This is a genomic window from Mycobacterium sp. SMC-17 (assembly GCF_045310915.1).
In the GTDB taxonomy this organism is placed as follows: Bacteria; Actinomycetota; Actinomycetes; order Mycobacteriales; family Mycobacteriaceae; genus Mycobacterium.
In genome coordinates this window covers 1-49,562 of record NZ_JBJIAK010000046.1, presented here as the reverse complement: position 1 = coordinate 49,562, position 49,562 = coordinate 1, and the positions used below count along the sequence as shown (strand labels likewise).

Sequence of the window (49,562 nt, the reverse complement as noted above, 5' to 3'; positions counted from 1 at the left end):
CACCCGACCCACCCGGGTCGCAGTTCAACGTAACCGTCACAACATCACGAAATAACTGCAACTACGAACTTAAGGAAAACCCATGACCACCCTCACCACCCCCACCCGCGTCCGGTCCGACCGCCTGCTGCGGCTGGCCCTGCGTGCCGATGCCCTCATCAGCGGCACCGGTGGCGTCATCCTGGCGGCCGCGGCCGGCGCCATCGCATCGGAGTCCGGCATTCCGCAGCCGGCCGTCTATGTCCTCGCCACGGTGCTCGTCGTCTACGGCGTCGGCGTCTACGGGTTCTCGACCATGGCAGCGGTGCGTCGTCCCGGTATCGCGGTGGCGATCGCCAATGTGGTCTTCACCATCGCCGCGGTGCTGGCCGTGGTCGACGACGTCTGGCCGCTGACGACGACGGGCGTGGCCATGATGATCGTCAGCGCCGTCTACACCCTGGCGATGGCGGAACTGCAGTACCAGGGCGTCCGCCGCGCCTGATCACCCGGGGATTTGTGCACGATTTTCCGCGCCCACCGCGGAAAATCGTGCACAAATCCCTGTCTAGAGATGTCTAGAGCTTGCGAAGGCGCAGCCGGTTGATCGAGTGGTCGGCGTCTTTGCGCAGCACCAGCGTGGCGCGGGGCCGGGTCGGCAGGATGTTGTGGATCAGGTTGGGCAGGTTGATCGACTGCCAGATGTCGCGGGCGGCGAAGATGGCCTGCTCGTCGGTCAACGTCGAGTAGTGGTGGAAGTGCGATTGCGGGTTGGCGAAGGCGCCCGCCCGCATCGCGAGGAACCGCGACACGTACCACTGCTCGATGTCCTCGATGCGGGCGTCGACGTATACCGAGAAGTCGAACAGGTCCGAGATCATCAGGGCCGGCCCGGTCTGCAGGACGTTGAGGCCCTCGATGATCAGGATGTCGGGGTGCCGAACGACGACCTTCTCGCCGGGCACGATGTCGTAGATCAGGTGCGAGTACACCGGGGCCGACGCCTGGTCGGCGCCCGACTTGACCGCGGTGACGAATCGCATCAGCGCGCGGCGGTCGTAGCTTTCGGGAAAGCCCTTGCGGTGCATGATCTTTCGCCGCATGAGCTCGGCATTCGGGTATAGGAAACCGTCGGTCGTGACGAGGTCGACGCGCGGGTGGTGGCCGAACCGGGCCAGCAGTGCCTGCAGCACACGCGCGGTGGTCGACTTGCCGACGGCGACGCTGCCGGCCACGCCGATGATGAACGGCACCGGGCGGTCGGGATTCTGCTGTGGTTCGCCGAGGAACTCAGCCGTCGCGGCGAAGAGGCGCTGCCGGGCGGCGACCTGCAGGTGGATCAGACGGGCCAGTGGCAGGTAGACCTCTTCGACTTCCAGCAGGTCGAGCTGCTCGCCCATACCGCGCAGGCCCAGCAGCTCATGAGCTGTGAGTTTGAGGGGAGTCGCCATACGCAGCGCGCGCCATTGGCGCCTGTCGAACTCGACGTAGGGACTCGGCTCGCTCGGCCGCGGCATGTGCTCAGTCTTGCAGTCATTGCCGGGCGATGAACGCGGGGGTACCGGCTAACGTGGGCGGGTATGAGCACTGGGCATACCTCGATGCCGGTTCCCGACACCGCCGCCGATGCCTTGATCCGTGAATATCTGCTGCTCGGTCTGCGGTTCGACCGCATCGAGGAGGGCTACGTCGACTCGTTCACGGGCGACCCGGCGCTGCGCAAGCAGGTCGCCGACGAATCCGCGCCGGACCCCGCGACGCTGGCCCGGCAGGCCCGCCGGTTGCACGGCGAGGTCGACGGGTCCGGGCTGGACCCGCAGCGGGCGGATTACCTGAAGGCACATCTGCGGGCCCTGGACTGCGCGGGTCGCAAGTTCGCGGGGGAGGACGTCGGCTTCGTCGACGAGGTCCGTGACTACTTCGATGTCGACATCGCCAAGGGCGACGACGACAAGTACCGCGAGGCGCATCGCCTGCTCGACGAGGCGCTCGGTGGCAGCGGCCCGCTGGTCGAGCGCATGCAGGCGCACCGCTCCGGCGAGGAGATTCCGCCCGAGCGACTCGAGGAGTGCATCCACGCTTTCTCGTCCGCGCTGCGCGACCGGGTCCGCGCCGACTTCCCGCTGCCGGACAGCGAGACCATCAACTACGAGATCGTCACCGACAAGCCGTGGTCGGGCTTCAACTACTACGAGGGCAATTACCGGTCCACGGTCGCGGTCAACGCCGACCTCAAGCAGCAGATGTCGAACCTGCCGCGGCTCGTCGCGCACGAGTCGTACCCGGGTCACCACACCGAGCACTGCCGTAAAGAAGCCGGCCTCGTCGAGCTGGGCGGCCAGGCCGAGCAGACGATCTTCCTGGTCAACACACCGCAATGCCTGATGGCCGAGGGGCTCGCGGACCTGGCGCTGTACGCCGCCATCGGACCGGACTGGGGTGCGTGGGCGTCGGAGATCTACCAGGACCTCGGACTGCGCTTCGACGGCGAACGCGCCGAAGCGATCTCGACGGCGAGTGCCGCGCTGGCCGACGTCCGCCAGGACGCCGCGCTGATGCTGCACGACGAACACCGCGACACCGATGAGGTGGTCGTCTTCCTGCAGCGCTGGCTGCTGACCAGCCCGGAGCGGGCCCGGCAGTCCATGCGGTTCCTGTCGTCGCCGCTGTGGCGCGCGTACACGTCGACCTACGTCGAGGGGTACCGGTTGCTGCGGGGCTGGCTCGACGCGCGGCCCGCCGACGTCAGCCTCACCGCGCGGTTCGGCCGCCTGCTCGACGAGCCGCTGATCCCGTCGTCCCTGCGGAACTAGCCCGGTAGCCCTGGCGCGAGTGTGCGTGTCTGCAGACGACACACGGTGCGGCGTGTGCAGTTTGCGGACGGTCGCGGCCGACGGGCGTGCGCCGGTGGCCGGTTGGGGTCACAAACACCCGCCTATTAGGCTGAACGCATGACCGCAGACGCTTCCGTGTCCAAGTCCGGCCTGGGTGCCGGCTACGCCGCCACCGCCAGCGAGGCCTACCAGGCGGCGCTGCGGGTCATCGAGCAGGTCGAGCCGCGGGTTGCCGACGCGACCCGCAAAGAGCTTGAGGATCAACGTAGTTCGCTGAAGCTGATCGCCAGCGAGAACTACGCGTCGCCCGCCGTGCTGCTGACGATGGGCACCTGGTTCTCCGACAAGTACGCCGAGGGCACGGTCGGGCACCGGTTCTACGCGGCCTGCCAGAACGTCGACACCGTCGAGGCCCTGGCCGCCGAGCACGCCCGCGAGCTCTTCGGCGCGCCGTACGCCTACGCGCAGCCGCACTCGGGCATCGACGCCAACCTGGTCGCGTTCTGGGCCATCCTGGCCACCCGCATCGAGGCCCCCGGCCTGGCCGAGCTCGGCGCCAAGCACGTCAACGACCTGTCCGAAGCGGACTGGGAGAAGCTGCGCAACAAGCTGGGCAACCAGCGTCTGCTGGGCATGTCGCTGGACACCGGCGGCCACCTGACCCACGGCTTCCGGCCGAACATCTCCGGCAAGATGTTCCACCAGCGCAGCTACGGCACCGACCCGGCGACCGGTCTGATCGACTACGACGCCGTCGCCGCCGCGGCCCGCGAGTTCAAGCCGCTGGTGCTGGTCGCCGGCTACTCGGCCTACCCGCGCCGCGTGAACTTCGCCAAGATGCGCGAGATCGCCGACGAGGTCGGCGCCACCCTGATGGTCGACATGGCGCACTTCGCCGGCCTGGTCGCGGGCAAGGTGTTCACCGGCGACGAGAACCCCGTGCCGCACGCCCACGTCACCACCACGACGACGCACAAGTCGCTGCGCGGTCCGCGCGGTGGCCTGGTCCTGGCGACCGAGGAATACGCCCCGGCCGTCGACAAGGGCTGCCCGATGGTGCTCGGCGGCCCGCTGTCGCACGTCATGGCCGCCAAGGCCGTCGCGCTCGCCGAGGCCCGGCAGCCTGAGTTCCAGACCTATGCGCAGAACGTCGCCGACAACGCCAAGGCGCTGGCTGACGGCTTCCTCAAGCGCGGCGCGACGCTGGTCACCGGCGGCACCGACAACCACCTGGTGCTGCTCGACGTGCAGTCGTTCGGGCTGACGGGCCGGCAGGCCGAGTCGGCGCTGTTGGACGCCGGTGTGGTCACCAACCGCAACTCGATCCCGAACGACCCGAACGGCGCCTGGTACTCCAGCGGCATCCGCTTCGGCACCCCGGCGCTGACCACGCGTGGCTTCGGCGCCGACGAGTTCGACAAGGTCGCCGAGCTGGTGGTCGACGTGCTGTCGAACACCCAGCCGACCGCCGCGTCGACCGGCCCGTCCAAGGCCAAGTACACGCTGGCCGACGGCACCGCTGACCGCGTCCGCGCGGCGTCGGCCGAGATGCTCGACGCCAACCCGCTGTACCCGGGTCTGACGCTTTGACGTTCTGACATCGAAAGTGGGGCCTATGACCGCAAAGTCGCGAGATTTTTGGTCGTAGGCACCACGTTCGTGGGGTACTGGCTAACAATTGCGCTTGAGAACCCGCCCCCTGCAGCTCCGCATCGGCTAGCGTCCTCAGCGGGCACGCGCAATGCCGTGTCTCCTGCACTGAAGGGGGCTTGGCGTTGGCTTTCTTGTTTCCCGTCGTCATTCTGCTCGTGATGGTCGGGGTCGCCGTGATTGCTATGGCGCCCGGGCGGAAAGAGCTCCCGCCGACCGCGCAGGCAAAGCCGGTCGGTCCCTTCGTCGCCCTCGCATTGTTGTCGATTCCGGGCGCCGTCGCGGTCATCGCCGGCATCAACTCTGTAGCTAGTCAGGGCGGCTACGAGATGCGGACGAGAGGCAACGCGGTCGCCATCGTGATCGCGGCGGTCCTCGTAATCGGCTCGTTCGTCGCGCTGATCCGCCGCGCCGGCTACAACGGCGCGGTCCGGCGTGCGCAGGCACGCGTCGCCATCGCGGCCCCGCTCGGCTACACCCCTGAGGGCCAACCCATCTACCCGGTCGTCGGCTACACCCCGGACGGCAGCCCGGTCACCGCCGACAGGGCGCCGGGAGTTCGGGCTCCGGGTGCCGCCGGCACGAACGGCTTGGCCACGGCCGCGTTGATCTGCGCCTTTTTCGTGCCGGTGGTGGGCGCGATCCTCGGCTTCGTGGCGCGATCCCAGATCGCCCGGACCGGCCAGGACGGGAGTGGACTGGCCTTGGCGGCGATCATCATCGGTCTGGTTCTGACGATTGCCAACGTGGCGATCGTTCTTGTGATGTTCAAAGGGCTGCACGGCTGACGGCGTTCGCCGATTCGAGGGTGCTGGGTGCCGGAAACCAGGTGTGCGCGGTGCACACCTCGGTAGCCTGAGCTGCGGCCGAGGAGGTGGCAGATGGGCAGTCAGGCGCTGGCCGCGATCATCGAGTACTTCGCCCGGGACAAGGACGCTTTCGTCGCGGGTGTGATCGCCGAGATCCTGGCCGCGGTGCCCGAGCTCAGCGACCCGTCGTTCCACGAGATCGTCGCTGTCAACGCCACGGAGAGCCTCGATCTCTTCCTCGACGTTCTGGCGAACGGGATTGACCCGCAGAGCATCTCGCCGTCGAGCCTCGCCATCGCCAACGTCGAGCGGGCGGTGACCGACGGCGTCCCGCTGTCCGCGATCCTGAAGGCCTACCGGGTCGGGCATGGCCGGATGCTGAGCGCCTGTCTGGCGGAGATGCCGGCCACTGCACCCGGGGTGGCCGAGGCGATGATCGAGGTGGTGAATCTCAGCGGGTCCCATAACGGCCGGGTCACCGAGCAGATCACCGCGCTGTACGAGGACCGGCTGACGCAACGCGTCCGCACCGACGAAGCGATCCGGCGGCAGTGGATCACCCGACTCCTCAATGACGCCGAACCCGATGTGGCGCAAGCGGAATCGGCGCTCGGGTACCGGTTGTCGGGAAGTCACCTCGCAGTCGAGGCATGGGCTGACGACGCCGCTGCGGCCGACGCGCTGCCCAAAGTGGTGACGGTCCTGCGTCAGGTGCTGCCGGGCGTCGACGACGTCCTCGTCGCCGGCGGCGAATCGCAACAGCGCATCTGGTTACGGCTGCCGGTGACCGCCCGCACGGACCACGATGAACTCGCAAAACGGTTGTGCATCAACGGGTTACGCGTCACTGTCGGCCGGCGTGGGGATGGGCTCGACGGTTTCCGCTCGACAGCGCGCACGGCGGCGCGGGTCAAGGAGCTGGCCTTGTCGGCACCCCATGCGCCACAGGTCGTGCTCTTCGGCGACGTCGCGTCGGTCGCGTTGCTGGCGGACGAGCCGGCCGACCTCGCGGCGTTCGTCGCCGCCGTCCTCGGCTCGTTGGCGGACGACGACGCGCGGTGCGAGCAGCTACGCGAGACCCTCCGGGCCTTCCTGGCCGCCAACTGCAGCTACACCGAGACCGCGAAGCGCACGATGTTCCACCGCAACACCGTCTATCTCAGGGTTCAGCAGGCCGTCGACCAATACGGCCTGCGCCTCGACGCCGACACCCTGACCGTCGCGCTGGCCCTCGAGATTTGCCACTGGTACGGCGGGCGGGTGCTTGCGCCGGTTTCCTAAGCTCACGACGAGGTGATGTGCATTTTGCACATGCCGGCCCGAAAACCCTGGTCTGAGCACCCATTGGTTCAGCACAGCGATCGCTCATATCGTGACGTGGACGACAATTTCGTCGAGCTGTTCACCACATCACACCCCGGGCGTTCGCGCTGAGTCAGCCAACCCGGGCAGACCCATCACGAAGGGGCGAAGAATGTCTGAGTTGGGCCACTCCTGGCGGTCGCATAGGGCAGGGGACGATCAACCGGTAGCGGCCGGTAACCGTGCGGCGCGGCGCCGCTCCCGGGCCAAGCGGGGGATCGCCACGACCGCCGTCGCCGGCGCCATGGTCGCGACGCTCACCGCCCCGCAGGCGTTCGCCGCGGACAGCTACCAGGCCGTGACAGATCAGATCCTCGCCCAACAGCAGCAGATCATCGCCACCAACAGCAACTATCCGTTCATCAAACCGTCCGACGTGAGTTCGTTGCCGCAATACACCCAGGCCCTGGCGATGGGCGTGCTCTTCGGTGCGCTCAATGAACAGAACCGGATCAACGGCTACGACCGCAACGGTGAATTTCTCACCGCCCCCTGGAACGCGCCGTCTGCCGAGCCTCTGCCGTTCTCGAACGACCCGACGGCGGACAACAAGTACACGCTGCTGGCCGTGCGGGGCGAGTCGTACACGGTGACCATCACCCCTCGCCCTGGCACCAAGGTGGTGACCTTCGTTCCGATGTCGGGGAACATCATGGACGGGAAGTTCATCTCGACCGGTGTCAGCTATGACCTGACGCAATTCACACCGAATGCGGACGGCACGTACACCGTGGTGATCAGTCCGGACCAGCAACCGGGCAACTGGGTGAACAGCACCGGCGCCCAGACGATCCTCATGCGCGATACCACCACCGACTGGGGCATTCCGCACGACACGATCCTCATCAAGCAGCAGAGTTCATCGTCGCAGTTCAAGCTGCCGGTGCTGTCAGAAAGCCAGGTGGCGGCGGTGTTGGCCGGCGTCGCGGACAATGTCTCCGGGTTCAATTCCAGCGTCACGAATAAGGGAATTCAGGCGGTCTGGGCCGCAGTACCGGAAAACACCTTCACCGTGATCAAGCCGACGACTTCGGCGGTCGGCGGCCCGATTCTGCCGGGGCAATTGACCAGCATCGGACACTTCAACCTGCAGCCGGACCAGGCGCTCGTGGTCAAGGTGCCCACCGTTTCGGCCGGCTACGTGGCTGCCCAGCTGACCAATATCTGGCAGCTGGATCTGCCGTATGTGACCGCGCAGAGCAGCCTCAACGGCAGCAACATTTTTCAGGCAGACGACGGTTACACCTATTACGTCGTCAGCGCCACGAACCCCGGCGTCGCGAACTGGCTGGACAACGGAGGCGTCGTCAACGGCTCCGTCACGCTCCGGTTCCAGGACGTCAACGGCACGCTCGACAACAATGCGGTGACGGCCCAAGTAGTCCCGATCTCTGATGTCCGTCTGCACTTGCCGGCCGATACCCCGACCGTCACCCCGCAGCAGTACGCGGCCAGCCTCAAACGGCGGATGTTCGAGTTCAATTACGTGCACAACCAGAACAACGTGCCCACTGGCTGGGCGACGGCGAATTTGGAGCTCGATCAGATCAGGGCAGCGGTCGGCACCGACAAGTTCAACGAGATATTCGGTAGCCAGAGCAACGTCCCGTCCGTCCTGGACCGGATCACGCAATCTGCCCTCAACCCGGACTACGTCGACCTCGCCCGCGGCATCTTCGCCAACCCCGTCGGCAGCTTGTCCGCTCTCGTGCAGAACATTCCGTTGGCGGCCCAGGACATCGTGAATCCCATGGTCCTGTCCGCTCTGCGGTGCGACCTACTCATCAACCAGACCCTCACCCAAATCCGGGCCGGCCTCGCTTCCGGGAACATCACCGCCGTGGTCGCGGCGCTGGGCAGTGGCATCCAAGGTTTGGGCACAATCATCAACCAGACCTTGACCGACCCGAGCACCAGCGTCACTGCAGGCTTCCTGAACGCGCGTGACGACCTGTCGGTGGCGCTGAACCGCGCCGACAGCTACTCGCCGTTGACGATGGGCAACGTCAAGACGGTCGTCAAGGAGCTCGGAGACCTCGGCCGAACCACAGGGCACATGCTGGTCGGTGGGCTGCGCGGCGCGATCCCCGCGGCCAACCCCACGTCACAAACACCGACCGGGACGCCGGCGCCGACCGCAGCAACATTCGGCGCGGACGTGACTCCGACAGCGAAGACCACACATGAGGCGGACACAACACCGACGGCACAGCCCGCCAGCCCGGCAGCATCGACAGCTGCAGACCCGGCGGGCACTCCGGCGAGCAGCCCTGCGAAACCGTCTGACACCCCGGCGGCCGAGGGATCGGCCAAGCCGGCGGCCGCCAATGGTGAGAACCAGCAGACCGACGGCACGCCGCACGTCAAGCAGCCCAAGGACGGGAAGCGATCGAAACCTGCCAATGGAAAGCCGTCCAAGGTTGCCAAGGGTTCCAGCACTTCTGGCGCCACGCAGACGAGTGGCCCGGAGGACTCCAAACCCGCACAAAGCAAGCAGCACGCCGAAAGTAAGAATTCGGCTTCTGCTGGTGGCGGAGAAAAGACCGCAGGCGCAGGTTCGGGCACAACGAAGTAACCGTCTGCGGGCGAATGGGGGCCGGGTGACACCGGCCCCCATTTGTGCGGGGCAGATTTCAAAAACATGTGAACTCGGGTTACAGTTACTTTCATGGCTGAGAAACCGGTTGCCAACGCACTGACCCTCGAGCTCGAGCCCGTGGTGGACACCGAGCTGTCCCGGCACCTCGCGACTGAGGAAGCCTGGTACGCCCATGACTACGTCCCGTTCGAGCAGGGCGAGAACTTCGCCTTCCTCGGCGGCACCGACTGGGACGCCTCCAGCGTCACGCTGCCCAAGCCGGTCACCGATGCGCTGGAAATCCTGCTCATCACCAAGGACAACCTCGCCGGCTACCACCGTGAGCTGGTCGAACACTTCATCCTCGAAGACAAGTGGGGCCGCTGGCTGGGCCGCTGGACCGCCGAGGAGCACCTGCACGCCATCGCGCTGCGTAACTACCTGGTCGTCACCCGCCAGATCGACCCGACCGCCAACGAGGACGTGCGCGTCGAGCACGTCATGAAGGGCTACCGGGCCGACAAGTACAGCCAGATCGAGACGTTGGTCTTCATGGCGTTCTTCGAGCGCGCGCATGCCGTCTTCACCCGTAACCTGCAGGCTCAGATCGAGGAGCCGGTGCTGGCGGCCATGGCCGGCCGCATCGCCCGCGACGAAGAGCGGCACGAGGAGTTCTTCGCGAACCTGGTCTCGCACCTGCTGCAGACGCACCGCGACGAGACCATCGCCGCCATCGCGGCCCGGGCCGCGGGCATCGAGGTCATCGGTGCGGACATCGACGCGTACCAGGACAAGGTCCAGGTTGTTGCTGACGCCGGCATCTTCGACGGCGCGGCGCTGCGCACCGTCATCTCGGAGCGCATCAAGGCGTGGGGGCTGAGCGACGAACCGTCGCTCGCTCAGTTCATCTAGACGTCACAAAACAGTCACGGCGCGCCAGTGAGCGCGCGGCCGTCGCCGGGGGTAGCGTCGCCGGTGATGGCTAGCGAATTGCTCTGCTATCCGGGCGGTACCCGATTAGAGATTGGGACCGGCCCCGGTCCAGGTACCGCTGCGTCCACCGAAGTACTCGTGTGGGGCCGCACGGGCCGAGGAGCGCCACGTGTCTGATTCGCAGGTCCGTACCTACGTGCTCGATACCTCCGTGTTGCTGTCCGATCCCTGGGCATGCACGCGCTTCGCTGAGCACGAAGTGGTTGTCCCCCTGGTGGTCATCAGTGAGCTGGAGGGTAAACGCCACCACCACGAACTGGGCTGGTTCGCCCGGCAGGCCCTGCGCATGTTCGATGACTTGCGGTTGGAACACGGTCGACTGGATCAGCCGATTCCTGTTGGGACGCAAGGGGGAACGCTCCAGGTCGAGCTGAACCATGTCGACCAGTCGGTGCTGCCCTCGGGCTTCCGCACCGACACCAACGACCACCGTATCCTCGCCTGCGCCGCCAACCTCGCGGCCGAGGGCAAGCGAGTCACCTTGGTCAGCAAGGACATTCCGCTGCGCGTCAAGGCCGGCGCGGTGGGCCTGACTGCCGACGAGTATCACGCGCAGGATGTCGTGACGTCCGGCTGGACCGGCATGACCGAGATGGACGCCTCGCCGGAAGACATCGACACGCTGTTCGCCGACGGCGAGGTCGACCTGCTGGAAGCGCGGGATCTGCCGTGCCACACCGGAATCCGGCTGCTCGGCGGCACGTCGCACGCGCTCGGCCGGGTCAACGCCGAGAAGCGGGTGCAGCTGGTCCGCGGTGATCGCGAAGTGTTCGGCCTCCGGGGAAGGTCAGCCGAACAACGCGTCGCCCTCGATCTGCTGCTCGACGAATCCGTCGGCATCGTCTCCCTCGGCGGCAAGGCCGGTACCGGTAAGTCGGCGCTGGCGCTGTGCGCCGGCCTCGAGGCGGTGCTCGAGCGCCGCACCCAGCGCAAGGTCGTCGTGTTCCGGCCGCTGTATGCCGTTGGCGGACAAGACCTCGGCTACCTGCCGGGCAGCGAGAGCGAGAAGATGGGCCCGTGGGCGCAGGCCGTCTTCGACACCCTGGAAGGCCTGGCCAGCCCGGCCGTGCTGGAAGAGGTGCTGTCCCGCGGAATGCTGGAAGTGTTGCCGCTGACCCACATTCGCGGCCGCTCGCTGCACGACTCCTTCGTCATCGTCGACGAGGCCCAGTCACTGGAGCGCAACGTGCTCCTGACCGTGCTGTCCCGGCTGGGCTCGGGCTCTCGGGTGGTCCTCACGCACGACGTCGCCCAGCGCGACAACCTGCGCGTCGGCCGGCACGACGGTGTCGCCGCGGTGATCGAGAAGCTCAAGGGGCACCCCCTGTTCGCGCACATCACCCTGATGCGCAGCGAACGCTCGCCGATTGCCGCGCTCGTCACCGAGATGCTCGAGGAAATCAGCCCCGGCACCCTGCCGTGACGTGAACCGGGCCGCGATTTGTGCACGATTTTCCGCGCTGAACGCGGGTTTTCGTGCACAAATCGCGGCGTCGGTAAGGTGATTGGGTGCGACGCGAGAACAAGGCCTGGCCCTACTGGCGAACCGTCCTCGGCGTGTGTGCCGGTGTGACGATCGTCGTGGTCGGGTGCCAGACCGGAAATGTCGCCAAGGCCGACGAAGTCGACTGCAGCAAGTACAAGTGCGTCGCGCTCACGTTCGACGACGGTCCCAGCCCGTACACCGACCGGCTGCTGAAAATCCTGCAGGACAACGACGCCAAGGCGACGTTCTTCGAGATCGGCAACAAGGTCGCCGCCAACCCCGACGGCGCCAAGCGCGTCGTCGACGCCGGGATGGAGCTGGGCAGCCACACCTGGGAACACCCCAACATGACGACCATCCCGCCGGAGTTCATCGCGGGCCAGTTCAGCAAGGCCAGCGATGCCATCGAGAAAGCCACCGGCCAGCGGCCGAAACTCGTGCGCACCGCCGGCGGCCTGATCAACGACCAGGTGCTCGCCGAGGCCAAGAAGCAGGGCCTGGCCGACATCAACTGGGACGTCATCCCGTTCGACTGGGCCAACGACTCCAACACCGCCGCCACCCGCTACATGCTGATGACACAGATCAAGCCGAATTCGGTCGTGCTCTTCCACGACACCTATTCGTCGACGGTCGATCTGGTACAGCAGTTCATCCCGGTGCTCAAGGCCAACGGCTACCACATGGTGACCGTCAGCCACATGGTCGGCCACCGCGAACCGGGCACCAGCTACGGCAGCCGGGAGAACGGCCCGCCGGTCAACGATCTGACCGACATCCCGCCGGCCGAAATTCCGACGCTGCCCAACACCCCGTCGCCGCCGCCGATGCCGAACATCCCGATCACCGACATCCCGGGTGCCAATTCCGGCGGCTCGAACAACGGTCAGTAGTCACGCCGGGGCGGTTTCAGGTACGCGCTCGCATCGACAACCCGAAACGTTTTGAGTGGCCGCGACATATTCGTGGGTGCCTCGAGCATCAGATGTACGTGGCTTCAATCGTGGTGGGGCGTGGCTGCCCTGACTGAAGTCAGGTACCTTTTCCGGCCGCTGGACGTCCCTGGGTTCAATCACCACCGGTGGTTGGTCATCGCGATTGAACTCACGGACTTTTTCCGCCCGACTCGGGCGCCAACGCATCTGCTGAGCCACGATCTGACGAGCTGACTCGCGGCGGAGCTACGCAGTGGGGAAGCGGTCGACGATCGCGTCGACGCATCGCCAGGAGATCGGCGATGCGCCCCCGCAGTACGTCGAGATGCTTGTCGGCGCCCTGCTTGGCCGCCCGGCGCTCCGTCACCGCCAGTTGCAGGTGCAACTCGGCCAGTTCGTCCTCGAGCAGTTCGATGAACAGCCTGGCCTGCAGGACATCGGCGTTCCGTTGACCCGGTGCTGTCGTCACGAGTTTGAGGACCTCGGCCTGGGGTTTGGACAGCCGCTCGCCGGTGTGCGTGTGCGGCATGTGGAAGCGGCCGTGCGTCATGCACGGGACGGCATCCAGCCGGGCACCTCGGTGCGAATCGGTGAGCTCGGCCGTCATTGCAACACAATTGCAAACGCACGGGTCGAATCCCGTTTCCCGGCAGTATCTGTCCAGTAAGGAGCTGTTCACATTCGCTTCACCTGCGATGTGAGCTGGCGGCTGCCGAGCGGGCTGTTCTGTCCCATTGATCCTGCGCTCACGGTCATGTCCACTCGGGATTTTGCGCCGTAGCCGCGGAATCAATGTCGGCCTCGCGTTGATCGTGCGCTCAGGATCCGCGCTACTCGAACTTTGTCTGCATAACCGCAAAGTCAACGGGCACAGGGCATTTGCTTGTCGAGTGCCCAGCGGGCGGAGCCTCGCGACTGTGCCGCCAGCGCCTCCCGCCCGCGGATCTGACGATCTGTACGCACCCTGGACGTGAATTCCGGCGAAACACGAAGCCCCCAGAATCCAGGGATTCTGGGGGCTTCGCGGCTCAGCGCAGAAAACTACTCGCCGTCCTTGACCTTCGCCATGGCCAGCACGTCGAGACGCTTGTCCAGCTCGGCCAGGGAGAGGTTCTCGCCGATCAGGCCGCGGTCGATGACCGTCTGCCGGATGGTCTTCTTCTCCTTGAGGGCTTCCTTGGCGACCTTGGCGGCCTCTTCGTAGCCGATGGCCGAGTTCAGCGGCGTCACGATCGACGGCGACGACTCCGCCAGCGTGCGCAGGTGGTCCTCGTTGGCGACGAGGCCGTCGATGCACTTGGACGCGAACAGCCGCGACACGTTGGACAGCAGCGTGAAGGACTCCAGCACGTTGCGGGCCATCATCGGGATGTAGACGTTCAGCTCGAAGGCGCCCGACAGACCGCCGACGGTGACGGCCGCGTCGTTGCCGATGACCTGCGCGGCCACCTGGGTAACCGCTTCGGGCAGAACAGGATTCACCTTGCCCGGCATGATCGAGCTACCCGGCTGCAGGTCCGGCAGCTGGATTTCGCCGAGGCCGGTCAGCGGGCCCGAGCCCATCCAGCGCACGTCGTTGGCGATCTTGGTCAGCGACACCGCGATGGTCTTGAGCGCGCCGGACGCCTCGACGAGTCCGTCGCGGGCGGCCTGGGCTTCGAAAGAGTCTGCGGCGGTACGCAGTTCGGCGATGCCGGTCTGGTTCACCAGCACGTCGACGACCTTGGAGCCGAAGCCGTCAGGGGCGTTCAGGCCGGTGCCGACGGCGGTGCCGCCGATGGCCAGCTCACCCAGGCGGGGCAATGTCGCCTTGACGCGTTCGATGCCGGCCTCGATCTGGCGGGCGTAGCCGCCGAACTCCTGGCCCAGGGTGACGGGCACCGCGTCCATGAGGTGAGTACGGCCGGACTTGACGACGGTGCGCCACGCGCGGGCCTTGTTGGCCAGCGACTCGTGCAGCACCTCGAGGGCCGGAATCAGGTGGCGCACAGCGGCTTCCGTTGCCGCGATGTGTGTGGCGGTGGGGAAGGTGTCGTTGGAGCTCTGCGACATGTTGACGTGGTCGTTGGGGTGGACCTCGACGCCGTTGCGCGCCGCGATGGAGGCGATGACCTCGTTGGCGTTCATGTTCGAGCTGGTGCCCGAGCCGGTCTGGAACACGTCGATGGGGAACTGGTCATCGTGCAGACCGTCGGCGATCTCACCGGCGGCGGCGATGATGGCGTCGGCCTTGTCGGGGTCCAGCAGGCCCAGGTCCTTGTTGACCTGTGCGCAGGCGCCCTTCAGCAGACCCAGCGCGCGGATCTGGGTGCGCTCCAGGCCGCGGAACGAGATGGGGAAGTTCTCCACGGCGCGTTGTGTCTGCGCGCGCCACAGGGCGTTGACCGGAACCCGGACCTCGCCCATGGTGTCGTGCTCGATCCGGTACTCGACATCGTTGTCGGACATGTGCTCCCTTTGGTTGAGGTGAAACGAATTACGGCAGGGGGTGTGCGGCGGAAATATCCCCGGTGAAGTCCACCGCGGAGTATTCGTTGAGCTTGGACAGCCGGTGGTAGGCCTCGATCATCCGGACGGTGCCGGACTTCGAGCGCATCACGATCGACTGCGTGGTGCAACCGCCGGCGAAGTACCGCACACCGTTGAGCAGGTCACCATCGGTGACGCCCGTCGCGCAGAAGAAGACGTTGTCGCCGGCGACCAGGTCTTCGGTGGTCAGCACGCGCTCCAGGTCGTAGCCACGGTCCAGGGCCCGCTGGCGCTCGTCGTCGTCGGTCGGCGCGAGGACGGCCTGGATGGCGCCGCCCATGCAGCGGATGGCGGCCGCGGCGATGATGCCTTCGGGCGTGCCACCGATACCGGCCAGGATGTCGGTGCCGGACTCGGGGCGGCAGGCCGAGATGGCGCCGGCGACGTCGCCGTCGGAGATCAGGCGGATGCGGGCACCGGCCTCGCGGACCTCGCTGATCAGCTGGGCGTGCCGGGGGCGGTCCAGGATGCACACCGTGACATCGGCCACCGACTCGTTGAGGCGCTTGGCGACGCGGCGGATGTTCTCGCCGATGGGTGCGGTGATGTCGATGACGTCGGCGGCGTCCGGTCCGACGGCGATCTTGTTCATGTAGAACACGGCCGACGGGTCGAACATGGTGCCGCGCTCGGAGACTGCGAGCACCGAGATGGCATTGGGCATGCCCTTGCTCATCAGGGTGGTGCCGTCGACCGGGTCGACGGCGAAGTCGCAGTCCGGACCGTCGCCGTTGCCGACCTCTTCGCCGTTGTAGAGCATCGGGGCGTGGTCCTTCTCGCCCTCGCCGATGACCACGACGCCGCGCATCGAGACCGAATTGACCAGCTCACGCATGGCATCGACGGCTGCACCGTCGCCACCTTCCTTGTCGCCGCGGCCGACCCAGCGGCCGGCGGCCATGGCCCCGGCTTCGGTCACGCGGACCAGTTCGAGGGCGAGGTTGCGGTCTGGGGCTTCTCGGCGCGAAGGCGTCATGCGCCGATTGTCCCATTAGCCATTTGTTGGTGTGCGGTCGGGAGTTGGGATACTGAGCCCTGTGACGTCTCAATCGCCGGAACCCGACGACCAGTCTGTCGCCGCATCTGATGGGCGGCCCGCCGCCGTGCCCAACGCGGTCGCCGAGGGGCAGTCGGTGCCGGTGCCGCGCCCGGCGAAGGACCGGCTGCTGCAGGACGGCCGCGACATGTTCTGGTCCATCGCCCCGCTGGTGGTGGCCTGTGTTGCGCTGGCCGGGATGCTCGGCATGTGTTCGTTCGCGCCGCAGGGGCCGGGTAAGGGCCCGGCGCCGCAGTACGACGCCCCGGCCGCCCTCAAGGCCGACGCCGCCGCGTTGCACATCCCGATCCGGATCCCGGAGCTGCCGTCCGGCTGGCACGCCAATTCGGGGTCGCGCGGCGCCATCGAGGCGGGCCGCACCGATCCCGTCACCAAGCAACCCACGCGGGCGCTGATGTCGAGGGTCGGCTATCTGACCGCCTCCGGCATGTTCGTCGCGCTGACTCAGAGCAATGCCGACGAGGAGAAGCTGGTGTCCTCGATCCACAGCGGCATGTACCCGACCGGGGCGCAGGACCTGGGCGGGGTGCACTGGGTGGTGTACGAGGGGGCCGGCGAGGACCAGCAGGGCACAGAGCCGATCTGGACCGCCAAGCTCGACGGCCCGATGGGCCCGTCCCAGGTCGCGGTCAGTGGGTCGGCGAGTCCGGTCGACTATCGGACTCTGGCGGAGGCGACGCAGAAGGCGCAGCCACTGCCGTAGCGGGCTGCTTGTGGCGCATCGTGGAGATGAGCCGTGTGAGGCGCCCCGGTGGCCGGGGTTCATCGGGCTCGGGTTCGCTCAACGGAACGCCTTTGTACACAGCGAGGTACACGCTGATGGTGGTGACGACGACGATCATCAGCACCGGGCCGATCACCAGGCCCAGGAAACCGAACATCGCGATGCCGGAGAACACCGACAGCAGCATCAGCGCGGAGTCCAACCGCGCCGCCTTGGGGACCAGGATCGGCCGGAGCACGTTGTCGATGTTGGTGACCACCAGGATGTGGAACAGGATCACGAACAGGCCGCCGCCGATGTTGCCGAACAGTGCCATGCCGATGCCGAACGGGATGCTGACGATGCCTCCACCGAGCGGAATCACCGACAGGGCGCTCAGCAGGATCGCAAAGATGAAGAAGCCGTCGTGGAAGCCGGCGATGTAGATCGAGATCGCGCCGGACACACCCTGCGCCAGTGCGATGACGAACTGGCCGAGTACCGTGCCGCGCACCATGGCGCCCATCTTGGCCAGGTACAGGTCGGTGACGTCCTCGCCGAGTGGGTTGAGCCGCCGGATCAGTAGGACCACGTCATCGCCGTTGACCAGCAGCGAGATGAACACATAGATGAAGATGACGGCACCGGCGAGCGCGCCGAAAAGTCCGCCCGCGGCGGTCTGCAGCACGTTCAGGCCCCACTCGCCCGCGCGCTGCGCAAACGTGATGATCCACTTCTGGACCGACTCGGGCGTCAGGGTCACGTGGTGCAGGTAGGGGATTTGTGCCAGCAGGTCGTTGGCGGCTTGCAGCGCCCGGGTGCCCAGCGCGCCCATGTCGTTACGACTCACCCACTGCGACACGTTGCGGATCATGGCGGTGATCTGGACGACGCCGATGGCGACGGCCCCGCTGATCGGCACAACCACGACCAGCAGCGCGGCCAGCAGGGTCAGGGTGGCCGACAGGCCGGTGCTCAGCCGCTTCGACAGCCGACGGAACAACGGGGTGAAAAGGTAGGCCACCACCCCGGCAACGACGACCAGCATGAACTGCCCGCGCAGGAAGTACGCGCCGAATCCGACCGCCAGGACCGTCGCGACGGCGAGGGCCCGTTTCTGGGTGACCGTGAATTCGGTGTCCATGACGGTGATTCTGACGGATTTGCCGCCGGTTGCTACCCCGACGCGAGCTTGAGGAGGTGGCTCATGATGTCGGGGTAGCGCTTGAGATGCGCGCCGCCGTTGAGGTCGAGAACCTCGCCCGTCATCCAGGACGACTGCTCCGAGCACAGGAACAGCACGGCGTTGGCGATGTCCTCGGGGGTGCCGGCGCGGCCCAGCGCGGTGTTCTCGACGTACTCGTCGACGACGCCGGGGATCATCGCGGCGCCTTCGGTCAGGGGAGTGGTCACGAAACCGGGGGCGACGGCGTTGACGCGAATGCCCTTGGGGCCCAACTCCAATGCGGCCACCTCGGTCAGCATCGACAGGCCGGCCTTGGCGGCGCTGTAGGCGCTCATGCCGATGGCGGGCTGGCGGCCGTTGAGCGACGAGATGCACACCAGCGACCCACCCTCACGCAACTTCTGGCCGGCGTATTTGGTGACGATGAACGACCCCGTCAGGCAGCAGTCGACGACGGCGCGGAAGTCCTCGACCGGCATGTCGACGATGAGCCCGAAGGTCGAGAACCCGGCGCAGCTGACGACGGCGTCCAGCTCCCCGGTCTGCTCGAAGACGGCAGCGACGGACGCTTCGTCGGTGACCTCGACGGCGACGGCGGTGTGCGGTGCGCCGAGTTCGGCGGAGCGGGCCTCGGCGAGTTCGGCGTTCCGGTCGGCGATGGTGACGCGGTAGCCCTGCGCGGCCAGTCCTTGGGCGGTGGCCCAGCCGATACCGGATGCCCCACCGACGACGAGGGCGCTGCGCTGTGTGCTCACTGGTTTCTCCTGGCGTGATCGACGGTGGACCCGGCCCAGACGCCGCGGTGTGAACAGATTACATAATCTGTTCACATCTGTGACCGATGCGCGTACTCGCTTCGCGTTCCCGTCAGGAGCGTTCGTCGACGAACTCGACCAACTGAGTGAGGTCGACGCCGGTGGCTTCGGGGGTTGCCGACAGTCGTTCGGCCGGCGCGTCGCTGCGATTGACCCAAAAGGTGCGGTAGCCGAATGCTGCGGCGCCGGCCGCGTCCCAGCCGCCGTGCGCGCTGAATGCGATTTGTGTGCGCGGGATGCCGAATGCATCTTCGCCCAGCTGGTATGCGCGGGGGTCGGGTTTGAACGCTTTGACGCGGTCGGTGCTCAAGTGTGGGCGAAAGACATCGTCCAGCCCTGCGTTCGTGACCCAGGAGTCAAGCATCGTCACGGTGGCGTCGGATAGAAAAGCGAGGTGTAGCCCGCGGTCCTTGAACGTGCGGACCGCAGCCGGGGCATCTGGCCATGGTGTCAATCTGAGCCAAGCGCCCATCAATTGTTCGCGACCGGCGGGATTGAGCCGCAGTTTGCACTGCTGTACCGCGAATTCGAGCGCATCCTCGGTGACGGTCCAGAAGTCGGTGTACGTACCCGACAAGGTGCGCAACCAGGTGTATTCGAATTGCCGGACTCGCCATGCTTCGATCAATGTCGTTCCGGCGCCTGGAAATATGTCCTCGGCGGCATTGTCGATTGGCCTGCGATCAAACACGGTAAACGCGTCGAAGGCGACGGCCCGAATGGGGCCAGGTCGGCCCGGAGCGGCCGACGCTGACGGTGACCGGCCGGCGCTCAGGCCGGCCGCGGCCGTGAGGCCGATGAAGCCTCGGCGCGATAAATCTGCCTTCATATGCCGTCGGCGAGTGGTAGCCGAACCTCGAAGCGTGCGCCCGTTTCGAGGTTGTGAGCCGACAACGTGCCGCGGTGGGCCTGCACCAGACCCGCTGCGATGGCCAGTCCCAAACCGGACCCACTCGGCAGTGACGAATCGGCGCGCGGCACGCGGCCGTTGGACCCCCTATAGGCGACGTCGAACACCCTGGCCAGATCAGCCTCGTCGATACCCACTCCCGTGTCGTCGACGCGGGCCCAGGCGCCGTCGGCGTCGCGGCCCAGCGTCAGCTCGACGCGGCCCCCTTCCGGGGTATGGGCGATGGCGTTGGCCACCAGATTGGACAGCACCCGCACCAACGCCCGGTCACTGCCGATCACTCGGACGGGTTCGGCCGGCAGTTGAGCAGCCAGTTGCACCCCGGCTCGCTCCGCGGCGATCCGGTGGGTAGCCAAGACGTCGTCGACGACTTCATCGAGCGCGACGGTGTCGTGCGCCGGTTGGACCGCGCCGGCATTGATCTTCGACATCTCGAACAGGTCGTCGACCATCTCGGAAAGCCGAATCGATTCCTGCTCAATGTGTTTGGCGTGCGACCGCACCTCGGTACTGTCCACGAGGCCATCGGAGATCGCCTCGGACACCGCTCGGATACCGGCCAGTGGGGTACGCAGGTCGTGGCTGACGAACGCCACCAGGCGGCGCCGGGATTGTTCGGCGGCCCGCTCGGAAGCTCGGATTTCTTGCTCCCACACCGTTCTTCGCGCTTGGTAGCGGGCCAGCATCACCGCCGCGGGGATGGTCACCACCGCGACGATCACCAGCACCACCGCGATGTGCTCGAAGGTCTCGGTGATCATGAAGCCGCTGGCGCCGAGCACGCCGGTGAAGGTCGCGAGGGTTGGAATCAGAACCAGGGCAACCATGCTGACCGCCAGCGACCAGGAGCGAGCCAGGTGGATCAACACGCCGCCGGCTACCACGACGGGAACCGAACAGGCCAGTGCCCAACCGATGATCTCCCACAGGTCAGTTGCCGGCATGATCGTCGTCTCCCCACAGATAGCCGCGCCCCCATACCGTCTGAATCCGATGTGCCGCACCGAGTTTGGCGCGCAGCCGTTTGATGTGCACCGTCACCGTCGATTGGTCGCCAAAATCCCACTGCCACACCAGTTTCAGCAGCTGGTCGCGGGAGTACACAGTGCCGGGATGGGTGAGTAGGAACACCAACAAGTCGAATTCACGGTTGGTTAGACTCACTGCGACGCCGTCGATGCTCACCGAATGTGCGGAAGTCGACACCTGCAGCGCACCGTTCGTGATCTCCAAGGGCCCAGCCAGATCCCGAGCCGGCACCCGTCGTAGCACCGAACGCACCCGCAAGGCGAGCTCGCGGGGGCTGAATGGTTTGGTGAGGTAGTCATCAGCGCCGGCCTCCAAACCGGCGATCCGGTCGTCCTCCTCGCCGAGCGCGGTCAAGAGCATCACCGGCAGTCCGTAGCCGTCGCCGCGGCGCATGCTGCGGCACAATGTCAGCCCGTCGGGTCCGGGCATCATCACGTCGAGCACCGCCATGTCGACACGCTCCGTGTTCAACAGCGCCAGCGCCTCATTGCCGTCACGCGCGATCGAGACATTGTGCCCGTCTCGCTCCAGATACCGACGCACCACATCACGCACGACGGGGTCGTCATCTGCGATCAATACCCTCGTCACACTCGACAGCCTAGCCCGCCAGTAACTCTGGTCATGGCTTCTACCAGCACCTATGTCACAGTTTCGTCATCATTTGACCCTTGGCTGCGGCGCACGGCCCGCTTTACCGTCGGATGATGTCCAGCTCTGCGATCACGGTGATCCTGCCGTGTCTGAACGAGGCCGAGTCGCTGCCCGCGATTCTGGCCGTCCTCCCAAACGGATACCGGGCTCTGGTGGTCGACAACAACAGCACCGACGGGACGGCGACCGTGGCGCGGGCCCACGGCGCCGACGTGATCACCGAACTGGAGCCCGGATACGGTGCGGCGGTCCATGCCGGCGTGCTGGCAGCGCAGACGTCGACGGTTGCGGTGCTCGACGCCGACGGGTCGCTGGACCCGCGGGCGTTGCCGTATCTGGTTGCGATGCTCGACCGCGGTGCCGACCTGGTCATCGGGCGGCGCCGCGCGGTTCCCGGGCTACGTTGGCACTGGCATGCCCGCCTGGGCACCGCCGTGGTGTGTTGGCGATTGCGGACCCGATACAGGTTGCCGGTGCACGACATTGCGCCCATGCGGGTGGCCCGGCGCGAGGCGCTGCTGGGTCTCGGTATCGCGGATCGTCGATTCGGCTATCCGCTGGAACTGTTGGTGCGCGCGGGGCAGGCGGGCTGGCAGGTAGTTGAAACCGATGTCAGCTATGGCCCGCGCACCGGCGGCGAGTCGAAAGTGAGCGGTTCGTTGCGTGGCAGTTTTCTTGCCGCACTGGACTTCTGGCGGGTGATCTCATGACCGTTCCCGTGACTGTGCTGGTGGTGGCGAAGGCTCCGGTACCTGGTCTGGCCAAAACCCGGTTGGCCCACACATTGGGTGCGGAGGGAGCGGCGGATCTCGCCGCCGCCGCGCTGTTGGACACTCTGGACGCGGTGGCCGCGACGCCGACCGTCGCGCGCATGGTGGCGTTGACCGGCGATCTTGCGTCCGCGCGGGGGGCCGCCGCGATCCGGGAACGGCTGGCAGAATTCACCGTTGTTCCCCAGCGTGGCAATGATTTTGGTGAGCGCTTGGCCAATGCGCACCACGATGCGGCGTGCCTCGGATACCCGGTGCTGCAGATCGGCATGGACACCCCGCAGGTGACTGCCAAGTTGCTGACGGCGTGCGCACTTCGGTTGCTTCGCGCCGACTCGGTGCTGGGGCCGGCCAGCGATGGTGGTTGGTGGCTGCTCGGGCTGCACAACGGCGTCGGCGCCGACAGCCTGCGTACGGTTCCGATGTCGCAAGCCGATACCGGGGCCCGGACACAGCGCGCTTTGGCGCACGCCGGCCTGACCGTGGATTTGGTGACCGAACTGTCGGATGTCGACGTCATCGACGACATCGCCGTAGTGCGGGCGCGCTGTCCGCAGGGCAGTCGGTTCCGGAGCCTTACTGCGGCGATCGGGGTGTGACGTGTTCGGAAACCTGTATGAGCGCGCACTGGTCGGGGAGCGGTGCTGGGTCCGCCAGGACGACGGCAGTCGGCAACGTCTGCCCGTGCACAACTGGCTGGGCGGTCGCCGGGCGGATCGGAGGTTTGATCGGGCAGTTCTGGCATTGTGCGACGGGCCGACCATCGACCTCGGGTGCGGACCAGGTCGGCTGGTGGCCGATCTGATTCGGCGCGGCGTGCCGGCGCTCGGCGTCGACCAGTCCGCCACCGCCGTCGAACTTGCACGGCGCAGCGGCGCTCCGGCGTTGCGCCGCGATGTCTTCGACCCGCTCCCAGGCATGGGCCGCTGGCAGACAGTGCTGCTGGCGGACGGTAACGTCGGGCTGGGCGGTGACCCGACGCGCGTGCTTCGCCGGGCTGCCGATCTGCTTCGGCGCGGAGGCCTGTGTATCGCCGAATTCGACTCGGCCCCAAGCGGAGTGATAACTCGATGGGTGCGGCTGGAATCGGCGCGGACGGTTGGTCCGTGGTTTCGGTGGGCGACGGTCGGAGTCGACAGCGCGCCCAGGATCGCCGGCGACGCCGGCCTGAAGGTCGTCGATATGCACCCGGTCGGGGACCGGATGCTCGCGAGTCTGGCGTTGCGATGAGCGGCACGGAACTACGCAGCACCGCCGTCACCGCGCGGGTCGGCATGATGCTCGGCATCGCGGTCACGCTGTGTTTCGTCACCGGGTTGATCAGCCACTTCATCCAGCATCCGCAACCGTGGTTCTACTGGCCCGCGCATCCGGTCTGGCTGTACCGGCTGACGCAGGGCACGCACGTCGCCTCTGGTATCGCGGCGATTCCGCTGACCGTCGTCAAGCTGTGGTCGGTGTGGCCCAAGCTGTTCGAACGTCCCATCATTGGCGGCGTCGCCAAACAGCTCGAGCGCGCCTCCATCCTGGTCCTGGTGGGGGCGATGCTGTTCGAGCTCTCCACCGGTCTGCTGAACATCGCGCAGTGGTACGTCTTCAAGTTCTTTTTCACCACGTCGCATTACGCGGTGGCCTACCTCGCGGCGGGTGCGGTCCTGGTGCACATTGCGGTGAAGCTGCCGGTGATCCGGCGGGCTCTTGGCGAACCGCTCGGCGATGTCGCGACCGGCGGTGCGGTTGGGCCGACGCGGCGCAGCGTGTTGTTGGGTACCGGGGCGGCGGTCGCGGTCGCGACGGTGGCGACGGTCGGGCAGAGTGTCGGATGGCTACGTGGGGTGTCGTTGCTGTCGCCACGCTCCGGTAAAGGGCCGCAAGGTATTCCGGTGAATCGGACAGCGGTCGCGGCCGGCGTGCTGCAAGCTGCTGGGTCGCCGAATTATCGGCTCACCGTCGTCAACGGCGCCCGTAGTCGAGCGTTCTCGGTGGCTGAACTCAATGCCATGCCGCAGAGGACATTCCACCTGCCGATCGCCTGTGTCGAAGGCTGGAGTGCCGACGCCGAGTGGACCGGCGTGGTGCTCGCGGACCTGATCGCCATGGTGGGCGGGTCGCCGCAGGCCGACGTGCGGATGGATTCGCTGGAGCCGCCCGGCCCGTATTCGCGCACCGTGCTGCCCGCGCGTCATGCCCGGGATGGTCAGACGTTGGTCGCGCTCAAACTGAATGGGGAGACGCTGCATCCGGACCACGGATACCCATGTCGGCTCATCGCTCCGTCGAGACCTGGTGTGTTGCAGACCAAATGGCTGTCCCGGATCGAGGTGATGCAATGAGGGCCACTCGGGTGCTTCTGATGATCTCAGGGCTGGCGCTGGCCGGGTACGGCGTGACCCTGGTGTTCGAGAATCCGCCGGTGATCATGATGCGCATGGCGGTGTGGGCGTTGGTCGCGGTCGCCGTGCACGACGTGGTGTTCGCTCCGCTGTGCGTGGCGCTGGGCTTCGCGGCGCGCCGGATACTTCCGGTCAGGTGGCAGGCGCCGGTCGCGGTGGCCGCGTTGTGTTCAGCGGTGCTTGGCCTGCTTGCGATCCCGGTCTTCGACAAGCCAGGCATGCACCTGGACAACATGACTGTGCTGGATCGTGATTACCATGCCGGACTGTGGATTTCACTGGCCCTGGTGTGGGCGTGCGTGCCCGGCTATCTGGTGGCCAGGCGGCTGCTACCAGTTCGTCAGAATCAGGTGGTTGAGGGCCAGTGCGCCGATGACGTTGGCGGCCAGCCACCAGCGCCGTGACGGCGCCGGCAGTAGCGCGCCGGCGGCGGTCAGCCAGACGGTGAACGGCAGCCAGATCCGTTCGGTTTCAGCCTTGCTCAGCATGCTCAGGTCGGCACACGTGATGGCCAACAGTGCGGCGAGCGTCAATAGGTGGATGCCGCTTCGGCGGTGAAGCGCGACGCGGTCGAATGCCAGGCTCAGCCCGGCGACGCTGCCCAGGCCGATGGCGCACACCACAGAAGCCAGGTTCGCCCACGACCAGTACTGAAATGGGCGGTTCATGGCGATGCCCTGCCAATACCGTTGCTGCACCAGGGTATAACCGTCGAACCACCAGAAGCCCGTCGCGGCGAACGCGCCGACCACGGCCAGCGCCGCCACCGTCGCGGGCGCGAGGACTCGGACCGCTGTGCGGCGGTCCGGCGCCGTGATCAGCACCGCGACAGCCGGTATCGCCATCAGACCGAGACCGTAGTTCAGGAAGATGCCCCAGCCCAGCAGCAGGCCCGCGCCGGCGCCGGTAAGGATCGGGTGTCGGTCACGCGTCGCGAGCGCCAGCAGAGCGATTCCCCAGGCGGCGATACCGGCGTAGTAACCGTCGGCGGACACGGCAATCCAGATGGCAGTCGGGGCGACTGCGACGAAGGGTGCGGCGGCTCGGGCCGTCGCCTCACCGGACAGAACGCGCAGCGTCACGACGATGGCTGCCGCGGCACTGGATCCGACCAGTAGGCACCAGAGGCCGGCCCAGGCGCCGCCGCCCAGCCCGATGCGATCCAGCCATACAAATGTCAGCAATGCGCCGGGCGGGTGGCCCGAAACGTGGGTGATCCACGAATGTGGTTGGTAATCGAGGATTCTGGACGAGAAGGTGCGCAAAGCCTCAGGGATGTCGGTGATGCTCGGCACTTGTCGGAGGTATTCGTGCTGCGCCGTCAGGCGCCCTGCGAAACCCCGCTGCCAGCCGTCGACCATGGCCAACGAGAATGCCCAGGAGCAGGAGACAGCCCATGCGGTCAGTGGTACTGCGCGCCACGGTAATCGCGCGGCGACTGGCTGTCCCCACAGCACCGCGGCCATTGCGATCAGCGCTGCAGGTGCCGTACCCCAGCCGATGTGCGCGTTCCACCAGCCGAAGATGGGTGCAGTCTGTGCGAAACTTCGGATCTGGGCTGGGGTGCTGTTGATCAGCGGGGTGACGATCCCCAGATGCAGCGGCGGCACCGCGAACGCGACGACCACGAGCGTCAGCCCCACGACGGCGGCCGTTGCTGTCCTTCGGCGAATGTTCACGGCTGCCAGCCTAAGAGTGGGCTGCCGGTGAAACGGTGACGATTCGATGACCCTTGCGGGGTGTAGCACGGGAGATCTGCTTCTGCGCGGTTGCATGTTGCGGTCGTGGCATCGATCGATGACACGGTTGCCGACCAGTACTGTACTCTCCCGTACGATAAATGTACTAGAAAGTACACTACTGGCTTATTGCCCGGAGTGGGCTTTCATCGCATCGTGGAAGGACGAGCCGTTGTCTGTTCAACCCGCGGCCATATCGAGCCGTATCAGCAGGTTGGGGCAGGCAGTGGCCCGGTATGGATTGGTCGTCGTGCTGGCGTGGATCGGTGTGGGCAAGTTCGTCAAGATGGAAGCCCATGTGCTGATTGAGCACAACCCGCTGATGTCCTGGATCTACCTGGTGCTCAGTCACAGCGCTGTGGCCACGGCCCTAGGTACTGCCGAGATCCTCGCCGCGGTCCTGATCGCACTGCATCGGGTGTGGCCACTGCTGTCTGCCGTGGGTAGTGCCATGGCGGTGGTGCTGTTCGTCGGAACGCTGAGCTTCCTGTTCACCACGCCGGGTCTGGTGGTTGGACATGCGGGCCCGATCCCGATTTTGGGTGCTCTGCCCGGCCAGTTTCTGTTGAAGGATCTGGTGCTCATCGGAGTGGCCATCTGGACCTTGGGTGATGCGCTCGACGGTCGTCGTATGCCGCCCGCTGCGAAGCAGAACTCGGGTGGCTGACCATGGACAGCAACACATCATTGTTCTGCAGTACGTCTCTGGCCGGCCGCATCGAACACGCTGAGGCGCAGCTCATTGCACTCGCGAGTGCACCCGCCCGGCAGCGCAACAGGTCGGGATTCGCCACTCCGCTGGGTGGCGGAGTGGCATGTTTCGCTGAACCTGGATCACCGATGAACAAAGTGGTCGGGCTGGGTTTCGATGGCGCGCTTGACCCGGTAGCTCTCGGCGCTATCGAGCTGGAATATGCGATACGCGAAACGCCCACGCAGATAGAACTTTCCAGTCTCGCCGACCGCGAGGTCGCGGTACTGCTGTCGCGCCGCGGTTATCGGCTCGTCGCGCACGAGTGCGTCCTCGGTCGGCGCCTTGACTGTGCGCTACCGGTGGCGACCTCACCGGGAATCGACGTACGGGTATGCGGCCCAGAAGAATTCGACGCCTGGTTGGACGTAGTGGTGGCAGGTACGGCCCATCCTGACGATGAGGGTGTGGGTTTCCACGAGCAATTCTCCGACGAAGCCATCGAGCGGGACGAACGCGACTTCTACGATGCCGGCGCCACGATGTACGTCGGTCGATGTGATGGCGTGATTGCCGGTGGTGCGAGCCTGATGATCACAGGGGGCATTGCTCAATTCACCGGTGCCGCAACCGCTCCGGCGTATCGTCGTCGCGGGATACAGAACGCACTGCTGGCACGGCGCCTGACAGACGCAGCGGAAGCCGGCTGCGATATTGCGGTGATCACCACGGCGCCCGGCTCCAAGTCGCAAGAGAACGCCCAACGTCGCGGCTTCCAACTGTTGTACACCCGCGCCATGTTGATAAAGCCGGTTGACGGCCCGATCCAGGCGTCAGGCTCGGGTGAGAACGGGAGCGGTACTTGGAAGTTGGTGTCTGCGCAGGGAATGTGCGTCAGCAGTGAAACTGCGGGCACGGATTTTGCGGAGCCGGTGAGGATCGTGCCGTTCGACGGAGACCGGCGGGCTCTCATCGATCTGTTCCGGCTGGCCGAGGATTCCGAGCGCAAACTTGACGGCTACATCGGTGCAGGGCGCGTTTGGGTCGCCATGCGCGGATCGGCCGAAGTCGTCGGACACATCCAAGTCACCGTGAGTGATCACGGCGAAACATGGGAGGTGGCCAACATGGCCGTCGCTGTGCCGCACCGCGGTGCCGGCGTCGGGCGCCGCCTGCTCGAGCAGGTGATCGATGACGCTCGCGCCGGCGGTGCCCGACGAGTCCAATTGGCCACTGCGACAGCAGATATTGGCAATCTGCGTTTCTACCAGCGCTGCGGATTCCGGCTCGGTCGCGTAGTGCATGACGCCTTCGGCCCGCACTCGGGCTACCCGGCCGGCACGGCATCAGACGGGATTGCCGTGCGCGACCAGGTGTGGTTCGAGCGCGTGTTGTAGCGGCGCAGCATGCCGGCCGGCATGCTGCGCCGAGTGAGACCTATTTTGCGTTCGGGCAGGTGATATCGACGTAGGCGGTGTCGAACCGCGCGGGTTCCATGAGTGTCATGCCGTCTGCCTGCATCGTTACGCGCAGGCCGGAGATGCTGGTGACCTTGCATTCGGACAACGGGACGTTGGGGTGCCCTTCGAGCCAGTTGAACGAGACGTTGTAGCCCGCGGATTGCAGCTCCTGGACAGCGGTGCTGGCGGGTCCGTCGCCGGGTGTGGGCAGGATCGGTGGGTTGGCCGAGGCGTTCGGCACGCCCGCGAAGGCTACGGCGGCGCCGGCGATGACGGTCCAGCGGGCGGCTTTGCCCAAGCTCGCTGTGACGGTGTTGCTCATGATGTGCGCTCCTCGTTTGGTCGTTGGGGCCGTGGCCCATTCGCCGATTGAGTGTTGGCGAAGGCCCACTCCGTTACGGATCGCCGCGCGACGGGACTATCTGACGATTCTGTGACGCGCGGTCGCCGGCGGACTTTCCCCGTAACGACCGGGCCGTCGGCCCACACGTCCGTGGTGCGCGCGGCCAGAGGCCGGGGGCCGTAACGTTCGGGCGCCGGCGACCCACTCAGTTCTGTGATCGTCGGCGGGCAGGCCGCCGCGAGACAGCCGAAAGAGGTAAACCAATGACCGCGACGAACATTCGGGCCCGAGTCGAATCATTGACAACAGAGGCCATAGTGAGTCGAATCGCCGGCCATCTCGCTCGCTACGGACTTGTCATCGTGATCGGGTGGATTGGCTTACTGAAATTCACTTCGTATGAGGCGCAAGGTATTCAGCCGCTCGTCGCGCACAGCCCGTTCATGAGCTGGCTGTACGACATCTTCTCCGTGACGACGTTCTCGTCGCTGCTCGGTGTGCTCGAGGTTGGCACTGCGGTGTTGCTCGCTGTCAAGCCGTGGTGGCCGAAAGTGTCGGCGGTCGGCAGCCTGATCGCGGTCGGGCTGTTCGTTGCGACCATCAGTTTCCTGTTCACCACGCCCGGGATCGGTGAGTCGGCCGCCGGCGGCTTCCCGGCGCTGTCGATGACGGGCCAGTTCCTGATCAAAGACGTTGCGCTGCTTGGCCTTGCGGCGTGGACACTGGCCGATGCGCTGGGTGCCGGGCGGGAGGGTGATCGTGTCTGATCGGCCTGCTGACTTCGACGGCCTGCGTGCGCTGTTCATCAACTGCACGCTCAAGAGATCGCCCGAGGTGAGCAATACCGAAGGTCTGATCGACATCAGCAGTCGCATCATGGCCGCCAATGGTGTTGCCGTCGAGGTGGTGCGCGCCGTCGACCACGACATCGCCACCGGCGTGTGGCCCGACATGCGCGAGCACGGGTGGGCGACCGACGACTGGCCGGCGATCTTCGACAAGGTGCTGGCCGCTGACATTCTGGTGCTCGCCGGCCCGATCTGGTTGGGCGACAACAGTTCTGTGATGAAGCAAGTACACGAACGGCTCTATGGCGGCTCGCATCTGCTCAACGACGCCGGGCAGTACCTCTACTACGGACGGGTCGGCGGTTGCCTGATCACCGGCAACGAGGACGGTGTCAAGCACTGCGCGCAGAACGTGCTCTACACCTTGCAACACATCGGGTACACCATTCCGCCGCAGGCCGACGCCGGCTGGATCGGTGAAGCAGGTCCGGGCCCGTCCTATCTGGACCCCGGCTCGGGCGGGCCGGAGAACGACTTCACCAACCGCAACACCACGTTCATGACGTGGAACCTGATGCACCTGGCACGGATGCTGCGCGCCGGCGGCGGCATCCCCGCCTACGGCAATGTGCGATCAGGATGGGACGCCGGTTGCCGGTACGACTTCACCAATCCGGAGTACCGCTGAGCGACTATGCTCCCGGTCATCATGACCAGGATCGCAGGTGACGAAGGTGCGCTCGTCGCCGCGTTGCAACGCGGCGACGAGTCGGCTTTCGCCGAACTGGTGGACCGGCATACGCCGGCGCTGCTACGGGTCGCACAGGGTTACGTACCGACCCGTGAGATCGCCGAAGACGTCGTGCAGGACACCTGGATCGCGTTGCTCAAGGGGATCGGTTCGTTCGAGGGCAGGTCGTCGTTGCGTACTTGGCTTTTCGCGATTCTGATCAATATCGCCAAGAACCGGGGTATCCGTGAGCGGCGGGATGCCGATCTTGCGGTGGCGGCGTTCACTGGTGGCACCGTCGACCCGGCGCGCTTTCGCGGCACCGACGACCCGCATCCCGGCCATTGGCTGCCGACCGCAGTGCCGGCGCCGTTTCCGGACACCCCTGAGAGTTCGGTCCTCGGCGAGGAATTGATCATGGTGGCGCGACGGGGACTCGACAATCTTCCCGAACGCCAGCGCGTCGTGGTGACGATGCGTGACATGCTGGGATTGGACTCCGACGAAGTCTGCGAACTGCTCGAGATCAGCGCTGCCAATCAGCGCGTCTTGCTCCACCGAGGCCGAGCCGCCGTCCGGCAGGTGCTCGAGGACTATCTGAGGGATACCGCATGACCACCAACCCGATGGACTGCAACGAACTCGTCGAGTTGGTGACGGCCTACCTCGACGGCAGCCTCGACCTGGAGGACCGGGCGCGCTTCGACATGCATCTGCTCGAATGCGACGGCCGCGAAAACTACCTCCAACAGTTCCGCAGCACCGTCGCCACCGTCGGCAAGATCGGCACCGACGAACTCGACCCGGAGTTCCGGCATCGGCTCATCAACGCATTTCGCAACTGGCGCTGAAGTGGCAGGCGCGCGGCTACCGGGATCGCTTGCGTTTGGGGGTGGCCCCAGAGCGGCTGCCAATGCCGTATCCAGCGCGTGTTGCAGCGGTGCGACATCGCCACTGACGTCCGCGAGCAACATGCCGCCCTGGTAGGCGGCGAGTAGACCGGCAGCCAGGACAGCGGGATCGGTGCCGGGCAGCAACCCGCCGTCGGCGGCCACCCGCTGGAAGGCGTCGCCGATCACCTGTTCCCAGCGGCCGAACCCGGCCCTGAGCGCTGCACGGGCCGGGCCATCGGCGGAGCGGTCGAGTTCGTAGACCAGCGATCCGATGGGGCAGCGGATGGGATCGTCAGAAGATGCGTGCGCGCGGAGTGCGTCGGCGCACCAGGCGCGGAGATCGGCGGCCGTGTTGACGTTGTCGAATGACGGCTCGACCGCCGACAGCACCCGGTCGACCTGGAACCGGACCACGTCGGAAACCAAGTCCGCCTTGTCGGCGAAAAAGTGGTACAGCTGGCTGCGCCCCGCACCGGCGGCGCCGCCGATCTCATCGAGAGTCGTCGCCCGCACTCCCTGACGGGCGAACAAGACACATGCCGCCTCCAAGATTCGGGCCACCGTCGCGCGGCCACGGTCGGTCGTCGGCTCGGTGATCACTCGATGACGCTATCAAGCGATCAACTTTGTACTGTAGAGTACAGAAATCTTGAGTGTGGCTGTCGCCGGTCATTCACTTGACATTCGTTTGGAGGGCGCGGTGAGTCTTTTTGTTGGAGAACGCTTTCCGGTCGATGTCGCCGTGACATCGGCGGACGGGGACGTCACGGTCGCGCAGTTGATTGCGACAGGACCTGCTGTGGTGGCGTTTCACCGGTTGTGGTGCCCGTTCTGTCAGCAGGCTGCCCGCGACCTCGAGCAGGCCGGCGATCAACTCGCGGCGGCAGGCGCCCGCGTGGCCATCGTCTATCGCGATGACATCGACACGGTATGTGCGTCCTGTGCGCAGCGCGGCATCACCGCCGACTGCCTCAGTGACCCGCAACAGGAGCTTGAGCGTGCCACGGAAGTCGAGCGCTTTTCGCTCGGGCGGTATGCCATGTTCTCTCCGATGCGCCTGATCCGCGTGCTGCGCTCGGGTAGCCGCGCAGGCAAGGTGACGTCGGATGTCCTGCAGGGCCGCGGCACCTTCGTCGTGGACCGTGACGGACGCATTGTTTACGCCCATCACGCCGTCACTGCGGCCGACATCCCGCTGATCGATGACATTGTCGCTGCGGTGAGGGCGGTTGCCGGCGGCGCGGGCGCTTGATCGACAGAGTGATCGCGGCCAGGCCGGGAACTCGTCGGGATGGTCACCAATCGGTAAGAATCTCACGAAAGTTACTGCATTACAGTGGTATTGCCGCCTTCGGCGGGCGGTTCTCGCCGGTGAGAACCGCGTTGATGCACACGAATTCTATTGGAAGACAACGAAAGAGTGCTGTGATGAAGTCAGTGATCATGGGCATGGGTGCAGCCGCTCTTGCGATGGTGGCGTTCGCTCCGGTCGCGTCGGCAGCGCCGGCGGACGCGGTGATCAACGATCTGCGAGCGGAAGGCTATCTCGTGCAGATCAACCAGACGCCGACGGCTCCGCTCACCGCGTGCTCGGTGAGCAATGTTCGAAAGCTGGACGGCGGAGCCGCGTCTGCCCTCGTTGATGTCGTCTGCCCGGACGGCTGCTGACAGCACCGTGCGGATACTCCTGACCGGCGCCGCCGGTTTCATCGGTTCGCGCATCTGGGCGGCGTTGACCGCCGCCGGGCACGAGGTTGTCGCCATTGACGCCATGCTCAGCGCTGCGCATGGCGACGGTGCCCTGCCGCCCGATGGCTGCCGGATACAGGACGTACGTGATGCCGAGGCGTTGGCCGGGCTGCTCAAGGGCATCGACATGGTCTGCCACCAGGCTGCCGTGGTCGGCGCGGGCGTCAATGCCGCCGACGCACCGTCCTACGGCAGTCACAACGACTTCGGCACGACGGTGCTCCTGGCCCAGATGTACGCCGCGGGGTGCCGGCGTCTGGTGCTGGCGTCGTCGATGGTGGTCTACGGCCAGGGGAGCTACGAATGTGCGCGACACGGGCTGGTTGAGCCGTTGCCGCGCCGCCAGTCGGACCTGGACGCGGGCGTATTCGAGCACCGCTGTCCGTTAGGTGGCGAAGAGTTGCATTGGCGCACGGTGGGGGAGGATGCCCCGCTGCGGCCGCGCAGCCTCTACGCGGCAAGTAAGGCGGCGCAGGAGCACTACGCGTTGGCCTGGGCCGACGCGGTGGGTGGGTCGGTCGTCGCACTGCGCTACCACAATGTTTACGGCCCGGGTATGCCCCGGGATACGCCGTACTCCGGGGTGGCGGCCATCTTCCGCTCAGCCTTGGAAAATGGTTCCGTCCCAGACGTTTACGAAGACGGCGGGCAGATGCGCGACTTCGTCCATGTTGACGACGTGGCCGCGGCCAACGTCGCCGCGACGACATACGACCACGGCGGCTTCACGGCCTTCAACGTGTGTTCCGGACACCCGATCACGATTCGTGAAGTGGCTGAGCAGTTATGCGCTGCCCGCAATGCCCCGCAGCCCAAGGTCACTGGTCAGTACCGCAGCGGCGACGTCCGCCATATCGTTGCCGATCCCGTATGCGCCACCCAGGAACTCGGTTTCACCGCCGCGATTCACCCACGAGACGGGCTGCGCGACTTCGCCTTTGCGCCACTGCGGGACTGACCTTCTCTCTCGCGGTCGGCATCGTCGTGCAACATCAGCAGCCGAAAACCCTTGGTGCTTGCAGCATTCAAATGTGGCCGCAGTCTCCGCAGGGTGGCATGGTAGCCGTCAGTGGTGGCGCTGGTAGTGCCGCGCCGCACGCATCCGATTGGCGCAGATGTTTTGCGTGCAGAATTTTCGGCGCGCGTCCTGCGCCACGAAAAGCATACTGCAAGCAGGGTTTTGGCAACGGCGAAGTCGCTGTGACGTCGGTCCGACCAGAAAGTCGATGAGGCTGTCTGCTACGAGCGCCACAGCAAGCTGGTGCGACTGGTCGGTGGTCGGGTGGTATTCGGTTTCCGATGCCCATCCAGCGGGGACGCGCACCAGCCTCCTCGTGCGGAGGACGCCGGCGGCGGATTGGTTCACGTGACTTACTGCGGCACGGCTCGGCGGTGTGCCGGCAATCTGGGCGTCGAGGATCTCGCGAATGGCCTCGCGTAGCTCGATGGTCTGTCGCAGCGGCGGAGCCGACGCGGTGTCTGGCAGGCGGTCGCGCTGGAGGTCCCACCAGAGTCGGCAGGCCGCTTCGTCGGCGAGCAGGTCGGTGGCCGGAGTGGTCACCGTGATGATCGTGTCGGCCAAATCCACGGCCAATGGCTCTCCTGCCACGGGAAAACCGGCGCGCTGCGCGCGCTCCAGTCTCGATGTGGCTGCCACCGAATTAACGGTAGCACTCCGTTGACAACGTTAGCCGCTGTCGCGTAGAACCATAACGGTAAATAGCAACTATTAACGTTAGGTGGCGTTGTGATGGGACCTGTTGAATTGCTCTCGGGGGCCGATGCCCGACTGGTCGGTCTCGTGTCGACGTTGACGGCGTCGGACCTCGACCTGTCGAGTCCGTGCGCGGGATGGGCGGTGCGGTCGCTGCTGAGCCACACCATCTCCTCGATCGATGCTTTTGCGGCCGCCGTCGATGGCGGCAGCGGGCCGACGGAAGCGGAATTGTTCAGTGGCGCTGATATTTTGGGTTCGGACCCGTTGGCGGTTGCTGAGCAGTCGATCGGCCGTTCCCAACGTGCGTGGGCCACCATCGGTGACTGGCAGCATCCGGTCACCACGGTGCTCGGATCGATGCCGGCGGCCGAGGCGATCAGCATCATCACCTACTCGACGCTCATCCACAGCTGGGATCTTGCGGTCGCCGTGGGACGAACGGTCGAATTCGATGACGCTGAGGCTGCGCTGGCAGAGGGCGTAGGTGCAGCACTTGTGCCCGCTCTACAACCCCAGGGCTTGTTCGGTCCGGGGGTTGAATTGGGTGGCGACGCCAGTCCGACGCAGCGGGTCATCGCCTTCGCCGGCCGCAATCCACTTTGATTCGGCTACCTCACCCGTTCCGCACGCACCGGAAGCCGACATGACTCATCCCCGTATCGACGGCTTGTGGACGACGGGCTGCCGGCCGGTAGCGCAGGCAGTAACTGTCGGCGCACAGGAATGAGCCGCCCTTGATCACCCGGCGGGCTACCGGCGTCCCCGGTTGGTCAGGGTCGTAACTGTCTGCGGCGCAACAGGGCTGGGTGTCTCGGGTGTCCCCGTAGAAGTCGGTGGTCCATTCCCAGACGTTGCCGGCCATGTCGAACAGGCCGTAGGCGTTCGGCGGGAAGCTGCCCACCGGTGTGGTCTGGCCGTAACCGGTGTCGGGCAGATACGGGAATTCGCCGTGCCAGAAGTTGGCCAGCTGTTGCCCGGGCTGCTCGGCTTCGTCGCCCCAGGTGTAGATGGCGCGGTCCAGGCCTCCGCGGGCCGCGACCTCCCACTGCGCCTCGGTGGGCAGGGCCAGCCCGGCCCAGTCGGTGTACGCGGCGGCGTCCTCGAATGCCACGTGCACGACGGGGTGCTGCTCGCGGTTCCGCAGTGACGACTTCGGGCCGCGCGGATGGTTCCAGCAGGCGCCCGGCGTCCATGTCCACCACTGGCTGAGGTGACGCAGGTCGACGGGACCCGCGGTGCGGCGGAACACCATCGAGCCCGGCTGCAGATTCTCCGCCGGGGCGCCCGGATAGTCCGCCGGGTTCAGCGGGCGTTCGGCTACGGTGACGTAGCCCGTCGCCTCCACGAAGGCGGCGAAGTCCGCGTTGGTCACCTGATGGGGCTGCATCCAGAAGCCGTCGACGGTGACCTCGCGGGCCGGGGCTTCTTCGGCGTAGTGCGCGTCGGAGCCCAGCACCGTCGTCTGCCCCGGTACCCAGACCAGGGTCAACGGGGGAACACCTCGGCCCAGTCGGACTGCATGCTCGCGACGGTCCAGCCTTCGGTCTCTGCCAGAGTCAGTGCCTTCTCGGCGCCGGCTTCATAGGCGAACTCGCGGTCGGCGTCGTCATGCAACACCAATAGCTGAAAACCCTTGGTGTACTGCAGCATTTCGATGTCACCGTTGGAGTTGCCCGCCGCGAAGATCGGCCGCCGCCCAGTCCGTCCCCAGATCCGCACGGGCTTGACCGGCCCGTCGTTGAGGAACTCCGGCTGCGCCGTCGTCACCAGATCGCCATCGGCGAACGTGACACCCACTGAGCTGCCCACCACGCGTTCGGGCGGGATGCCGTACATGGCTTCGGTGACGGGCCGCATGAAGTCCCGCCCGCCGCCGGAGACGATGTAGCAGGTGAAACCGTGCGACTCCAGGTAACGCAGCAACTCGGTCATCGGCACATACCCGCACGCGGTATACGGACGGTCCAGCGTGGGGTGCCGGGCCGCGGCGAAGAATGCCGCCACCCGCGCGGCATGCTCCTCGACGGTGATCCCGGAGTGCGCCGAAAGAACGCCCCCGGCAAGCACTTTCAGATCACTGTCATCGCCCTGATAGTGCTTGGTGACGGCGTCGCCGAACCAGGTGAGGTCACCGGCGGCGGCCGCCGCATACGGCTGCCGGTCCGCCAGCGCCGGGTCGGCGGCAGCCTGCTCGGCCAGTCGACGCACCAGGAAATCCAGCTGGATATAGGCCGGCTTCTCGCACCACAGCGTGCCGTCGTTGTCGAAGACCGCGATCCGGTCTTGCGGCGCAACGAAATCCGGCCCGTCGGTGGTGACGCGCCCGACGAAGTCGACGATCGCCGACTTCGTCGGGCCGTTGTTCCAGGACTCCAACACCTAATCCGCCGCCAGGAACTCGTGGAGCTTCTCGACGATCTGATCGATGCTGAAGCTGGCCGGTGGGTGCCGGGGCGGGAACTCCTTGAAGGTGTCGAGGAACGCCGCGGCCATCGCCGTCGCGTAGAAGGCGAAGAAGTCGCGCCGCAGGAACCACTCGTAGTACGTGTTGGATGTGATGTCGGCGTACTCGTACGGGTCGGTGCGCAGGTTGAACAGCTTGGGGACGCGCAGTGGCGTGAACGGCTCGGCCCAAATCCGCAGGGTGCCCTGGCAGCGCTGTTCGGCGAAGACGATCTTCCAGTTCTCGAAACGCATCGCGACCAGTTCGGCGTCGTCGTTGAAGTAGAAGAAGCCGCGCCGCGGGCTGTGCTCGACCTCGCCCGTCAGATACGGCAGCAAGTTGAACCCGTCGATGTGGACCTTGTACTCGGTCTCGCCGTCGGCTCCGGCCTTGTGGCCCTTCTTGAGCTTCTCGGCGATATCGGGGTCGCCGGCGGCGGCCAGCAGCGTCGGCAGCCAGTCGTGGTGCTGGATGATGTCGTTGGAGACGCTGCCCGCCTTGATCTTTCCGGGCCAGCGGATCATTTCGGGCACCCGGAAGGCGCCCTCCCAGTTGGTGTTCTTCTCGCTGCGGAACGGGGTTGTGCCACCGTCGGGCCAGGTGTTGCGGTGTGGGCCGTTGTCGGTGGAGTAGATGACGATGGTGTCGTCGGCGATGCCCAGTTCATCCAGGACGTCCAGCACCGTGCCGACGTTCTTGTCGTGGTCGATCATCGCGTCGTGGTACTCGGACTGCCACAACCCGGCTTGTCCGCGGCTCTCCGGCTTCACGTGGGTGTAGAGGTGCATGTGGGTGAAGTTGCACCACACGAAGAACGGGTTGCCCTCCGCATGTTGGCGCTTGATGTAGTCGACGGTGCGGTCGGCGATGTCGTCGTCGATGGTCTCCATCCGCTTGGCGGTCAGCGGGCCGGTGTCCTCGATGGTCTGCTTGCCGACCGGACCGAACTTTGGGTCGTCGGGTTCGGTCGAGACCTCGGTGGTGGCCTTGCAATTCATCACGCCGCGGGGCAAGGCCTTCTCATACAGCAGCGGGAACTGATCCTTGTGCGGGTAGTCGAACTGCTCGGGCTCTTCTTCGGCGTTGAGATGGTAGAGGTTGCCGTAGAACTCGTCGAACCCGTGCACCGTCGGCAGGTACTTGTTGAGGTCCCCGAAGTGGTTTTTGCCGAACTGGCCAGTGGCGTAGCCCAGCGGCTTGAGCAGTTCGGCAATGGTCGGATCCTCTGCGGCCCAACCGATGTCGACGCCCGGTACGCCGACTTTGCTCATCCCGGTGCGGTACACGCTCTGTCCGCTGATGAATGCCGCGCGGCCCGCGGTGCAGCTTTGCTCGCCGTACGAGTCGGTGAAGCGCATGCCCTCGGCTGCGATGCGGTCGATGTTCGGGGTGCGGTAGCCCATGAGGCCGTCGCTGTAACAACTCAGGTTGCTGATGCCGATGTCGTCGCCCCAGATCACCAGGATGTTGGGTTTGCCGTCGGGCATTACAGAGCTCCTCGTTCGAACGGAAATAGCTGTGCCCGTTCGACTTTACGGGTGCGTCATGGATTCCGGCTGTCGTTCGGCAAGTGCACGAAATCAATGCTGGTCAACGTGCGACGCAAGGCGGACGATGACAGAGGGAAGGTGATCGACATGTACGACAAGGATCTGACCAACAAGTGGCACGTCGAGATCGAGTTCTTCGAGGACGATGTCCACACCCACGCCTCCGCACACGCCCGGCTGCGTGACGACACCCTCACGACGACGGGGGATGCCTACCGCAATCCCAAAGACCCGAGTGCGCCGTTGGTCGGTGAGGAGATCGCTGCGGCCCGCGCGCTCATCGCGCTCGGCACCGATCTGCTCCTGGCGGCCTCGGCGAACATCGAGCAGTCAACCAAACGGCCCGTGCATCTCTACCGCTGAGTAGAGGCACACGGGCCGTTGGGTTTTGAGTTCGGCTGCTACTACTTGGCTTCGGCCGCTTCCATCTGGCGGAAGAGGTCGACGTAGTACGGCATGCATTCCTTCATGGCCTGCTCGGTGTTGAACAGCGGCTCGTAGCCGAGGTCGCGCTTGGCCTTGGCGATCGAGAAGTAGTTGTTCAGGTAGAGGCGCTCGACCGCCAGCGGCTCGATCAGCGGCTCGGGCAGGGCGAACCGGAAATGCAGCCACTGCCAGGCCATCATCACGCGGTGCACGAGCTTGCCGGAGACGTAGAAGGTGGGCAGCTTGCGGCCGCACGCGACGATGACGGGCCGGGCGAACTCGAACATGTTGAGCGGTTCGCCGTCGTTGATGAAGTAGGCCTGCCCGGGTGCGGTACCGCCGGGCACCAGGTGCTCGCCCGCCAGGATGAAACCGTGGATCAGGTTGTGCACGTAGGAATTGTCCAGCTTGATGTTCTTGTTGCCCACCAGCACCTTGACGTGGCCGGCGAGGATGTTCTCGAACACCTTGCGGAACATGGTCTGGTCGCCGCGGCCCCAGATACCGCTGGGCCGGATGGAACAGGTGAGCATGCCGTCGACGCCGTTCTGCGACAGCACGAACTTCTCGGCGGCGACCTTGGTCTCGGTGTACAGGTCGTTGAAGCGGGCGGTGTACGGCATGGTCTCGTCGCCGTTCTGGATGTCCTGCCCACCCATGACCACGCTGTTGGACGCGGTGTAGACGAAGCGCTTGACGCCCGCGGCCCGGCCCAGCTTCACCAGGTTCTCGGTGCCGCCGACGTTCACGCCGAAGCTGCGGTTGCGGTACTCGTCGGTGACGGACGCGCCGCCCATGAGGTCGATGATCGCCGCGGTGTGGATGATCGTGTCGATGTCGGCGACGGCCTTTGACACATCCTCGGGGTTCGTGATGTCGCCGACCAGCGTGTCCAGGTTCGGGTTGGCCGGCAGCGGCGACGGCGCCCGGTCGAACGACCGGACGTGGTGGCCACGGCCGAGCAGTTCGGTCACCAGGTTGGCGCCGACGAAGCCAGACCCGCCGGTTACCAACACGCGGCCGAGGTCTGTGGTCAGGGAAGCATCACGCATGGTGCAGGAGCATAACTGAAACGTGTTCCAGTTAACAGAGCGCGCGAGAAATTACCGCACTGATCAATTTTCGTCGTCGGCGCCCGAGGCGAGTGCGTCTTCGACTTTCTTGCGGGCGCCGGCCAGGTGCTCTTCGCACCGTTTTGCCAGTTGTTCGCCCCTTTCCCAGAGCTGGAGCGAGGTGTCGAGATCGAGTCCGCCCGCTTCCAGTTGGCGGACGACCTCGATCAGTTCGTCGCGGGCAGCTTCGTAGCCGAGCTGACTAATGTTCGTCATATATTCCTTCGCTCACGGTCGTGACGGCGCCGTCGGCCACCCGGATTCGGAGTCTGGTTCCCGCCGGCGCATCCTGCGCCGACCGCAGGACCGCACCGCCGGCGGACAGGTTCTGCACCACGGCGTATCCACGGGCCAGGGTCGCGGCCGGCCCGAGCGTGGCCAGCCGGGCCGACAGATGCCCGACGTGGTCGGTTTCGGTGGCGATGAGCCGCCGGATGTCGCGGCGCGCGGCCGCCACCGCCCGGGTGATCTCCGCGGCGTGGGCGTCCAGCGCCTGCAGCGGCTGCGCCAGCACCGGGCGGCCGCGCAGCTGACCGATGAAGCGCTCCTCGCGGTGCACCCAGTTGCGCAGGGCCTGCGCACTGCGCCGCCGCAGGTCGGTCACCAGCGCCTGTTCGGCGGCGGCATCGGGGACGACGCGTTTGGCCGCGTCGGTCGGCGTGGCCGCCCGCAGGTCGGCGACCAGGTCGCACAGCGGGTTGTCCGGCTCGTGCCCGACGGCGCTCACCACCGGCGTGGTGCAGGCCGCGATCTCGCGGCACAGCGTCTCGTCGGAGAACGGCAGCAGATCCTCGACGCTGCCGCCGCCGCGTGCGATCACGATGACGTCGACGTGCGGCGCGGCGTCCAGGGCGCGCAGGGCCTCGACGATCTGCGGTACCGCGTTGGTGCCCTGCACCGCCGTATTGCGGATATCGAAGTGGACTGCGGGCCAACGACTTTGGGCGACGGTGACGACGTCGTGCTCGGCCGCCGAGGCACGGCCGGTGATGAGGCCAATGGTGTTGGGCAGGAAAGGAATCGGGCGCTTGAGTCGGGGGTCGAACAGGCCTTCGGCATCCAGCAGGCGGCGCAGCCGGTCGATGCGGGCCAGCAGCTCACCGATGCCGACGGCGCGAATCTGGCTGATGCGCAACGAGAATGAGCCGTTGCGGGTGTAGAACTGCGGCTTGCCCAGCATGATCACCTGAGTGCCCTCCGACAGGGCGACCGGGGCGTCGTCGACGAGGGCGCGCGGGCAGCTGACCGACAGCGACATGTCCGCGGCCGGGTCGCGCAGCACCATCCACGCCGTCGACTGACGCAGCTTCAGCTCGGTGAGCTGACCTTCGATCCAGATGGTGCCGAGCCGGTCGATGTACTTGGCCACCCGGGTGGACACCGCCCGGACCGGCCAGGGATTCTCGGCCGAGTTCTCGTTCCCGGCAGCTGTCACCGCATCACTTCGCGGTCGCGCGGGTGATCCTGTTGGCCAGCAGCGTCTGGAACGGCGCGCGGGACTTCGTGTTGTTCTCGTAGGTCAGCAGCGCCTCGAGGTCGTCCACCTTGAGCTGGGGGAGCCGGGCGCGCAACTGGGCCAGGGTCAGCTCGGCGTAGTCCAGGTCCTCGACGATCGCGGGGGTCACGACACTCGCGCCGTTGGCGGCCGCACCGTTCGTCGCCGGCTTCGGGGTCTCGGCGGCCCCCGTGCTGTACAGCGCGAACCGGCCTTCCGTCAGCCGGGCGCCGTCGGGCTGCTCGGTGGCGGGGCCCGCGGGATCGTCAGCACCCGGCTCCGGCAGATCTTCGTCGAAAGTGGCCCATTCCGGCTGCTCGTCCTTGGGCGGGAACCACTGCTCCAGGGTCTCGTCGCCCTTGTTGACCAGTTCGGCCAGGTCCTGCTGCATTTTCATGACCAGCTGGGCGAGCTGACTGGCCAACGTCATCGGGTAGGTCAGGATGGTGTGGGGGAGCCGAATGGTCTCCTCGAGCGCGGTCGCCGCCGCGCCGACCAGCAGCCGGACTCCGTAGGGCGCAGTAGACATGCCTGCCAGAGTACGGCTGGCTGTGGCCCTGCGGTGATCAGTACCCTTGTGCTATGCCACCGACCATCAATATGGGCATTCCCGGCGCCACTGTTTCGGTCGCCGGAGAAGCTATGAGCAAAACCGGCAAGCGCGTGCTGCTCGCCGAGCCGCGTGGCTACTGCGCCGGCGTGGACCGCGCCGTCGAGACCGTGGAGCGCGCGCTGGAGAAGCACGGCGCTCCCGTGTACGTGCGCCACGAGATCGTGCACAACCGCTACGTGGTGGACACGCTGGCCAAGGCCGGTGCGGTGTTCGTCGAACAGACCGAAGAGGTGCCCGAGGGCGCCATCGTGGTGTTCTCCGCCCACGGCGTCGCGCCGACGGTGCACGAGGAGGCCGCCGCCCGCAATCTGCGGACCATCGACGCCACCTGCCCGCTGGTCACCAAGGTGCACAACGAGGCCAAGCGCTTCGCCCGCGACGACTACGACATCCTGCTGGTCGGCCACGAGGGCCACGAAGAGGTCGTCGGCACCGCCGGAGAAGCGCCTGAGCACGTGCAGGTCGTCGACAACCCGGACGCCGTCGACAAGGTGACCGTCCGCGACCCCAACAAGGTCATCTGGCTGTCCCAGACCACGCTGTCGGTCGACGAGACCATGGAGACCGTCCGGCGGCTGCGGGAGAAGTTCCCGACGCTGCAGGACCCGCCCAGCGACGACATCTGCTACGCCACCCAGAACCGCCAGGTCGCGGTCAAGGCGATGGCTCCCGAGTGTGAACTCGTGATCGTCGTCGGCTCACGGAACTCGTCCAACTCGGTTCGTCTGGTCGAGGTGGCGCTGAACGCCGGCTCCAACGCCGCCAAGCTGGTCGACTACGCCGAGGACATCGACCCGGGCTGGCTCGAAGGTGTCACGACCGTCGGCGTCACCTCTGGCGCGTCGGTGCCGGAAATCCTGGTGCGCGGCGTGCTCGAGCGTCTCGCGGAGTTCGGCTACGACACCGTCCAGCCGGTCACCACTGCCAACGAGACGCTGGTGTTCGCGCTGCCGCGCGAGATTCGTCCGGCCCGGCACTAGTTCTTCGAACGCAGACGCGGTCGGTCAGTCCCAGTTGTGGGGCTGACGCGGCCGGCGTTCGCGCGGCTCCGGCGCAACGTCGTCGTCTGCACCGCGGTACCGCACCCGGGAGACGGGGTGGTGGGCGCCGCTGGGCGGTGCGTTGCGGGACGGGCGGGCCGGGGACTGGTAGCGGTCGCCGGGCTCATAGGGATCGTCGGCGTAGCGACGCCGCCGCGGCTCGGCCGCGGACGGACGCTGCGGTCGTTCGTAGCGGTCGCGCTCGCGCGGCTCCCGGTAGTCGTAGCGCTCCTGCGGGGCGCGGCGTGGCTCGCCGGCCGGACGGGGACGGCGCCGCGGCTCGTCGGGCACCGCGTACGAGTCGGTGGCGGCCGGTCGGGGACGTGCGGGTCGCGGCCGGCGCATCTGGCCGGGCACCGGTTCGATGAGCTCGGTGTCTCCGGCCTGTGCGCGAGCGCGGGACGGACGCGGTGCGCGCTGCGGATCGGCGCTGCGACGAGGCGACTCCGCCGCCGAACGACGCGACGGGGTGGCGCGGGTGCGGGAGCTGCGGGGCGTCTGGCCCGTCGTCAGCTTGGTGAGCTTGGCCGACAGCGTCGCGGCGAGACCGGCGGGTGCGACGTCTTCGTCGTCGGCCTGACGGCGGCTGCGGCGCGGCTTGGGCTCGGCGACCGCCTCCTCCGCGTCGTCGTCCTCGTAGGTCAGGAACTGCGGCAGGACGAACCAGCGGATCAATCCGAGGATCAGAACCGTCGCCGCGGTGAAGAACATCGTCGGGAAACGCTCGATCAGCGGATAACCGCAATTGATCAACAGGTCCTTGATGCCGGCGATCTTGTCGCTGTGGAACATGAAATACGCGCCCGGCACGGCGACGAAAAGGATCAGCGGGGGCTGGATGACCGCGGTGAAAATCCCGGACCGCCGCACGCCGAGCACAGCGAGTACACAGCCGGCCACGTAGCAGAAAGTGAAGAAAGCGCTGAGTTCTTTGTCACCGGTGCCGGCGTCGTAGGCGAAGCCGATCGCGGTGGCTGTGACGGCCAGCACAATGGCTCCCCACCAGGGGATTCCCGGGATGCTGGGCAGCGCCGAGCGGCGATCGAGGGCGGCTTCGGGCCCATGATGCTCTGCTGACACTCCTAGACCGTACCGGCAATCTGGGCCGCTGTGCCTGCAGGCGGGCGTTGGGACGGTGTGGCGTCTCTTAAACTAATGAACTCGTGGGTCTGAACCTGGGAATCGTCGGTCTGCCGAACGTCGGGAAGTCGACGTTGTTCAACGCGTTGACACGTAATGACGTGCTCGCGGCTAATTATCCGTTCGCAACGATCGAACCCAACGAGGGTGTCGTCCCGCTGCCCGACCCGCGGCTCGACAAGCTCGCCGAGATCTTCGGTTCCGAGAAGACCGTCCCGGCGCCCGTGACGTTCGTGGACATCGCCGGCATCGTCAAGGGCGCGTCCGAGGGCGCGGGCCTGGGCAACAAGTTCCTGGCCAACATCCGCGAGGCCGACGCCATCTGTCAGGTGGTGCGCGCCTTCGCCGACGACGACGTCGTCCACGTCGACGGCCGCGTCGACCCCAAGTCCGACATCGAGGTCATCGAGACCGAGCTGATCCTCGCCGACATGCAGACGCTCGAGAAGGCGCTGCCGCGGCTCGAGAAGGAAGCCCGGACCAACAAGGACCGCAAGCCGATCGTCGAGGCCGTGGCGGCGGCCCAGGCGGTGTTCGACGAAGGCAAGACCCTGTTCTCCACCGGCAAGGACTGGTCTGCCCTGCGTGAGCTCAACCTGATGACCGTCAAGCCGTTCCTGTACGTCTTCAACGCCGACGAGTCGGTGCTGACCGACGAGGCCCGCAAGGCCGAGCTGACTGCGATGGTCGCCCCGGCCGAGGCCGTGTTCCTGGACGCCAAGATCGAGGCCGAGCTGCTGGAGCTCGACGACGAGTCCGCCGCCGAGCTGCTGGAGTCCATCGGCCAGACCGAGCGCGGCCTGGATGCGTTGGCGCGCGCCGGTTTTCGGACGCTGAAGCTGCAGACCTACCTGACCGCGGGGCCCAAGGAGTCGCGGGCGTGGACCATCCACCAGGGCGACACCGCACCTCGCGCAGCGGGGGTTATTCACACGGACTTCGAGAAGGGCTTCATCAAGGCCGAGATCGTCGCCTTCGACGACCTGGTCGAAGCCGGCTCCATGGCGGCCGCCAAAGCCGCCGGCAAGGTCCGGATGGAAGGCAAGGACTACGTCATGGTCGACGGGGATGTCGTGGAGTTCCGCCACGGACAAACGTCTAAGACAAAGCAGTAGGCCCTGAGGTGGCCCGATCGTCGCGCGTTGCCCTGCCCGAGGACGACTACCTGACTCTGATCGGCCAGGTGGCCTACATGGTCAGCTCGCTCGAATGGACCATCTTGGGCGACCTGCCTGGACTGGCGCAGTACCTTCCGCCCGACCTCACGACGTCGGCGCTGGCGGGCAAGTCCACCGGCCAGATCGCCGGGGCACTGAGCAAGTCAGCGAGCGCGATCGGCGACGACGATGTGCGGGCCTATGTGGAGGAGGCCGGTCGGGTACTCGGCGAAGCCGCCACTCTGCGCAACGACGTGCTCCACGCGCGACCAGCGACGATCGGCGGCGAGCAGCGCCTTTACCGCTGGAAGCCGGGCCGCGCGTTCGCCATCGACACCGCCTGGCTGAACAGCACCATCGACAAACTCTCGGCGGCATCGACCGCGCTCGGCAGGCGTAGGCCGCTGCACAAGAACGTCGCGTTCGCGAAGCGGTCGCCCCGGCGCTAGTCGGTGTCGCCGCCTCGCAGCGCGGTCATCTCCTGGTGTGGTGATCGCCAGACCGCCGGGTCGAGCGCCGCCGGGCCGACGCTGGTCAGGTCATCGGGTACCGGCGTGCCGACGTCGGACACGCGCACGGTCACGTCCTCGTCAACGCTGGTTTTGGTGACCACCACGGCCTCGCTCAGCACCTCGGGGTCCACCGTCAACAGGCCCTTGTCGATCAGGCCCATGAGCATGATGTGGGTATAGATCACCCGGTCGCAGATTCGGGCGATGCCGGGCGCGGCGGCGTAGTACCGCTGGTCAAGGCTGAGGTCGCGGATGACCGGCGACCTCGGCGACTGGGCGTGGATCACATCGCCGTAGAGCCAGGCGTACATCAGCTTTCGGTCGGTGGTGGTGCCGCTGGGCGTGGCGACCCAGTACGCCTGCGCGGCCAGGTTGGCGTCGATCACGGCGCGCCAATAGTCGCGCCACCAGGCCAGGTCAATCTCCTCGTTCAGGGCCTCGGTGCCGACCAACTGCTCCAGCGCGTCGAGCGCCTTGGCGTAGTAGATCGGCTCGCCGCTGAGGATCAGCGGACGTACTCGGCTGGCCAGCGATTCCAGCGCCTCCTCGGGCGGGTACTCGACTTGCAGCCGGTGGCTCTCCTCGCCGGTTTTGGTGTTGACCGTGACCCAGATGGTGACCTGGCCCGAGTGGAGCTTGCTCATGAGCGCCGCTTGCTCACGGATCAGGGAGTGCGCCATCACGCGCCGGGTCCGCAGCAGAAACCCCTCGATGACGGTCTGAGGTGTCGGGGTCGAGGCCATGACCGAACTGTACGACCGCCCTCCGACAGATCGGCGGCACGAAGTCACAGGTCGTCGCTACGATTCCCGAGATGAGCAACGTTGATAAGGCGACGGTGATCAGGGAGATTCAGCGTCTCGCCGAGCAGAACGGCGGCGTGCCCGTCGGACAGAATCGGTTCGTTGACGAGACTGGGCTGCCCAAGTACCTGTTCAGGGGCGGGCTGTGGGCCAACTGGAGTGATGCCGTGGTGGAAGCCGGGTACGCGCCCCGGCAGTTGCAGCAACAGATTCACGATGACGACGACTTGCTGAGGCATCTCGCCGAGCTGACCCGCGACGTCGGGCGACTCCCGTCACTCGGGCAGCGGCGTATGGCTAAGAAGGCTGATCCCACGTTTCCGAACTCGAACGTCATCGAGAAGCGGCTGGGTAACACCCGGCAGCAGATCGAGCGGCTCCGCGACTTCATCGAACGCACGCCCGAGTTCGCCGATGTCGCCGCCCTGCTGCCCGATGTGACCGATGAGCCAGCCGTACCCGACGAGCCTGACGATCCCGACGCCGCACAGCCCATCGCGGGCTACGTCTATCTGGTCCGGTCGGGCAAGTACCACAAGATCGGTCGATCGAATGATCACGGGCGAAGGGCCTACGAGATTGGGCTGCAACTGCCCGAGAAGCTGGAAGTCGTGCACACCATCCAGACCGACGACGCCGCCGGGATCGAACGCTACTGGCATGAGCGGTTCAGCGACCGCCGCCGAAACGGCGAATGGTTCCTACTGACCAAGGCTGACGTCGCAGCTTTCAAGCGCCGTCGCGTGTTCATGTAGTGGCGCTCAGCCGCCGATCCGGCGTGTCATCCACGCGGGCGGCGGCGGCAACGTTCCCTCGCGGGCGCGGCGCGCGACGTCGAGCGGACTGACGATATGGACCTGGCGACCAGCGGAGTGGACCAGGACGTCGTGAGCGACGACCAGCGCGGCGAGCGCGTCGGGCTGGTGCTGACCGGCTTGCCAGGTGACCGCCGCGCCCTCCAGGCCGGGCTTGCTCGTCATCCAGGCCGGCTTGCCGTGGTGGGTGGCGCCCGCGCTGTCCATCGCGTGTTTCGCCGGGTCGCTGGAGCTGCTGCTGATCGGCATGATCGTCGCGGTCACCCCACTGGCGACCATCGCGCTGACCGCGTTCCTGGTGAACTTCCGCCACGTCTTCTACGCGTTCACGTTCCCGCTGCACGTCGTGCGGAACCGGTTCGCCCGGGCCTATTCCGTCTACACGCTCGTGGACGAGGCCTACGCGGTGACGGCCGCCAACCCGCGCGGCTGGACGTCGTGGCGCCTGGTCTCGATGCAGGCCGCGTTCCAAATCTATTGGGTCGGTGGTGGTTTGACGGGTGTACTGCTCGGCTCGTTGCTGCCCGCGCGCATCGAAGGCCTCGAGTTCGCGCTGTGCGCATTGTTCGTCACCCTCACGCTCGACGCGTGCCGCTCGCGTGACGGCGTGCCCTCGCTCCTGCTCGCTGCTCTCAGCTTCTCCATCGCGGTGGTGGTCGCGCCGCACGCGGCGTTGTTCGTCGGGCTGCTGCTGTTCATCGCCACGCTTGTGGCGCGCTATCTCCTGATGCGGTGGCGGGAGCCGGCCGATGGTTGACCTCAAGTACCTCGCGGCGGTCCTGGCGATCGTCTTCGTCATCAACCTGGCCCTGCGGGCGGTGCCTTTCGCAATCCTCCAACCGCTGCGGAAGTCCCGCTTCGTCAACACGATGGCGGCCTGGATGCCGGTCGGCATCGTGGTGATCCTGGCGGCGAGCACCTTCCGCTCGGTTGCCGTCGACGCGAGCCACTTGGCGTACGCCGCGTTCGCGGTGGCGCTCACCGTGGGTGTGCACCTGCTCGGCGGGCGACGGACCCTGCTCAGCGTCGGCGCCGGCACGCTCGCCTATGTGCTGCTCGTGAACACGCTGTAAGGGCCGCGCGGGATCGGAACCGAGCTGTGGTCGGTGTCGGATAGTCAACGAGGCGTAGCGGCCGATTCAGTTTGTGGCGCTTGGTGTTTCGAAGTATTGGACAAGGCAGAACTCATGACCTTCGGGGTCGAACATGACGAGAACGGTGCCCTCGTCGTAGTCGTGCCGAGTGCCTGACCACCGCCCGCCGAGGTCCTCGACGTGCCGGCGACCCTCATCGATGTCCGCGACTTCCACATCCAGATGGATACGCACCTTCGTCGCCTTGGCCTCTGGTACCCGCTGAAAGGTGAGCCGCGGCGTCGGACCGTCCCGGGAACCGAGAGTCGCCCAGCCGGGGTCGTCGCCGTGTTCGTAGGAAGGCTCGATGCCGAGCAGCTGTCCCCAGAACGTCGACATGCGGACCGGGTCGACACAGTCGATCGTCACTCCCGACCATTGGTTCGGCACCGCGGCACTCCCCTCCCTCTGTGGATCAATCATGCGCTTGGCGGGCGACCGCGGGAAGCGCTCGACGAGGCGAGCTTGATGCTCCTATTTCTGTTAATAGTCAAGCGGCGTGGTTGAGCTGGGTGTTTAACCATTGGCGGTAGGTAGCGGC

Annotated in this window: 55 protein-coding genes and 1 pseudogene; 32 read left to right on the top strand and 24 right to left on the bottom strand. The window is 66.3% G+C overall.

The features are described 5' to 3' along the window. Positions 1-82: 82 nt before the first annotated feature. Positions 83-484, top strand: a complete 402-nt coding sequence (locus ACJH7A_RS23870) for a hypothetical protein (RefSeq protein WP_406802819.1) — start codon at positions 83-85, stop codon at positions 482-484. A 73-nt stretch (positions 485-557) separates the two neighbouring features. Here ACJH7A_RS23870 and coaA read toward each other — a convergent pair whose 3' ends face one another. Next, positions 558-1,496, bottom strand: a complete 939-nt coding sequence (coaA, locus tag ACJH7A_RS23865; RefSeq protein WP_029104715.1) for a type I pantothenate kinase — start codon at positions 1,494-1,496, stop codon at positions 558-560. Positions 1,497-1,559: 63 nt separating this feature from the next. Here coaA and ACJH7A_RS23860 point away from each other — a divergent pair, with 63 nt between their 5' ends. The 8 genes from ACJH7A_RS23860 to ACJH7A_RS23825 all read left to right on the top strand — a co-directional run bounded on the left by ACJH7A_RS23860 (position 1,560) and on the right by ACJH7A_RS23825 (position 12,584). Further along, complete coding sequence (locus tag ACJH7A_RS23860; RefSeq protein ID WP_406802818.1) at positions 1,560-2,792, top strand: DUF885 domain-containing protein; 1,233 nt, start codon at positions 1,560-1,562, stop codon at positions 2,790-2,792. A gap of 138 nt (positions 2,793-2,930) precedes the next feature. Next, positions 2,931-4,403, top strand: coding sequence for a glycine hydroxymethyltransferase (locus ACJH7A_RS23855; RefSeq protein WP_406802817.1), 1,473 nt, complete (start codon positions 2,931-2,933; stop codon positions 4,401-4,403). A 185-nt stretch (positions 4,404-4,588) separates the two neighbouring features. Next, the gene (locus ACJH7A_RS23850) at positions 4,589-5,251 is read left to right on the top strand and encodes a DUF4190 domain-containing protein (RefSeq protein WP_406802816.1); all 663 of its coding nucleotides are present in this window, start codon (positions 4,589-4,591) and stop codon (positions 5,249-5,251) included. A 93-nt stretch (positions 5,252-5,344) separates the two neighbouring features. Next, on the top strand, positions 5,345-6,553 hold the full coding sequence (locus ACJH7A_RS23845) for a PucR family transcriptional regulator (RefSeq protein WP_406802815.1): 1,209 nt from the start codon (positions 5,345-5,347) through the stop codon (positions 6,551-6,553). 193 nt (positions 6,554-6,746) lie between these two features. Continuing rightward, positions 6,747-9,209, top strand: coding sequence for a hypothetical protein (locus tag ACJH7A_RS23840; RefSeq protein WP_406802814.1), 2,463 nt, complete (start codon positions 6,747-6,749; stop codon positions 9,207-9,209). A gap of 93 nt (positions 9,210-9,302) precedes the next feature. Continuing rightward, positions 9,303-10,124, top strand: coding sequence for an acyl-ACP desaturase (locus ACJH7A_RS23835; RefSeq protein WP_406802813.1), 822 nt, complete (start codon positions 9,303-9,305; stop codon positions 10,122-10,124). A 190-nt stretch (positions 10,125-10,314) separates the two neighbouring features. Next, a complete protein-coding gene (locus ACJH7A_RS23830; RefSeq protein WP_029104718.1) occupies positions 10,315-11,628 on the top strand; it encodes a PhoH family protein in 1,314 nt (437 codons plus the stop codon). An 86-nt stretch (positions 11,629-11,714) separates the two neighbouring features. Next, entirely contained in the window at positions 11,715-12,584 is an 870-nt protein-coding gene (locus ACJH7A_RS23825; protein ID WP_406802812.1) for a polysaccharide deacetylase family protein, read from the top strand. Between the two features lie 211 nt (positions 12,585-12,795). Here the strand turns inward: ACJH7A_RS23825 and ACJH7A_RS23820 are convergent, their stop codons facing one another. From ACJH7A_RS23820 to glpX, 3 genes are all read right to left on the bottom strand, one after another. After that, positions 12,796-13,233, bottom strand: a complete 438-nt coding sequence (locus ACJH7A_RS23820; protein WP_406802811.1) for a hypothetical protein — start codon at positions 13,231-13,233, stop codon at positions 12,796-12,798. Positions 13,234-13,667: 434 nt separating this feature from the next. Next, positions 13,668-15,074 (bottom strand): class II fumarate hydratase, encoded by a 1,407-nt coding sequence (locus ACJH7A_RS23815; RefSeq protein ID WP_061001747.1) that lies wholly within the window; start codon positions 15,072-15,074, stop codon positions 13,668-13,670. A gap of 28 nt (positions 15,075-15,102) precedes the next feature. Continuing rightward, positions 15,103-16,131, bottom strand: coding sequence for a class II fructose-bisphosphatase (glpX, locus tag ACJH7A_RS23810; RefSeq protein WP_135355678.1), 1,029 nt, complete (start codon positions 16,129-16,131; stop codon positions 15,103-15,105). Positions 16,132-16,258: 127 nt separating this feature from the next. Here glpX and ACJH7A_RS23805 point away from each other — a divergent pair, with 127 nt between their 5' ends. Further along, positions 16,259-16,915, top strand: coding sequence for a DUF4245 domain-containing protein (locus ACJH7A_RS23805; RefSeq protein WP_406802822.1), 657 nt, complete (start codon positions 16,259-16,261; stop codon positions 16,913-16,915). Here the strand turns inward: ACJH7A_RS23805 and ACJH7A_RS23800 are convergent. The 5 genes from ACJH7A_RS23800 to ACJH7A_RS23780 all read right to left on the bottom strand — a co-directional run bounded on the left by ACJH7A_RS23800 (position 16,842) and on the right by ACJH7A_RS23780 (position 21,446). After that, the gene (locus tag ACJH7A_RS23800; protein WP_406802810.1) at positions 16,842-18,059 is read right to left on the bottom strand and encodes an AI-2E family transporter; all 1,218 of its coding nucleotides are present in this window, start codon (positions 18,057-18,059) and stop codon (positions 16,842-16,844) included. The two genes, ACJH7A_RS23805 and ACJH7A_RS23800, sit on opposite strands and share 74 nt — an antisense overlap. A gap of 32 nt (positions 18,060-18,091) precedes the next feature. Further along, entirely contained in the window at positions 18,092-18,856 is a 765-nt protein-coding gene (locus ACJH7A_RS23795) for an SDR family NAD(P)-dependent oxidoreductase (RefSeq protein ID WP_212812748.1), read from the bottom strand. A 112-nt stretch (positions 18,857-18,968) separates the two neighbouring features. Then, a complete protein-coding gene (locus ACJH7A_RS23790) occupies positions 18,969-19,745 on the bottom strand; it encodes a haloacid dehalogenase type II (RefSeq protein WP_073696238.1) in 777 nt (258 codons plus the stop codon). After that, the gene (locus tag ACJH7A_RS23785) at positions 19,742-20,770 is read right to left on the bottom strand and encodes a sensor histidine kinase (RefSeq protein ID WP_406802809.1); all 1,029 of its coding nucleotides are present in this window, start codon (positions 20,768-20,770) and stop codon (positions 19,742-19,744) included. The genes ACJH7A_RS23790 and ACJH7A_RS23785 overlap by 4 nt, the downstream gene beginning before the upstream one ends. After that, positions 20,757-21,446 carry a response regulator transcription factor gene (locus ACJH7A_RS23780; RefSeq protein ID WP_073696236.1) on the bottom strand — a complete coding sequence of 230 codons (690 nt, stop codon included), beginning with the start codon at positions 21,444-21,446 and terminating at the stop codon, positions 20,757-20,759. The genes ACJH7A_RS23785 and ACJH7A_RS23780 overlap by 14 nt, the downstream gene beginning before the upstream one ends. Positions 21,447-21,562: 116 nt before the next feature. Here ACJH7A_RS23780 and ACJH7A_RS23775 point away from each other — a divergent pair, with 116 nt between their 5' ends. Genes ACJH7A_RS23775 through ACJH7A_RS23755 form a run of 5 tightly spaced genes read left to right on the top strand, consistent with a single transcriptional unit; the run spans position 21,563 to position 25,076 of the window. Next, complete coding sequence (locus tag ACJH7A_RS23775) at positions 21,563-22,219, top strand: glycosyltransferase family 2 protein (protein WP_083612319.1); 657 nt, start codon at positions 21,563-21,565, stop codon at positions 22,217-22,219. Next, positions 22,216-22,878 carry a DUF2064 domain-containing protein gene (locus ACJH7A_RS23770; RefSeq protein ID WP_073696234.1) on the top strand — a complete coding sequence of 221 codons (663 nt, stop codon included), beginning with the start codon at positions 22,216-22,218 and terminating at the stop codon, positions 22,876-22,878. Before ACJH7A_RS23775 ends, ACJH7A_RS23770 begins: the two co-directional genes overlap by 4 nt. 1 nt (position 22,879) lies before the next feature. Next, a complete protein-coding gene (locus tag ACJH7A_RS23765) occupies positions 22,880-23,509 on the top strand; it encodes a methyltransferase domain-containing protein (protein ID WP_133425525.1) in 630 nt (209 codons plus the stop codon). Next, entirely contained in the window at positions 23,506-24,612 is a 1,107-nt protein-coding gene (locus tag ACJH7A_RS23760) for a molybdopterin-dependent oxidoreductase (protein ID WP_133425526.1), read from the top strand. The genes ACJH7A_RS23765 and ACJH7A_RS23760 overlap by 4 nt, the downstream gene beginning before the upstream one ends. Then, positions 24,609-25,076, top strand: a complete 468-nt coding sequence (locus ACJH7A_RS23755; RefSeq protein WP_133425527.1) for a hypothetical protein — start codon at positions 24,609-24,611, stop codon at positions 25,074-25,076. Before ACJH7A_RS23760 ends, ACJH7A_RS23755 begins: the two co-directional genes overlap by 4 nt. Here the strand turns inward: ACJH7A_RS23755 and ACJH7A_RS23750 are convergent. Next, positions 25,002-26,351: a hypothetical protein gene (locus tag ACJH7A_RS23750; protein ID WP_133425528.1), complete on the bottom strand. Its 1,350-nt coding sequence runs from the start codon at positions 26,349-26,351 to the stop codon at positions 25,002-25,004. The genes ACJH7A_RS23755 and ACJH7A_RS23750 overlap by 75 nt on opposite strands. A 232-nt stretch (positions 26,352-26,583) precedes the next feature. On the opposite strand from ACJH7A_RS23750, the gene ACJH7A_RS23745 reads away from it, so the two are divergent. Both ACJH7A_RS23745 and ACJH7A_RS23740 read left to right on the top strand, forming a co-directional pair. Further along, complete coding sequence (locus ACJH7A_RS23745; protein ID WP_286150207.1) at positions 26,584-27,078, top strand: DUF417 family protein; 495 nt, start codon at positions 26,584-26,586, stop codon at positions 27,076-27,078. 173 nt (positions 27,079-27,251) lie between these two features. Then, positions 27,252-28,499 (top strand): GNAT family N-acetyltransferase, encoded by a 1,248-nt coding sequence (locus ACJH7A_RS23740; protein ID WP_336470597.1) that lies wholly within the window; start codon positions 27,252-27,254, stop codon positions 28,497-28,499. Positions 28,500-28,539: 40 nt separating this feature from the next. On the opposite strand, the gene ACJH7A_RS23735 is transcribed toward ACJH7A_RS23740, so the two are convergent. Continuing rightward, complete coding sequence (locus tag ACJH7A_RS23735) at positions 28,540-28,884, bottom strand: hypothetical protein (protein ID WP_073696230.1); 345 nt, start codon at positions 28,882-28,884, stop codon at positions 28,540-28,542. Between the two features lie 284 nt (positions 28,885-29,168). Between ACJH7A_RS23735 and ACJH7A_RS23730 the strand changes: the two genes are divergently transcribed. From ACJH7A_RS23730 to ACJH7A_RS23715, 4 genes are read left to right on the top strand one after another with little or no spacing between them, the layout of a single operon-like run. Further along, positions 29,169-29,672: a YkgB family protein gene (locus tag ACJH7A_RS23730; protein ID WP_133425529.1), complete on the top strand. Its 504-nt coding sequence runs from the start codon at positions 29,169-29,171 to the stop codon at positions 29,670-29,672. Continuing rightward, positions 29,665-30,381 carry a flavodoxin family protein gene (locus tag ACJH7A_RS23725; protein ID WP_234790325.1) on the top strand — a complete coding sequence of 239 codons (717 nt, stop codon included), beginning with the start codon at positions 29,665-29,667 and terminating at the stop codon, positions 30,379-30,381. The genes ACJH7A_RS23730 and ACJH7A_RS23725 overlap by 8 nt, the downstream gene beginning before the upstream one ends. Before the next feature lie 21 nt (positions 30,382-30,402). Beyond that, positions 30,403-31,038, top strand: coding sequence for an RNA polymerase sigma factor (locus ACJH7A_RS23720; RefSeq protein ID WP_073696298.1), 636 nt, complete (start codon positions 30,403-30,405; stop codon positions 31,036-31,038). Continuing rightward, the gene (locus ACJH7A_RS23715; RefSeq protein ID WP_406802820.1) at positions 31,035-31,274 is read left to right on the top strand and encodes an anti-sigma factor family protein; all 240 of its coding nucleotides are present in this window, start codon (positions 31,035-31,037) and stop codon (positions 31,272-31,274) included. Before ACJH7A_RS23720 ends, ACJH7A_RS23715 begins: the two co-directional genes overlap by 4 nt. Before the next feature lie 81 nt (positions 31,275-31,355). Here ACJH7A_RS23715 and ACJH7A_RS23710 read toward each other — a convergent pair. Beyond that, positions 31,356-31,877: pseudogene (locus tag ACJH7A_RS23710) on the bottom strand (TetR/AcrR family transcriptional regulator); the annotation flags it as partial. Between the two features lie 94 nt (positions 31,878-31,971). Between ACJH7A_RS23710 and ACJH7A_RS23705 the strand changes: the two are divergent. The 3 genes from ACJH7A_RS23705 to ACJH7A_RS23695 all read left to right on the top strand — a co-directional run bounded on the left by ACJH7A_RS23705 (position 31,972) and on the right by ACJH7A_RS23695 (position 34,023). Continuing rightward, on the top strand, positions 31,972-32,568 hold the full coding sequence (locus tag ACJH7A_RS23705; protein WP_234785598.1) for a redoxin domain-containing protein: 597 nt from the start codon (positions 31,972-31,974) through the stop codon (positions 32,566-32,568). 176 nt (positions 32,569-32,744) lie between these two features. Beyond that, complete coding sequence (locus ACJH7A_RS23700) at positions 32,745-32,984, top strand: hypothetical protein (protein WP_061001726.1); 240 nt, start codon at positions 32,745-32,747, stop codon at positions 32,982-32,984. A 7-nt stretch (positions 32,985-32,991) separates the two neighbouring features. Beyond that, positions 32,992-34,023, top strand: coding sequence for an NAD(P)-dependent oxidoreductase (locus ACJH7A_RS23695; protein WP_061010704.1), 1,032 nt, complete (start codon positions 32,992-32,994; stop codon positions 34,021-34,023). A gap of 108 nt (positions 34,024-34,131) precedes the next feature. Here ACJH7A_RS23695 and ACJH7A_RS23690 read toward each other — a convergent pair whose 3' ends face one another. Next, positions 34,132-34,722, bottom strand: coding sequence for an ABATE domain-containing protein (locus ACJH7A_RS23690; RefSeq protein WP_082762317.1), 591 nt, complete (start codon positions 34,720-34,722; stop codon positions 34,132-34,134). Between the two features lie 93 nt (positions 34,723-34,815). On the opposite strand from ACJH7A_RS23690, the gene ACJH7A_RS23685 reads away from it, so the two are divergent. Beyond that, entirely contained in the window at positions 34,816-35,385 is a 570-nt protein-coding gene (locus ACJH7A_RS23685) for a TIGR03086 family metal-binding protein (protein ID WP_061003291.1), read from the top strand. Between the two features lie 10 nt (positions 35,386-35,395). On the opposite strand, the gene ACJH7A_RS23680 is transcribed toward ACJH7A_RS23685, so the two are convergent. Genes ACJH7A_RS23680 through ACJH7A_RS23670 form a run of 3 tightly spaced genes read right to left on the bottom strand, consistent with a single transcriptional unit; the run spans position 35,396 to position 38,712 of the window. Beyond that, the gene (locus ACJH7A_RS23680) at positions 35,396-36,271 is read right to left on the bottom strand and encodes a formylglycine-generating enzyme family protein (protein WP_406802808.1); all 876 of its coding nucleotides are present in this window, start codon (positions 36,269-36,271) and stop codon (positions 35,396-35,398) included. Next, positions 36,268-37,161: an HAD family phosphatase gene (locus tag ACJH7A_RS23675; RefSeq protein ID WP_061003286.1), complete on the bottom strand. Its 894-nt coding sequence runs from the start codon at positions 37,159-37,161 to the stop codon at positions 36,268-36,270. Before ACJH7A_RS23675 ends, ACJH7A_RS23680 begins: the two co-directional genes overlap by 4 nt. Further along, positions 37,162-38,712 (bottom strand): arylsulfatase, encoded by a 1,551-nt coding sequence (locus ACJH7A_RS23670; RefSeq protein ID WP_406802807.1) that lies wholly within the window; start codon positions 38,710-38,712, stop codon positions 37,162-37,164. Positions 38,713-38,862: 150 nt separating this feature from the next. On the opposite strand from ACJH7A_RS23670, the gene ACJH7A_RS23665 reads away from it, so the two are divergent. Next, entirely contained in the window at positions 38,863-39,138 is a 276-nt protein-coding gene (locus tag ACJH7A_RS23665) for a dsRBD fold-containing protein (RefSeq protein WP_406802806.1), read from the top strand. Positions 39,139-39,179: 41 nt separating this feature from the next. Here ACJH7A_RS23665 and ACJH7A_RS23660 read toward each other — a convergent pair whose 3' ends face one another. The 4 genes from ACJH7A_RS23660 to ACJH7A_RS23645 form a co-directional block, all read right to left on the bottom strand. Further along, complete coding sequence (locus ACJH7A_RS23660) at positions 39,180-40,253, bottom strand: NAD-dependent epimerase/dehydratase family protein (RefSeq protein ID WP_406802805.1); 1,074 nt, start codon at positions 40,251-40,253, stop codon at positions 39,180-39,182. 63 nt (positions 40,254-40,316) lie between these two features. Then, positions 40,317-40,529, bottom strand: coding sequence for an exodeoxyribonuclease VII small subunit (locus tag ACJH7A_RS23655; protein WP_406802804.1), 213 nt, complete (start codon positions 40,527-40,529; stop codon positions 40,317-40,319). Continuing rightward, positions 40,516-41,748, bottom strand: coding sequence for an exodeoxyribonuclease VII large subunit (gene xseA / locus ACJH7A_RS23650; protein ID WP_406802803.1), 1,233 nt, complete (start codon positions 41,746-41,748; stop codon positions 40,516-40,518). The genes ACJH7A_RS23655 and xseA overlap by 14 nt, the downstream gene beginning before the upstream one ends. A gap of 4 nt (positions 41,749-41,752) precedes the next feature. Next, positions 41,753-42,337 carry a lipid droplet-associated protein gene (locus ACJH7A_RS23645; RefSeq protein WP_406802802.1) on the bottom strand — a complete coding sequence of 195 codons (585 nt, stop codon included), beginning with the start codon at positions 42,335-42,337 and terminating at the stop codon, positions 41,753-41,755. Positions 42,338-42,390: 53 nt separating this feature from the next. Between ACJH7A_RS23645 and ACJH7A_RS23640 the strand changes: the two genes are divergently transcribed. Beyond that, positions 42,391-43,401: a 4-hydroxy-3-methylbut-2-enyl diphosphate reductase gene (locus tag ACJH7A_RS23640; RefSeq protein WP_073696220.1), complete on the top strand. Its 1,011-nt coding sequence runs from the start codon at positions 42,391-42,393 to the stop codon at positions 43,399-43,401. A 24-nt stretch (positions 43,402-43,425) separates the two neighbouring features. On the opposite strand, the gene ACJH7A_RS23635 is transcribed toward ACJH7A_RS23640, so the two are convergent. Next, a complete protein-coding gene (locus ACJH7A_RS23635; RefSeq protein WP_406802801.1) occupies positions 43,426-44,541 on the bottom strand; it encodes a DUF6542 domain-containing protein in 1,116 nt (371 codons plus the stop codon). An 83-nt stretch (positions 44,542-44,624) separates the two neighbouring features. Between ACJH7A_RS23635 and ychF the strand changes: the two genes are divergently transcribed. Together ychF and ACJH7A_RS23625 are read left to right on the top strand one after the other, a co-directional pair. Then, complete coding sequence (ychF, locus tag ACJH7A_RS23630; RefSeq protein ID WP_135355661.1) at positions 44,625-45,716, top strand: redox-regulated ATPase YchF; 1,092 nt, start codon at positions 44,625-44,627, stop codon at positions 45,714-45,716. A gap of 8 nt (positions 45,717-45,724) precedes the next feature. Further along, positions 45,725-46,207 carry a hypothetical protein gene (locus ACJH7A_RS23625; RefSeq protein WP_135355660.1) on the top strand — a complete coding sequence of 161 codons (483 nt, stop codon included), beginning with the start codon at positions 45,725-45,727 and terminating at the stop codon, positions 46,205-46,207. Here ACJH7A_RS23625 and ACJH7A_RS23620 read toward each other — a convergent pair. Continuing rightward, positions 46,204-47,013 carry a hypothetical protein gene (locus ACJH7A_RS23620; protein ID WP_135355659.1) on the bottom strand — a complete coding sequence of 270 codons (810 nt, stop codon included), beginning with the start codon at positions 47,011-47,013 and terminating at the stop codon, positions 46,204-46,206. The genes ACJH7A_RS23625 and ACJH7A_RS23620 overlap by 4 nt on opposite strands. Positions 47,014-47,084: 71 nt before the next feature. Here ACJH7A_RS23620 and ACJH7A_RS23615 point away from each other — a divergent pair, with 71 nt between their 5' ends. Continuing rightward, the gene (locus ACJH7A_RS23615) at positions 47,085-47,828 is read left to right on the top strand and encodes a GIY-YIG nuclease family protein (protein ID WP_135355658.1); all 744 of its coding nucleotides are present in this window, start codon (positions 47,085-47,087) and stop codon (positions 47,826-47,828) included. A gap of 6 nt (positions 47,829-47,834) precedes the next feature. Here ACJH7A_RS23615 and ACJH7A_RS23610 read toward each other — a convergent pair whose 3' ends face one another. Beyond that, entirely contained in the window at positions 47,835-48,053 is a 219-nt protein-coding gene (locus ACJH7A_RS23610; RefSeq protein WP_374704244.1) for a hypothetical protein, read from the bottom strand. Here ACJH7A_RS23610 and ACJH7A_RS23605 point away from each other — a divergent pair. Together ACJH7A_RS23605 and ACJH7A_RS23600 are read left to right on the top strand one after the other, a co-directional pair. Further along, positions 48,043-48,645, top strand: coding sequence for an AzlC family ABC transporter permease (locus tag ACJH7A_RS23605; RefSeq protein ID WP_305800653.1), 603 nt, complete (start codon positions 48,043-48,045; stop codon positions 48,643-48,645). The two genes, ACJH7A_RS23610 and ACJH7A_RS23605, sit on opposite strands and share 11 nt — an antisense overlap. Continuing rightward, entirely contained in the window at positions 48,638-48,961 is a 324-nt protein-coding gene (locus tag ACJH7A_RS23600; protein ID WP_135355657.1) for a branched-chain amino acid transporter permease, read from the top strand. The genes ACJH7A_RS23605 and ACJH7A_RS23600 overlap by 8 nt, the downstream gene beginning before the upstream one ends. Positions 48,962-49,027: 66 nt before the next feature. On the opposite strand, the gene ACJH7A_RS23595 is transcribed toward ACJH7A_RS23600, so the two are convergent. Further along, positions 49,028-49,390 carry a VOC family protein gene (locus ACJH7A_RS23595; protein WP_244602204.1) on the bottom strand — a complete coding sequence of 121 codons (363 nt, stop codon included), beginning with the start codon at positions 49,388-49,390 and terminating at the stop codon, positions 49,028-49,030. Positions 49,391-49,562 lie beyond the last annotated feature (172 nt).

Excerpts from the sequence above, each read along its gene's own strand:
- ACJH7A_RS23870 (WP_406802819.1), top strand. The coding sequence starts at position 83 with ATGACCACCCTCACCACCCCCACCCGCGTCCGGTCCGACCGCCTGCTG.
- coaA (WP_029104715.1), bottom strand. The coding sequence starts at position 1,496 with ATGCCGCGGCCGAGCGAGCCGAGTCCCTACGTCGAGTTCGACAGGCGC.
- ACJH7A_RS23860 (WP_406802818.1), top strand. The coding sequence starts at position 1,560 with ATGAGCACTGGGCATACCTCGATGCCGGTTCCCGACACCGCCGCCGAT.
- ACJH7A_RS23855 (WP_406802817.1), top strand. The coding sequence starts at position 2,931 with ATGACCGCAGACGCTTCCGTGTCCAAGTCCGGCCTGGGTGCCGGCTAC.
- ACJH7A_RS23845 (WP_406802815.1), top strand. The coding sequence starts at position 5,345 with ATGGGCAGTCAGGCGCTGGCCGCGATCATCGAGTACTTCGCCCGGGAC.
- ACJH7A_RS23840 (WP_406802814.1), top strand. The coding sequence starts at position 6,747 with ATGTCTGAGTTGGGCCACTCCTGGCGGTCGCATAGGGCAGGGGACGAT.
- ACJH7A_RS23835 (WP_406802813.1), top strand. The coding sequence starts at position 9,303 with ATGGCTGAGAAACCGGTTGCCAACGCACTGACCCTCGAGCTCGAGCCC.
- ACJH7A_RS23820 (WP_406802811.1), bottom strand. The coding sequence starts at position 13,233 with ATGACGGCCGAGCTCACCGATTCGCACCGAGGTGCCCGGCTGGATGCC.
- ACJH7A_RS23815 (WP_061001747.1), bottom strand. The coding sequence starts at position 15,074 with ATGTCCGACAACGATGTCGAGTACCGGATCGAGCACGACACCATGGGC.
- glpX (WP_135355678.1), bottom strand. The coding sequence starts at position 16,131 with ATGACGCCTTCGCGCCGAGAAGCCCCAGACCGCAACCTCGCCCTCGAA.
- ACJH7A_RS23800 (WP_406802810.1), bottom strand. The coding sequence starts at position 18,059 with ATGGACACCGAATTCACGGTCACCCAGAAACGGGCCCTCGCCGTCGCG.
- ACJH7A_RS23790 (WP_073696238.1), bottom strand. The coding sequence starts at position 19,745 with ATGAAGGCAGATTTATCGCGCCGAGGCTTCATCGGCCTCACGGCCGCG.
- ACJH7A_RS23785 (WP_406802809.1), bottom strand. The coding sequence starts at position 20,770 with ATGCCGGCAACTGACCTGTGGGAGATCATCGGTTGGGCACTGGCCTGT.
- ACJH7A_RS23775 (WP_083612319.1), top strand. The coding sequence starts at position 21,563 with ATGTCCAGCTCTGCGATCACGGTGATCCTGCCGTGTCTGAACGAGGCC.
- ACJH7A_RS23770 (WP_073696234.1), top strand. The coding sequence starts at position 22,216 with ATGACCGTTCCCGTGACTGTGCTGGTGGTGGCGAAGGCTCCGGTACCT.
- ACJH7A_RS23760 (WP_133425526.1), top strand. The coding sequence starts at position 23,506 with ATGAGCGGCACGGAACTACGCAGCACCGCCGTCACCGCGCGGGTCGGC.
- ACJH7A_RS23755 (WP_133425527.1), top strand. The coding sequence starts at position 24,609 with ATGAGGGCCACTCGGGTGCTTCTGATGATCTCAGGGCTGGCGCTGGCC.
- ACJH7A_RS23740 (WP_336470597.1), top strand. The coding sequence starts at position 27,252 with ATGAACAAAGTGGTCGGGCTGGGTTTCGATGGCGCGCTTGACCCGGTA.
- ACJH7A_RS23735 (WP_073696230.1), bottom strand. The coding sequence starts at position 28,884 with ATGAGCAACACCGTCACAGCGAGCTTGGGCAAAGCCGCCCGCTGGACC.
- ACJH7A_RS23730 (WP_133425529.1), top strand. The coding sequence starts at position 29,169 with ATGACCGCGACGAACATTCGGGCCCGAGTCGAATCATTGACAACAGAG.
- ACJH7A_RS23720 (WP_073696298.1), top strand. The coding sequence starts at position 30,403 with ATGACCAGGATCGCAGGTGACGAAGGTGCGCTCGTCGCCGCGTTGCAA.
- ACJH7A_RS23715 (WP_406802820.1), top strand. The coding sequence starts at position 31,035 with ATGACCACCAACCCGATGGACTGCAACGAACTCGTCGAGTTGGTGACG.
- ACJH7A_RS23700 (WP_061001726.1), top strand. The coding sequence starts at position 32,745 with ATGAAGTCAGTGATCATGGGCATGGGTGCAGCCGCTCTTGCGATGGTG.
- ACJH7A_RS23685 (WP_061003291.1), top strand. The coding sequence starts at position 34,816 with ATGGGACCTGTTGAATTGCTCTCGGGGGCCGATGCCCGACTGGTCGGT.
- ACJH7A_RS23670 (WP_406802807.1), bottom strand. The coding sequence starts at position 38,712 with ATGCCCGACGGCAAACCCAACATCCTGGTGATCTGGGGCGACGACATC.
- ACJH7A_RS23665 (WP_406802806.1), top strand. The coding sequence starts at position 38,863 with ATGTACGACAAGGATCTGACCAACAAGTGGCACGTCGAGATCGAGTTC.
- ACJH7A_RS23660 (WP_406802805.1), bottom strand. The coding sequence starts at position 40,253 with ATGCGTGATGCTTCCCTGACCACAGACCTCGGCCGCGTGTTGGTAACC.
- ACJH7A_RS23655 (WP_406802804.1), bottom strand. The coding sequence starts at position 40,529 with ATGACGAACATTAGTCAGCTCGGCTACGAAGCTGCCCGCGACGAACTG.
- ACJH7A_RS23645 (WP_406802802.1), bottom strand. The coding sequence starts at position 42,337 with ATGTCTACTGCGCCCTACGGAGTCCGGCTGCTGGTCGGCGCGGCGGCG.
- ACJH7A_RS23640 (WP_073696220.1), top strand. The coding sequence starts at position 42,391 with ATGCCACCGACCATCAATATGGGCATTCCCGGCGCCACTGTTTCGGTC.
- ACJH7A_RS23620 (WP_135355659.1), bottom strand. The coding sequence starts at position 47,013 with ATGGCCTCGACCCCGACACCTCAGACCGTCATCGAGGGGTTTCTGCTG.
- ACJH7A_RS23615 (WP_135355658.1), top strand. The coding sequence starts at position 47,085 with ATGAGCAACGTTGATAAGGCGACGGTGATCAGGGAGATTCAGCGTCTC.
- ACJH7A_RS23610 (WP_374704244.1), bottom strand. The coding sequence starts at position 48,053 with ATGACGAGCAAGCCCGGCCTGGAGGGCGCGGCGGTCACCTGGCAAGCC.
- ACJH7A_RS23600 (WP_135355657.1), top strand. The coding sequence starts at position 48,638 with ATGGTTGACCTCAAGTACCTCGCGGCGGTCCTGGCGATCGTCTTCGTC.